At 40.6% G+C, this 52,441-nt stretch carries 48 protein-coding genes and 1 tRNA gene (1 of these 49 running past the window's edge); 19 read left to right on the forward strand and 30 right to left on the reverse strand.

All coding sequences use genetic code 11. The features are described from left to right. The 8 genes from JYB65_RS12090 to JYB65_RS12125 all read left to right on the forward strand — a co-directional run. Window positions 1–620 carry the 3' portion of a thiolase family protein gene (locus JYB65_RS12090; protein ID WP_206582948.1) on the forward strand. It extends 586 nt beyond the left edge of the window, so the window shows 620 of its 1,206 coding nt (coding positions 587–1,206); its start codon lies off the left edge, out of view; its stop codon occupies window positions 618–620. Between the two features lie 50 nt (window positions 621–670). Further along, complete coding sequence (locus tag JYB65_RS12095) at window positions 671–1,564, forward strand: 3-hydroxyacyl-CoA dehydrogenase NAD-binding domain-containing protein (RefSeq protein WP_206582995.1); 894 nt, start codon at window positions 671–673, stop codon at window positions 1,562–1,564. 33 nt (window positions 1,565–1,597) lie between these two features. After that, on the forward strand, window positions 1,598–2,821 hold the full coding sequence (locus JYB65_RS12100) for a 2-hydroxyacyl-CoA dehydratase subunit D (RefSeq protein ID WP_206582949.1): 1,224 nt from the start codon (window positions 1,598–1,600) through the stop codon (window positions 2,819–2,821). A gap of 1 nt (window position 2,822) precedes the next feature. Next, on the forward strand, window positions 2,823–3,953 hold the full coding sequence (locus JYB65_RS12105; RefSeq protein WP_206582950.1) for a 2-hydroxyacyl-CoA dehydratase subunit D: 1,131 nt from the start codon (window positions 2,823–2,825) through the stop codon (window positions 3,951–3,953). 17 nt (window positions 3,954–3,970) lie between these two features. Then, the gene (locus JYB65_RS12110) at window positions 3,971–4,756 is read left to right on the forward strand and encodes an acyl-CoA dehydratase activase (RefSeq protein WP_206582951.1); all 786 of its coding nucleotides are present in this window, start codon (window positions 3,971–3,973) and stop codon (window positions 4,754–4,756) included. Between the two features lie 11 nt (window positions 4,757–4,767). After that, window positions 4,768–6,090, forward strand: a complete 1,323-nt coding sequence (locus tag JYB65_RS12115; RefSeq protein WP_206582952.1) for an acetyl-CoA hydrolase/transferase family protein — start codon at window positions 4,768–4,770, stop codon at window positions 6,088–6,090. Between the two features lie 8 nt (window positions 6,091–6,098). Further along, window positions 6,099–6,869, forward strand: coding sequence for an enoyl-CoA hydratase-related protein (locus tag JYB65_RS12120; protein WP_206582996.1), 771 nt, complete (start codon window positions 6,099–6,101; stop codon window positions 6,867–6,869). 295 nt (window positions 6,870–7,164) lie between these two features. Next, window positions 7,165–8,169 carry a C-terminal binding protein gene (locus tag JYB65_RS12125; RefSeq protein WP_206582953.1) on the forward strand — a complete coding sequence of 335 codons (1,005 nt, stop codon included), beginning with the start codon at window positions 7,165–7,167 and terminating at the stop codon, window positions 8,167–8,169. Window positions 8,170–8,759: 590 nt separating this feature from the next. On the opposite strand, the gene JYB65_RS12130 is transcribed toward JYB65_RS12125, so the two are convergent. The 5 genes from JYB65_RS12130 to JYB65_RS12150 form a co-directional block, all read right to left on the reverse strand. Next, complete coding sequence (locus JYB65_RS12130; RefSeq protein ID WP_206582954.1) at window positions 8,760–10,217, reverse strand: S41 family peptidase; 1,458 nt, start codon at window positions 10,215–10,217, stop codon at window positions 8,760–8,762. 34 nt (window positions 10,218–10,251) lie between these two features. Further along, entirely contained in the window at window positions 10,252–10,665 is a 414-nt protein-coding gene (locus JYB65_RS12135; protein WP_206582955.1) for a YwiB family protein, read from the reverse strand. After that, window positions 10,646–11,677 carry a D-alanine--D-alanine ligase family protein gene (locus JYB65_RS12140; protein WP_206582956.1) on the reverse strand — a complete coding sequence of 344 codons (1,032 nt, stop codon included), beginning with the start codon at window positions 11,675–11,677 and terminating at the stop codon, window positions 10,646–10,648. Before JYB65_RS12140 ends, JYB65_RS12135 begins: the two co-directional genes overlap by 20 nt. Before the next feature lie 177 nt (window positions 11,678–11,854). Beyond that, the gene (hslO, locus tag JYB65_RS12145) at window positions 11,855–12,769 is read right to left on the reverse strand and encodes an Hsp33 family molecular chaperone HslO (protein ID WP_206582957.1); all 915 of its coding nucleotides are present in this window, start codon (window positions 12,767–12,769) and stop codon (window positions 11,855–11,857) included. A gap of 75 nt (window positions 12,770–12,844) precedes the next feature. Then, entirely contained in the window at window positions 12,845–14,704 is a 1,860-nt protein-coding gene (locus JYB65_RS12150) for a phospho-sugar mutase (RefSeq protein WP_206582958.1), read from the reverse strand. Window positions 14,705–15,047: 343 nt separating this feature from the next. On the opposite strand from JYB65_RS12150, the gene JYB65_RS12155 reads away from it, so the two are divergent. Further along, window positions 15,048–16,313, forward strand: a complete 1,266-nt coding sequence (locus JYB65_RS12155; RefSeq protein ID WP_206582959.1) for a S1C family serine protease — start codon at window positions 15,048–15,050, stop codon at window positions 16,311–16,313. A 67-nt stretch (window positions 16,314–16,380) separates the two neighbouring features. On the opposite strand, the gene spoIIR is transcribed toward JYB65_RS12155, so the two are convergent. Both spoIIR and JYB65_RS15225 read right to left on the reverse strand, forming a co-directional pair. Continuing rightward, the gene (gene spoIIR, locus JYB65_RS12160; RefSeq protein ID WP_206582960.1) at window positions 16,381–17,064 is read right to left on the reverse strand and encodes a stage II sporulation protein R; all 684 of its coding nucleotides are present in this window, start codon (window positions 17,062–17,064) and stop codon (window positions 16,381–16,383) included. A 61-nt stretch (window positions 17,065–17,125) separates the two neighbouring features. Further along, complete coding sequence (locus JYB65_RS15225) at window positions 17,126–19,261, reverse strand: SPOCS domain-containing protein (RefSeq protein WP_206582961.1); 2,136 nt, start codon at window positions 19,259–19,261, stop codon at window positions 17,126–17,128. A 250-nt stretch (window positions 19,262–19,511) separates the two neighbouring features. Here JYB65_RS15225 and JYB65_RS12170 point away from each other — a divergent pair, with 250 nt between their 5' ends. Beyond that, window positions 19,512–21,254, forward strand: coding sequence for a GGDEF domain-containing protein (locus JYB65_RS12170; protein WP_206582962.1), 1,743 nt, complete (start codon window positions 19,512–19,514; stop codon window positions 21,252–21,254). Between the two features lie 67 nt (window positions 21,255–21,321). Here the strand turns inward: JYB65_RS12170 and JYB65_RS12175 are convergent, their stop codons facing one another. The 5 genes from JYB65_RS12175 to JYB65_RS12195 all read right to left on the reverse strand — a co-directional run bounded on the left by JYB65_RS12175 (window position 21,322) and on the right by JYB65_RS12195 (window position 27,106). Then, window positions 21,322–21,978, reverse strand: coding sequence for a GntR family transcriptional regulator (locus JYB65_RS12175; RefSeq protein ID WP_206582963.1), 657 nt, complete (start codon window positions 21,976–21,978; stop codon window positions 21,322–21,324). Window positions 21,979–22,016: 38 nt separating this feature from the next. Further along, window positions 22,017–22,952, reverse strand: a complete 936-nt coding sequence (ispE, locus tag JYB65_RS12180) for a 4-(cytidine 5'-diphospho)-2-C-methyl-D-erythritol kinase (protein WP_206582964.1) — start codon at window positions 22,950–22,952, stop codon at window positions 22,017–22,019. Window positions 22,953–23,007: 55 nt separating this feature from the next. Continuing rightward, complete coding sequence (locus tag JYB65_RS12185) at window positions 23,008–23,844, reverse strand: Ig-like domain-containing domain (RefSeq protein WP_206582965.1); 837 nt, start codon at window positions 23,842–23,844, stop codon at window positions 23,008–23,010. A gap of 68 nt (window positions 23,845–23,912) precedes the next feature. Continuing rightward, window positions 23,913–24,377, reverse strand: a complete 465-nt coding sequence (tadA, locus tag JYB65_RS12190; RefSeq protein WP_245156668.1) for a tRNA adenosine(34) deaminase TadA — start codon at window positions 24,375–24,377, stop codon at window positions 23,913–23,915. 167 nt (window positions 24,378–24,544) lie between these two features. Then, entirely contained in the window at window positions 24,545–27,106 is a 2,562-nt protein-coding gene (locus JYB65_RS12195) for a DsrE/DsrF/DrsH-like family protein (RefSeq protein WP_206582967.1), read from the reverse strand. 113 nt (window positions 27,107–27,219) lie between these two features. Between JYB65_RS12195 and JYB65_RS12200 the strand changes: the two genes are divergently transcribed. Further along, window positions 27,220–27,891: a Crp/Fnr family transcriptional regulator gene (locus JYB65_RS12200; protein WP_206582968.1), complete on the forward strand. Its 672-nt coding sequence runs from the start codon at window positions 27,220–27,222 to the stop codon at window positions 27,889–27,891. On the opposite strand, the gene JYB65_RS12205 is transcribed toward JYB65_RS12200, so the two are convergent. Next, complete coding sequence (locus tag JYB65_RS12205; protein WP_206582969.1) at window positions 27,888–28,895, reverse strand: hypothetical protein; 1,008 nt, start codon at window positions 28,893–28,895, stop codon at window positions 27,888–27,890. The two genes, JYB65_RS12200 and JYB65_RS12205, sit on opposite strands and share 4 nt — an antisense overlap. 83 nt (window positions 28,896–28,978) lie before the next feature. Between JYB65_RS12205 and JYB65_RS12210 the strand changes: the two genes are divergently transcribed. Both JYB65_RS12210 and JYB65_RS12215 read left to right on the forward strand, forming a co-directional pair. Next, window positions 28,979–29,620 (forward strand): CvpA family protein, encoded by a 642-nt coding sequence (locus tag JYB65_RS12210; RefSeq protein WP_206582970.1) that lies wholly within the window; start codon window positions 28,979–28,981, stop codon window positions 29,618–29,620. 113 nt (window positions 29,621–29,733) lie between these two features. Then, window positions 29,734–30,165 carry a hypothetical protein gene (locus JYB65_RS12215; protein WP_206582971.1) on the forward strand — a complete coding sequence of 144 codons (432 nt, stop codon included), beginning with the start codon at window positions 29,734–29,736 and terminating at the stop codon, window positions 30,163–30,165. An 85-nt stretch (window positions 30,166–30,250) separates the two neighbouring features. On the opposite strand, the gene JYB65_RS12220 is transcribed toward JYB65_RS12215, so the two are convergent. The 13 genes from JYB65_RS12220 to JYB65_RS12280 form a co-directional block, all read right to left on the reverse strand. Beyond that, a complete protein-coding gene (locus JYB65_RS12220) occupies window positions 30,251–31,243 on the reverse strand; it encodes a choloylglycine hydrolase family protein (protein WP_206582972.1) in 993 nt (330 codons plus the stop codon). A 172-nt stretch (window positions 31,244–31,415) separates the two neighbouring features. Then, on the reverse strand, window positions 31,416–32,216 hold the full coding sequence (locus tag JYB65_RS12225; protein WP_206582973.1) for a flagellar motor protein MotB: 801 nt from the start codon (window positions 32,214–32,216) through the stop codon (window positions 31,416–31,418). 6 nt (window positions 32,217–32,222) lie between these two features. Further along, window positions 32,223–33,023, reverse strand: coding sequence for a flagellar motor protein (locus JYB65_RS12230; protein ID WP_206582974.1), 801 nt, complete (start codon window positions 33,021–33,023; stop codon window positions 32,223–32,225). Window positions 33,024–33,220: 197 nt separating this feature from the next. Continuing rightward, window positions 33,221–33,844 (reverse strand): chromate transporter, encoded by a 624-nt coding sequence (locus JYB65_RS12235; RefSeq protein ID WP_206582975.1) that lies wholly within the window; start codon window positions 33,842–33,844, stop codon window positions 33,221–33,223. Next, window positions 33,841–34,398: a chromate transporter gene (locus JYB65_RS12240; RefSeq protein WP_206582976.1), complete on the reverse strand. Its 558-nt coding sequence runs from the start codon at window positions 34,396–34,398 to the stop codon at window positions 33,841–33,843. Before JYB65_RS12240 ends, JYB65_RS12235 begins: the two co-directional genes overlap by 4 nt. 268 nt (window positions 34,399–34,666) lie before the next feature. Beyond that, window positions 34,667–35,266 (reverse strand): acetate uptake transporter, encoded by a 600-nt coding sequence (locus tag JYB65_RS12245; protein WP_206582977.1) that lies wholly within the window; start codon window positions 35,264–35,266, stop codon window positions 34,667–34,669. 230 nt (window positions 35,267–35,496) lie between these two features. Next, window positions 35,497–36,165: a bifunctional phosphoribosyl-AMP cyclohydrolase/phosphoribosyl-ATP diphosphatase HisIE gene (hisIE, locus tag JYB65_RS12250; RefSeq protein ID WP_206582978.1), complete on the reverse strand. Its 669-nt coding sequence runs from the start codon at window positions 36,163–36,165 to the stop codon at window positions 35,497–35,499. Window positions 36,166–36,168: 3 nt separating this feature from the next. Then, on the reverse strand, window positions 36,169–36,924 hold the full coding sequence (gene hisF, locus JYB65_RS12255) for an imidazole glycerol phosphate synthase subunit HisF (protein WP_206582979.1): 756 nt from the start codon (window positions 36,922–36,924) through the stop codon (window positions 36,169–36,171). Window positions 36,925–36,936: 12 nt separating this feature from the next. Next, window positions 36,937–37,569 carry an imidazole glycerol phosphate synthase subunit HisH gene (gene hisH / locus JYB65_RS12260; RefSeq protein WP_206582980.1) on the reverse strand — a complete coding sequence of 211 codons (633 nt, stop codon included), beginning with the start codon at window positions 37,567–37,569 and terminating at the stop codon, window positions 36,937–36,939. 14 nt (window positions 37,570–37,583) lie between these two features. Continuing rightward, on the reverse strand, window positions 37,584–38,171 hold the full coding sequence (hisB, locus tag JYB65_RS12265; protein WP_206582981.1) for an imidazoleglycerol-phosphate dehydratase HisB: 588 nt from the start codon (window positions 38,169–38,171) through the stop codon (window positions 37,584–37,586). Between the two features lie 51 nt (window positions 38,172–38,222). Beyond that, entirely contained in the window at window positions 38,223–39,299 is a 1,077-nt protein-coding gene (gene hisC, locus JYB65_RS12270) for a histidinol-phosphate transaminase (RefSeq protein WP_206582982.1), read from the reverse strand. Between the two features lie 74 nt (window positions 39,300–39,373). Continuing rightward, a complete protein-coding gene (gene hisG, locus JYB65_RS12275; RefSeq protein ID WP_245156670.1) occupies window positions 39,374–40,000 on the reverse strand; it encodes an ATP phosphoribosyltransferase in 627 nt (208 codons plus the stop codon). Beyond that, the gene (locus tag JYB65_RS12280) at window positions 39,997–41,166 is read right to left on the reverse strand and encodes an ATP phosphoribosyltransferase regulatory subunit (RefSeq protein WP_206582983.1); all 1,170 of its coding nucleotides are present in this window, start codon (window positions 41,164–41,166) and stop codon (window positions 39,997–39,999) included. Before JYB65_RS12280 ends, hisG begins: the two co-directional genes overlap by 4 nt. Window positions 41,167–41,464: 298 nt before the next feature. Here JYB65_RS12280 and JYB65_RS12285 point away from each other — a divergent pair, with 298 nt between their 5' ends. From JYB65_RS12285 to JYB65_RS12295, 3 genes are all read left to right on the forward strand, one after another. After that, complete coding sequence (locus JYB65_RS12285) at window positions 41,465–42,577, forward strand: DUF3810 domain-containing protein (RefSeq protein ID WP_206582984.1); 1,113 nt, start codon at window positions 41,465–41,467, stop codon at window positions 42,575–42,577. Between the two features lie 510 nt (window positions 42,578–43,087). After that, the gene (locus JYB65_RS12290) at window positions 43,088–44,071 is read left to right on the forward strand and encodes a DUF4365 domain-containing protein (protein WP_206582985.1); all 984 of its coding nucleotides are present in this window, start codon (window positions 43,088–43,090) and stop codon (window positions 44,069–44,071) included. Between the two features lie 122 nt (window positions 44,072–44,193). Continuing rightward, on the forward strand, window positions 44,194–45,105 hold the full coding sequence (locus tag JYB65_RS12295; RefSeq protein ID WP_206582986.1) for a hypothetical protein: 912 nt from the start codon (window positions 44,194–44,196) through the stop codon (window positions 45,103–45,105). A gap of 359 nt (window positions 45,106–45,464) precedes the next feature. On the opposite strand, the gene JYB65_RS12300 is transcribed toward JYB65_RS12295, so the two are convergent. Together JYB65_RS12300 and JYB65_RS12305 are read right to left on the reverse strand one after the other, a co-directional pair. Continuing rightward, window positions 45,465–46,619 (reverse strand): helix-turn-helix domain-containing protein, encoded by a 1,155-nt coding sequence (locus JYB65_RS12300; RefSeq protein WP_206582987.1) that lies wholly within the window; start codon window positions 46,617–46,619, stop codon window positions 45,465–45,467. A 20-nt stretch (window positions 46,620–46,639) separates the two neighbouring features. Beyond that, window positions 46,640–47,335, reverse strand: a complete 696-nt coding sequence (locus JYB65_RS12305) for a DUF5986 family protein (RefSeq protein WP_206582988.1) — start codon at window positions 47,333–47,335, stop codon at window positions 46,640–46,642. A 577-nt stretch (window positions 47,336–47,912) separates the two neighbouring features. Between JYB65_RS12305 and JYB65_RS12310 the strand changes: the two genes are divergently transcribed. From JYB65_RS12310 to JYB65_RS12320, 3 genes are all read left to right on the forward strand, one after another. Then, window positions 47,913–48,179, forward strand: coding sequence for an S-layer homology domain-containing protein (locus JYB65_RS12310; RefSeq protein WP_206582989.1), 267 nt, complete (start codon window positions 47,913–47,915; stop codon window positions 48,177–48,179). A 109-nt stretch (window positions 48,180–48,288) separates the two neighbouring features. After that, window positions 48,289–49,860, forward strand: a complete 1,572-nt coding sequence (locus JYB65_RS12315) for a tyrosine-type recombinase/integrase (RefSeq protein ID WP_206582990.1) — start codon at window positions 48,289–48,291, stop codon at window positions 49,858–49,860. A 174-nt stretch (window positions 49,861–50,034) separates the two neighbouring features. Beyond that, window positions 50,035–50,110, forward strand: a tRNA-Arg gene (locus JYB65_RS12320). A gap of 56 nt (window positions 50,111–50,166) precedes the next feature. On the opposite strand, the gene JYB65_RS12325 is transcribed toward JYB65_RS12320, so the two are convergent. Both JYB65_RS12325 and JYB65_RS12330 read right to left on the reverse strand, forming a co-directional pair. Continuing rightward, the gene (locus JYB65_RS12325; protein ID WP_206582991.1) at window positions 50,167–50,703 is read right to left on the reverse strand and encodes a HEPN domain-containing protein; all 537 of its coding nucleotides are present in this window, start codon (window positions 50,701–50,703) and stop codon (window positions 50,167–50,169) included. A 13-nt stretch (window positions 50,704–50,716) separates the two neighbouring features. Then, complete coding sequence (locus tag JYB65_RS12330) at window positions 50,717–51,877, reverse strand: DUF262 domain-containing protein (protein WP_206582992.1); 1,161 nt, start codon at window positions 51,875–51,877, stop codon at window positions 50,717–50,719. Between the last annotated feature and the right edge of the window lie 564 nt (window positions 51,878–52,441).

Below are 52,441 nucleotides of genomic sequence, written 5' to 3' on the forward strand. Positions count from 1 at the left end.
AAGGTAAATTTAAAGAGGAGATCCTTCCTGTTGAAGTTAAATTAAGAAAAAGTTCCTTTATATTTGATACCGACGAGCATCCTAAACCGGATACTACGATAGAAGCACTTGCAAAACTTAGACCAGTATTTAAAAAAGACGGAACAGTCACTGCCGGAAATGCTTCCGGAATGAACGACGGAGCCTCCGCTGTAGTAATCATGAAAGAATCCACTGCGGCTGAACGAGGAATCCAACCGCTTGTACGAATTCTGGCAACCTCTACCGCAGGTGTTGACCCATCCATCATGGGAATGGGTGTAGTTCCGGCGATTCAAAAGGTTCTCGATAAAGCAGGCCTCAAACTTGAGGACATAGATTTATTTGAAATAAACGAAGCGTTCTCCGCACAAGCCTTAGGATGTTTAATTGAGCTGGGCATGGAGCCTGGTACACCATTATACGAAAGAGTAAACGTGAATGGTGGAGCCGTAGCTCACGGGCATGCTCTCGGTAACAGCGGAACAAGAATCTTAACCACTCTTATTTACGAACTTAAAAGAAGAAATGTCAAATATGGCATAGCGACACTTTGTATCGGCGGCGGCCAGGGTATTGCAGTGCTTGTAGAAAATATTTAACTTGCATTGAAAGCGCAATCAAAAGGAGAAACCATATGAATATAAACGACATAAAAACAGTATTTGTTATCGGTTCCGGTGCAATGGGCAGCGGTATCGCTCAGAATTGCCTTACGGCCGGATACAAGGTCATCTTAAGAGATATCAGTGAAGTTCAGTTATCAAAAGCCGCTCAAGGGATTGAAAAGTCTCTGGCCAGACAGGTTTCTAAGGAAAGAATGACGAGCGCCGATAAGGATGCCGCTTTAGCCAGACTAACCACCACTACTTCTTTATTGCAGGTTAGCGAAGCGGATATGATTATTGAAGCTGCTTCAGAAAAGAAAGATATAAAGAAAGCCATCTTCGCTGAAATTTGTAAGCTCTGCCGGCAAGATGCCATCCTTACAACCAACACTTCCTCCATATCCATTACAGAAATCGCGGGCGTAGTAAGTAATCCATCCAGATTTATCGGGACTCACTTCTTTAATCCGGTTCCTGTTATGAAACTGCTCGAAGTGGTAAGAGGACTGACTACGTCCGACGAAACCGTTTCAATAGCCGTTGCTTTCGGGAAAACCCTCGGCAAGGAAATCATTGTTTCAAAAGATAATCCGGCATTTATCGTTAACAGGATGTTGGATCCGATGATTAATGAAGCGATTTCCCTTTTGGAAGCAGGTATAGGCAGCGTTGATGATATCGACAGAGGGATGAGGTTCGGACTGAATCACCCGATGGGCCCTCTTGAATTAATAGATATGGCAGGTATTGATATAGAACTCGCTGTAATGGAAGTGCTTTTAGCTGAAACCGGTGATCCGAAATACAGACCTTCGAACTTACTAAAAAACATGGTTCGGGCAAACTTACTCGGCAAAAAGACCGGTAAAGGATTTTATATCTACCATGAAGATGGCAGCAAAGAGCCAAATCCTGAATTGTTAGGCTACTTGAAATAGCTGCACGCGGACCATACGCAGAGAGGAGAAAAAATGTCAGAAACAAAACTTACATCGAAGGAGTTCCTAGGTCAGTTGCTTCAGGTGCACTATGCCGATGCAATCGCTGCGAAAAAAGAAGGCCGGCCGGTAGTATGGTCGACCTCCATCGCCCCGCAAGAATTGCTTGAAGCCATGGATTTGACTGTTGTATATCCAGAAAACCACGCAGCTGCCATAGGCGCCAGAAAAGATGCCCCGCAATTCATTGCGAATGCCGAAGGAGAAGGATATTCGGTGGACATTTGCTCGTATGCACGAGTAAATATGGGCTATGCGAACCTTCAATTTTCCGAAGCAGAGAATATCCCTATGCCGGATTTAATCTATTGCTGCAGTAATATTTGCTGCACGGTTATTAAATGGTATGAAAATATTGCGAAGAAATTTAATATTCCGCTCATCATGATTGATGCTCCTTTTAATTCCAGTTATGACGTGTCTGAGGATAATGTCAGCTTCGTGGAAGGACAGTTGAAAGATGCCATTCGAAAATTAGAAGAATTTACGGGCAGAAAAATGGACTACGACAGACTCAAAGAAGTCATGGAAATATCAAATGAAACAGCAACTTGGTGGAAGAAAGCTACCGATCTGGCTGTTCATGTTCCATCTCCGCTGAACGGCTTTGATATGTTTAACTATATGGCTACCATCGTATGTCTCAGAGGCAGAAAAGAAGGTACCAAGCTCTTTAAGCTATGGTATGAAGAGTTGAAAGAAAAAGCAGAGCAAGGAATCGGTCCATGGAAAGACGGTTCAGAAGAAGAATACCGAATTATATGGGATGGTATTGCCTGTTGGCCATATCTGGGACCTACTTACAAGGTTCTCAAAAAGAACGGCGTTAATATGGTAACGTCCACTTATCCTGAATCTTGGACCATTCTTTATGAACCCGGAAATCTTAGAGACATGGCAAAAGCTTACGATTCTATTTATACACAAAGAAATGTGGACTATGCGACAGACCGGTTGTTGAAGCTTGCAGAAGAATTCCAAATCGACGGTGTTCTTTTCCATTCAAACAGAAGTTGCAAGGGAATGGACTTTAAACAGTATGAAATACAGCGAAGATTAATGAAAAAGCTGAACATTCCTTCGGTCATGTTTGACGGCGATCAAACGGACCCTAGCATATTTTCAGAAGCGCAATATGAAAACAGAGTACAGGCATTAGTTGAAATGATGGCTGAAAGAAAGAAAGGAGGGAAATAAGATGAATCAACAGGAAGTTCTTATTAATCAATTTATCGAAGACGCACGAAATCCTAAAAAAGCAGTTGAAAAGGCTTTGTCCGTTACAGGAAAAAAAGCGTTTGGCTGTTTCCCTATTTATACGCCGGAAGAAATCATCTATGCAGCAAACTTACTGCCTGTAGGGATGTGGGGCGGACAAACACAAATGTCAAAGGTCGACTCTTATATCCAAAGCTTCTGCTGTTCTATTATGCGTGCCAATGTGGAACAAGGTATGAACGGCGTGTACGACTTCCTTGAAGGAATTATTATTCCTACCTTCTGTGACACGATGAAGGCAGTCCTTGCGAACTGGCCGGTTGCAGTACCGACTGTCAAAGCGATTCCATTTGTGTATCCTCAGAACAGAACAAGTGAGTCCAGTGCACAGTTCCTCATTTCACAATATAGAAGATTCCAATCTGATTTAGAAGAACTGATCGGAACGAAAATTTCTGAAGAAGCGCTTGAAAAGAGTTTTGTTATTTATGAAGAGTACAGAGCGACCATGCGGGATTTTGTCGAATTGGTCAATGATTATCCGAAAACATTAAATCCAACGGTCAGACACCTAATCATAAAATCTTCCTATTTCAATGATAAGGCAGATTATACAACACGCTTACAAGAGCTCATGAATGAAATCAAAAAAACGCCGAAGGAAGAAGTTCACGGTCCGAAGGTTGTCCTTACAGGACTGATGACGGAACCGGAGCAGCTGCTCGATTTGTTCACCGAAAACGGTTATACGATTGCGGCAGATGATCTGGCTCACGAATCCAGACAGTATAGAGTGCCTGCAAGAGCAGACGGAACGGCAATTGAAAAAATGGCGTATCGTGTTATGGATCTGAAAGGCTGTACCTTCTTCTATGAAGAAAATAAAACAAGAGGCACCATGCTCAAGAATCTAGTAGAAAAACATCATGCAGATGCGGTCGTTGTCTGTTTGTTCAAGTTCTGTGATCCGGAAGAGTTTGACTATCCGGTTTACAAAAAGGAGTTGGACGACAGCAACATTAAGATGCTATATCTTGAAGTTGACCAACAGATGGATTCAGTAGAACAGCTTAGAACCCGAATACAAAGCTTCGCTGAAATCCTCCTATAAGCAGAAAGGAAATAAGCATGTTTTTAGGAATTGATATTGGTTCATCCTCATCAAAGGCTGCCATTTTAAACGAACACGGAGAGCTTCTTTCTCAAAAGGTAGTGAATCTGGGCACAGGAACCAAAGGCATAGAAATGGTGCTTACACAAGTATTTGAAGAAACTCACTTGCAAATGCAGGATATCCACTATTCTGTTGTGACCGGATACGGCCGAATGACCTACGCAAAGGCAGATCTCCAAATCACGGAGATTACCTGCCACGCGAAAGGAGTATTTTATTTATATCCGAATGCAAGAAGTATTATCGATATCGGCGGGCAGGATGCAAAGGCAATTAAGCTATCTCCCGACGGAAAGGTAGAAAACTTTCAAATGAATGAAAAATGTGCCGCCGGAACCGGACGATTCTTCGAAGTAATGGCCAGAGTCCTGAATTGCAAAATTGACGAGCTGGCAGAACTTGCAGCACAATCGGAAGAATCCGTTCCTATCAGCAGTGTTTGTACCGTATTTGCAGAGTCAGAAGTCATTTCACAGCTCGCGAGCGGTGCCACTCCCCAAGCAGTGGCAAAAGGTGCCCATCAATCTGTCGCGAAAAGAGTAGCGGGTCTATGCAACCGCGTAGGGCTTGCTCCTGACGTAATCATGACGGGAGGAGTGGCTTTAAATTATAGCTTGGTAAAATCCCTCGAAGAAGAAATAGGCCTGCCTATCATCATACCGGAATCTCCGCAGACCATGGGAGCACTGGGGGCGGCTGTATTTGCCAGAGAAAAATATATTAGCAATTCTAAATTATAAGGAGAACCAAAATGAACTGGAAAGAAATTTATTCAAGTAGACTTGTTACAGCAGAAGAAGCAGTGAACCAAATCCAAAGCGGAGATCATATCTTCCCTATGCATGCTGCCGGAGAGCCGAAGTATATTATTAATAAGCTCCTTGAAAGAACAGATTTGAAAGAAATTACCATTCATCAAGGGTTAAATGTAGGCGATGCACCTTATGCTCAGCCGGAGTATGCATCCTGGATCACCGTCGACTCTGTCTTTATCGGAAAGAATAATAGAAAAGCGATTCAGGATGGTCGCGGAGAATTTACTCCACTTCATTTCTATGCTTTGCCTAGAGCCATCCGAGAAGAGAGAATTCTTTGTCATGCAGCAATGATTCAGTGTACTCCTCCCGATGAAAACGGTTATGTAAACACCGGTATTTCATGTGACCAGACAAGACTTGTGTGTGAGAAATCCAGAGTTGCCATCGCACAAGTGAATAAGGAGGTCCCTCATGTTTGCGGCGATACCTTAATTCACGTATCAGAGATTGATTATTTCGTTGAATATGATGAAGATCTGTATACGATTCCTTTAATCAACAGTGATGATCCTATTGCTGAAAAAATCGGATACAACATTTCTACCTTAATTAAGGATGGTGATACCCTCCAGATGGGACAAGGAAATGTTCCGAACGCTATTCTTAAATTCTTAGCGGATAAAAAGGATCTAGGGATACATACAGAGGTATTCTCCGACAATCTAATTCCGCTTATTGAAGCCGGCGTTGTAAACGGTGCGAAAAAGACACTGAATTCCAGAAAAATTGTTTCAACGTTTATCCAAGGAACAAAAGATCTTTATAAATATATTGATAACAATAACATGATTTGTCTAAAGCCGGTAGATTATACAAACGATGTTGCTGTCATCGCTCAAAATGACAACATGGTAGCCATTAATTCCGCCATCGAGGTAGACCTTATGGGACAGGTTGTAGCGGATTCCATCGGAAACAAGAATTTTAGCGGTGTAGGCGGACAACTGGATTTCCTTCGTGGTGCGGAACAATCGAAAAACGGAAGACCGGTCATTGCCCTTCCAGCCACTGCAAAAGGCGGTACAGTTTCCAGAATTGTCGCTATGTTAAAACCCGGAACGCCTGTGACAACCACTCGTCAGGATGTACATTATGTTGTCACAGAGTATGGCGTTGCAAATCTGCTGGGTAAGAATATCCGAGAAAGAGCGGAATTATTGATTGGAATTGCGCATCCGGATTTTAGAGAGCAGTTAAGGATCGATTTCGATAAGTATCTTAAAGACTCAGGTGTCCTTAACGGAATGAGATTGTAGATAGGAGTATCAAATTGAAAACCATTGTAGAAAAACAAGGTCGAATATGCAAGATTACATTTAACGAGCCGAAGAACCTGAACGCATTATCTGCTGCTGCACTAAATGAATTCCATGAAATATTGTCTGATTTGGAGCAAGATGATCAAATCGGTGTCGTTATATGGACGGGTCAAGGCAAAGCGTTTATTGCTGGGGCCGATATCAGCTATATGAGAACCATGACACCTCAAGAAGCGGCTGCTTACGCGAAATACACCACCGATTTATATCGCCGCATGGAAGAAATGGGTAAAGTGTTTATTGCGGCAGTAAACGGATTTGCTTTAGGCGGTGGCTGTGAATTTGCCCTCGCTTGCGATATCCGTATTTCTTCATCGAAAGCTAAATTCGGATTGCCGGAAGTAAGCCTTGGAATTCTCCCAGGCGGCGGCGGAACTCAGCGCCTTGCCCGACTTGTCGGTCAGGGTAAAGCACGGGAATTGATTTTTACAGGCGAACTCATCGGAGCGGAAGAAGCGAAACGCATAGGCTTAGTGAACCAGGTTGTAGAATTAGAAAATCTAGAAGAAGCAACGATGGAATTAGCGAACAAAATACTAAAAAACAGCCTGAGTGCAGTTCGATATAGCAAAGAGTCTATTGTTACAGGACAAGAGCTTGATCTGCCCACGGCTATTACCCTTGAAAAAGAATTATTTGCACTTTGCTTTGCGACAGAAGATCAAAAAGAAGGTATGAGTGCTTTTGTCGAGAAGCGAAAGCCAAATTATAAATAAGCTGAAGGTAGCATATGGGTTACACAATAAACAGCTTGTCTCTCAATCAGAAAGAGTCCTTGAACGGTAAAATGAAATTGAACTAAATAAAAATCCATAGCCATTTCTTTATGTGTTAAGATTGAATTACCACAAATCAGTCTTATAAGAAAGATAATCATTATGGACTACCTTAACCATACCATGAAATCTCGTAAGCAAAAAATACTTGAATTTTGAAGAATACATCATCCTTCACCTTCGTTCGAAGGATGATGCAATATTCCTGAGAATAGAAAGGAAGGAAATTATAATCATGGCCAAATGGAAAGTTGTATTAACAGACAGACAATTTAATAGTATAGACGATGAAAGAGCAATATTAGAAGCAATCGGTGCAGAACTGTTGGATTATCAGATTCAAGATGAAGATTCACTCATTAAACTGTTTAAGGAAGTAAATCCCGATGCAGTCATTATGCAGTATGCTAATCTCAGTAGGAGAGTCATCGAAAGTATGCCGAATTGCCAGATCATAGCGAAATATGCAATTGGACTTGACCGAATTGATATTCCTGCCGCTACAGAAAATAATGTTTGTGTTTCCAATGTGAGAGATTACTGTATTGATGAAGTTTCCACTCACACAGTTGCATTGATCCTTGCGATCACAAGAAAGATCACTGTACTGAACAGAGAAACGAAGCTCGGCAATTGGAGTTATAAGAACATGGGCAGCGTTCGAAACTTAAGAGGTTTGACCTTAGGGTTAAACAGCTTCGGTAAAATTGCACAGCTTGTGGCAGAAAAGATGGCGCCATACGGTATCAATATCATTGCCTATGATCCGTTTGTACCTGCCGATGTGGCTGCCGCTAAAGGGATTAAGCTTGTCAGCTTCGACGAACTCGTTGAGCAATCGGATATTTTATCCACACACGTTCCTGACATGGACGGCACCCGAGGAATGTTTAATAAGAGCGTCTTTAAAAGAATGAAGAATACGTCTTATTTGATTAATACCGGCAGAGGTCCTGTTGTAAACGAACTGGATTTAATTGAAGCGTTAAAATCAGGAGAAATCGCCGGAGCCGCTTTGGATGTAACCGATCCGGAACCTATTCAGCCTGACAACCCACTTTGCTCTATGAATAATGTCATTATTACTCCTCATGCAGCATATTACTCAGACGATTCAGAAAAAACGTTAAAGATATTAACAGCAGAAAATGTAGCACAAAGATTACAAGGCTACGCACCAAGATTCTTGGCAAATCCTGAGCTTAAAGAGAAGCTTTCCCTAAAAACTCTTACGGAATAGTAGGAACTGTTTTGGCACTTCGTCCATAGCGCAAGCGAAATTTCCTACATGATAAAAAAATAAATACATGACTATGCTCACATACTGCAAACAAACAATTATACGAATAAGTCTTCTTAAAATAATTTTAAATAAAATTCTCCTCGTTAGCAATCAGTCCAACGCCTTAACTATGACCTGATTGTTGACAACGAGACCGTCCTTCTGCTCTCACCAGGCAGGAGGACAGTCTCATAACCAAGTTGTCTCCATAAGATTAATAATTCTGACAAACTTTTAAAAACAGCATACATTATAATCCATCAACAGAAATAGAAGCTTTCTTTAAAAGCTCTTATGGAATAGTAGAAAAAGCCTCTAGGAGGCGCTCTTAGTTTACATTTGCTTGCGCTATGGACGAAGTGCCAAAATGACAGTCCCATGACCAAGTTGCCTCTAGTTGTTTTTAATAATAGGATTAATAATTCCGACAATTTTTAAAAACAGCACACATTATAATCAATCAATAAAACGAGAAGACCTTCCTTATGAATCTTTAAGGAAGGTCTTCTCGTTTTTGTTTATTTAAACCGCTCACGGCTCTATAGCATTTAACGAAGAAGCTCTATGGCTTTCTCCAATTGATAATCGGCATCGCCGTTCACTGTCCCGTATGCCAGATTATAAGCTTCCGTTTCCAGCTTATTTCTGGTTGTATAATCGAGCACTCCATAGGGATATAAGTTTTCGTCCTTCTGGAATTTCTTTATTGCCGCTACCGTTGCATCGTCCATAACAGCTGTCGTTTCGCCTGTATAGTAACCCAGTAATGCGAGTCTCTGCTGCGCTGCATATACATTTAATCCGGTCTCTCCGGCTTTCGGTTTTGTCTGTTCATTCATAGGCGCAAAAGAGGTATACGAAGCTTTTGCTTTTTCATCTCCTAAAGACCCGTTTCGTACCACATAATCCGGTGTGATTCCCACATGGTCGATCACCTTTTTATTCGGCGTTAAAAAATATAAGATGGACACTTTCGCCGTGTCACCGGAAGATAAAGTCATAAACTGCTGCGCAATGCCTTTTCCGTACGTCGTGGCTCCTACCAGCTTCGCCGCTTTATTATCCTGAAGGGCACCCGCTAAAATTTCAGTTGCACTGGCACTGTTTTCATTGACAAGTGCCACCGTCGGCATAGAAGCAGATGCGGTGCCGGTTGCTTTTTCTGAACCGATTATTTTGCCCTGTCTTTCGTAATGGGTGATGTCCCCTGTATTAATCATATCCCGCGCAATCGCAACAGCTCCGTTTATTAAGCCGCCTCCGTTATCACGAAGATCCAAGATCAAGGATTTCGCGCCGCTCTTAATCAGTGCTGCTCTTGCCGCCGCGTATTCTTCTGCCACATTGGAATCAAAACTGGTTATTTTCATATATCCAATATTATTTTCCAACATTTTATGTGATACGCATTTTGCCTCAATGATGGCTCTTGTTATGGTAAACGTTTTTTCTGCTCCGCTTCTGGTGATGGTCACATTGACCTTTGTATTCTCTTCACCGCGCATCAGAAGAACCATATCATTCAGACTCATAGCGGTCACATCTTTGCTATCAATCTTAACAACAATGTCTCCTATCTGGATACCCGCTTTTTCAGCCGGACTCCCTTCATATACCGTCGTTATTTGGTGCTGCCCCGTTTCGCTTTCCTGCAAGCCGACGCCAATACCGCCGAACTCGCCGGTCACTGCTTCTGCAAAGCTTTCACCGTCTTCTGCTTTTGAATAATAGACGCTGAACGGATCGCCCAGTACTCCGGTAGCTCCCTCAAAGGCTCCGTCCATCAGCATATTATAATCGATATCATCTTTATAATATTTTTTGATAAATTCTAAATAATTTTCAAGTACAGCCAACTGTTCTTCTAAATATTCTTGTGAATTGGTATCTCTTCCTTCTTTCGTGTCTGCAAAAGCGGACGGCAAAAATAAAACGAAAGAAAATGAAGTGAGGATCATGGTCAAAATAATGATAAAGGCGATTATTTTTACCGCTTTCTTGTTCATATCTTCTCCTTCTCGATTCAAGCTAATTGCTGTTTTATATAATCTGTATGTTTAACTTGCTGCGGCCTTCCGATAAGCCTTTTAAGCTGATGTGATAATCGATATCAATCGAGCCTTTTCCTTCTGGCGTTAAGTTATGCACCAAGTCATTGGTTAATACTTCCATCTCAATGGCACCAAAAGGAGTGTCATAAAATCCCTCGTAACGGCGTCCCTTTTGAAACTCGATCGCCGTATCCAAGATGACACTTTCGCCAAATCGCCTCATACGAATGGTATCTCCTTTTAATTTCAAGCTCGTTTTGCAGCCCGGCATACCGGAAACTTCGCTCTCATCATATACCACGTATACCGCTTGATTTCTTTCGTAAATCTTTCCTTCTGTTACAAACTCTATCTGATCCTCTTCGGAATCCGCAGAAATTTGTTTACCTCTTATTTTTAGCATTATATCTTTCATATCCAAAATTCACAATCCTTTCAATTAATTCTGGGTACGACACAGAAGCTGCCGCCCATAGAAGAGGGAACATACTGAATTTCGTAAATCCCGGTATTGTATTTATTTCATTTATGTAAATTTTATCGGTCTCTTTTTCTAGAAAAAGATCAACCCGTGCAAACCCGGCGCAATCCAAAGACGAATAAGCTTTTACAGCGATTTCTTGAATACGTTCTTTGGTCTCCTTTGATATATCGGCAGGAATGCAGATTTTCGATTGCCCTCCGTCAAAATATTTCGCCTTATAGTCATAAAATTCGGCAGAAGGAAGAATCTCCCCTACCTCAGCCACTTGCGGAAGGTAATTGCCGATCACACCGGTTTCCAATTCTCTGCAATCGATGCCTTCTTCAATAACAATTCGTCGGTCATATCTTGCCGCTTCCTCTATGGCTGCATATAAGCCCTCTCTGTCCTTCGCTTTTGTAATGCCCACGCTTGAACCCATATTCGCCGGTTTTACAAATACCGGGTAAGGCACTTCCCTTTCCACTTTATGAACCACCGCTTCCGAATCAGCAGCGAATTCTTCCGTGAAAATCAACGTATGCTTACAAATCGGCAATCCTGCCCGAGCAAAAATATCTTTTGCAATAGCCTTATCCATAGCCGCTGAAGAAGCTAAAACACCACAGCCGGCATAAGGGATATCCAGCATTTCAAATAGTCCTTGTATGGTACCGTCTTCTCCGTAAGGGCCATGCAAAATAGGCAAAGCAAAATCCACCACTTCTTTTAAGTTCCCGGGATTAAAGTCTATAGCTGTTTTCTCCCAGTCGCCGTTTTCAATGGCCTCTGTCTTTCCCTCAAATCTTTTCCATTTTCCTGTTTTGGTAATGCCGAAATAAAACGGCTCAAACTTTGTTTTATCCAGTGCGTTTATAACGGATGCCGCAGACATCAGAGAAATTTCATGTTCCCCTGATTTTCCGCCAAATAATACTCCTATCTTAATCATATCTTCCCCTCATATATATTAAATTAGCATATCACATAATTGTAAACATTACATGAAAGTATATGAATTTTTTTCATTTTATAACGCATTCTTAGAAAAATTTCGTCTGTAGAAATTTTCATTACCTCTGCGCGTTTCAACGAGGTGCGCGATATCTTTGCCTCGTTATTTCCAATATTAAATTCGTTCGAAGATTTTCTGAAGATGTTCTCTATTAAAAAAATACTTTGTTTCACAAAATTGACAAACCAACTCTGCTTTTCCGTCTTCTTCAATAATTTGGCCTAACTCTTTTTTTCCGATTGTCATCAGAACCTGTTCAAGCCGTTCTTCGCTGCAATCGCACTGCCACTTTACCTCTCTAAACTCTAAAGTTTGTGGCGTATATTCTTCCGGCATCTCTTTAAAAATACGTTGAAGTAAATCTTCTAAAATGCCTTCTTCCGTTTTGCCTGCCGATTGTAGAATAGTCTCTTCTATAAGCATTGTCAATGGCTTCATTTTTCCAATCATCTCTTCAAGGGCATCCACACAAGCTTCTCCATAGTCCGGAAGCATTTGAATGATCAGTCCTCCTGCGCAAAGCACCGAGCAATTCCTGGCAATTTTTACTCCCAATGCAACGGAAGAATTTTGCTGTTCCGAGATGAAAAAGTAAGCGGTCAAGTCGTCCGCTATTTCTCCGGAGACAAGTGAGATGGTTCCAACGTAAGGCTCTTTCAGCCCTAAATCCTTGATGACTGTGATGTCCCCGATACCTAAAGAAGCTCCAACATCCAATTTCCCTTCCTCGGTAAGGGGTAGGTCCACATCCGGATTGGAGATATACCCTTTCACCATCCCTTTGCCGTTCGCAGTTGCTAAAATTTGCTTGGCCGGACCGTCTCCCGTAAAATTCAACGTTAATTTATCGGAATCATTTTTCAGCATAATGCCCATCAGTCCCGCACCGGTGAGTACTCTGCCAAGTCCCGCCGTCGCAAGAGGAGAGGTTTGATGAATTTGTCTTGCGGCTTCCACCATGTCTGTGGAAATCGTTAGATAAACTCTGTATGACTTGCTTTTATCTAATGCAATTAATGCTTTTCCCATGTACTGTTATTCTCCTTTTTTCTTATGTAGCTGTGGGACTGATTCATGAAGTCCCTCATTTGACTTATTAATCGTCTATTTGCTATTTACTATTTGCGTCAATTCCTCTTTTATTTTTTCAATCAAGGCTTTGGATTCAGCCTCCGTTTTGCCCTTCGCCGACAAATAAATTTTAAGCTTCGGCTCTGTTCCGGAAGGTCTTACCGTAAAGGAACAATCTTCTTCTAAACAAGCTTCTATTACATTCGATGGCGGAAGTCCTGTAGCTTCAGTACTCCCAGTACAGGCCGCTCCATCCAAACAAACTCTTTTTTGCGTTTGATAATCCGTTATTTCCACCACTTTTTTACCGGCAACTTTCTCCGGCATCTGTGATCTAAAAAAAGACAGGATCCCTTCCATCGCTCCTATTCCTCTGGCACCCTCAAAATAAAAATCGATCAAGTCATTTTTATAATAGCCGTATTCTTCATACAGCTCCGATAATCGATCCGTCAAGGTCAATCCTTTTGATTTGTAATAGGCGGTCATTTCACAGATCAGCATAGAGGCATTTACCGCGTCTTTATCTCTTACATAAGTGCCGGACAAATAACCATAACTTTCTTCAAATCCGAACAAGTAGTCCTCTTCCTGATGCGCCTTTTCAAGCTGGGCGATGTATTCTCCGATAAATTTAAATCCCGTTAAAGTAACTGCCATACGAACACCATGTTTAGCTGCAATGGCATCCGCCATTTTTGTAGAAACAATCGTCTTAACAGCGATGGGATTTTTTTTTCTGCCGGTTTTCACCTTCATGGTAATCATGAAATCCAATAGTAAAACACCCAGTTCATTTCCGGTAATCAATTGATATTCCGGCATCGTTTCTTTATTGCAGCAAACCGCAATGCCTACTCGGTCACAATCCGGATCGGTGGCGAGCAGCAAGTCCGGTATTTCCTCTACATGACCGCCCGCTTTTGCTTCCGCTGCTAAATGTCCGCAAAGCTCCAATCCCAGTGCCAACGCCTCTTTTTTCTCCGGGTTCGGATAAGGGCACGTTGGGAAGCTCCCATCGGGTCTCTCCTGTTCTTTCACGATATGTACATGGGATATACCCATTCTGTCTAAAATGCTTCGAACGGGCTTATTTCCCGCCCCATTCAGCGGCGTATATACAACGCTTAATTTCTTTAAGATCTCTCTGCCGGTTTCATCCTGCAGTACGCTTTCTCTCTGAACCGCATCTAAATATTCTTCTATGATGCTTTCTTCAATAGGCGTAAGGGAGCCTTCCGGTTTTTCACTGCGGCTAAAGCCGCGAAAAAAAGGAACTTGCTCGATCCGTGAAAGAATTTTTTCCGCTGCTTCCAACGTGATTTGGCACCCTGTATTGTCATACACTTTATAGCCGTTATAGGCAGCCGGATTATGGCTGGCCGTAATCATAATGCCCATTGCACATCCAAAGCGCCTGACCGCAAAAGAAAGCGCCGGTGTGGGCATCAATTCCTGATATTGATAGACATCGATCCCGTTTCTCATCAAGGTCCTGGCCGCCGTATCGGCAAATAGCTTCGAATTGATCCGGCTGTCGTAGGCGATCGCCACAGAAGGTCTTCCTTTAACTGCTTTATCCGGCAGTAAAGAGTAGTCCCTATATTCTCCTGCACTGATATAATCCGCAATTCCCTGTGTTGCTTTCTCTACCGTATATATATTGATTCGGTTGCTGCCGGTGCCAAGAAGTCCTCTTAGCCCGCCGGTACCGAACTCCAGTTGTTTATAAAATCGGTCTTCCACTTCATCTTCTGCATTTTCCAAACTCGCTATGTATAAGAGTTCGTCAAGAAGCTGCTGGTTGGTTTGCACCTCTTCTTGTGTTTTGCTTTCCTGAATTGCTTCTCTCAACGATGAAGTCCATATGTTATAGTCTTTATTTCGTATCATAGTAACCCCTTATTCTCGTCCAGAATAGACTTGTCCCTTCCCCATTATATATTTGAATATATATTTTACCACATATACACGATTTTTTCACAAAAAATTCACATTTAAGGTTTAGTATGTGAGTAAATTCAAAAACAACTGAATAAGACGGGTAAACTTTAACAAACAATAAAATGCAAGTACAAGTTTCATGGATCACCTTTACGGGATTCTCTTCCTTCCTGTTTTCCTGTCTATTCGGATATTTTACTGCCATCCATTATTACATGGATAGGCAGGTTTGGCTCACAACAGTAGAGATTACTGAGGTAAATAAACATCAATAACGAAAGGGGAACTTTTTATGGATGATTTTAGAAATGATTATGGAAAGGATCTCGATGAAAGCTTTAGCGGCAGGTATTCGAACCAAAACGTGAATTTCGTATTGGTTGATCCGCAGGCTCAGACAGCTGAGCAATCAACGGTCAAGAAAAAGCGTGTATTGCATTTCAGTCTTTCCAGAAAAGGCATCGCTTTACTCGTTGCCATTTGTATAGTAGCGTCGACAGCTTTCGGTTTCGGGGGATCCTTGCTGGCGAACAATCTGTCTTCCGGAAGCAGTAACTTTGGACAAGGCTCCAGTACCAATCAACTTCAAATAACAAACACCGGAACAACTCTTGAAGTGGCCACTGGCAGCAAATTAACCATTAAAGAAATTGCCGCGTTGAATGCAAACTCCGTTGTAGAAATTAAAACGGAATCCGTCGTAACGGACTCCTGGATGCAGCAATATGTAACAGAGGGTGCAGGGAGCGGCGTGATTATTTCATCGGATGGCTATATCGTGACCAATAACCATGTGATTGATGGCGCAAAAAAAATCACCGTTACGTTGAAGAGCGGCAAGTCTTATACCGCTACTATGGAGGGTACTGACTCACAGACCGATATTGCTGTATTAAAAATTGAAGCTACCGGTTTAACGCCTGTCGTGTACGGGGACAGCGGTGCCCTTGAAGTGGGTGACCTATCGGTCGTTATCGGGAATCCGCTCGGAAGCCTGGGCGGAACGGTTACAACCGGAATCGTCAGTGCACTGGACCGTTCGATTACCATTGACGGTAAAACCATGAAACTGCTTCAAACCGATGCGTCCATTAATCCGGGGAATTCCGGCGGAGGCATGTTCAATCAAAATGGTGAATTAGTCGGTATCATTGTTGCAAAATCATCCGGTTCAGGCATTGAAGGACTTGGGTTTGCGATTCCTGTCAATGAAGTGAAAAAGATTGCACAGGAACTTGCCGATTACGGGTATGTTCGAGGCCGAATCGATACGGGCTTAACCTTAGTGGATCTAACCTCCATGAAAAATGCCATCTACTACGGCGTTCGCAGTCTTGGTATCTATGTAAAAAGCGTGGACAGTGAAAATGCAAAAACGGCGGGCTTTAAGAGTGGAGATTTAATCTATTACGTAGGCGATGATAAAATTGATTCTGCATCGGATTTAACCAGTGCCTTTGAAAATTACGCTGTCGGAGATACTGTAAAAGTGACCGTCGTGCGCGATAATGAAATGAAAACATTGAAGCTTGTATTAGGAGAGAAAACGAGCAATTAAAAACGAAAAGTCCAGGCCGCTGTTAGCTGCCTGGACTTTCATCTATTGTGAGGAACTGAAAATGCACTTATTTTTTCCCTTGTATCACTTCAAGGGTCTTGAACTTTAGTTTGATAGCAACCCCTGTTGGGATTTCGTTTTTATTACTGTCTCTCAGTTTAACAAGCTCAGCCGTTATACCGGGTTCTGAAGTATTGACCTGAGTTCCCTGCTCTTTGGAATCGATCAAGCAAAGCGGCGGATATAATACACACCACCAATTTTGACCTTCTCCCTCTCCGATCGTGATATTCAATGCTTCATAATTGCCGGCGGGAAAGGTCGTATCGCCGTAGGTTTTCGTCGGAATCCACCGTACGCCAAGTTCGGCGGATGCCGTATAGGAATACCCATTTTGTTTAATGATATCTTCTGCAATATCTTCAATTAAATCCAAGTGATTTTGTAAATATTCACGCGATTCATCTATATTCAACGACACTTGCTCTACACTGCATTCCACCGCATCTGCATCATATTGTGCCATCGTTTCCTTTACAAGTTCTTCATTCACGGCTTCTAAAACACCGTCCCGTACCTTTAGCTTCAGCTCCTGATCTTCTGTTGAGTCACTGTTCGCAATAACATGGAAACGAATAATTCCTGTATAATAATCATCATTGTCTCTTGTGCTGGTATACCAGCCAGTATATACGATCATGCAGATTAATATGAAAAGCATTGCTTGCATTTTTCTATTATTTAATCTCATGTAAAAAATCCTCCCCTCGGTACTCTATGTTAGAAGTATTGCCAAGGTTCGGATTTTTATACTACCTTACAATCAAAAGCTTTGTACTGTCTCCAAGCTTCTGTTCTTTATCCAGATCATTGATCTCGGTTATCATGTCTACTGTCGTTCTGTATTTTTTTGCGATATCCCATAAAGTATCGCCAGTTTTTGTGATGTATACAACCATGCCCGGTTTTACTACGTTTACATCTTGAGCTTCCACAAAGCAAACTTTTTCAATGATTTGATATGCTTCCTGACCGTATATGGAAGAAGCAATAAATAAGTTCGCGTTGACCTCAATCTGTTTTGAGTTGATGCGATCAAACCACAATTCCTTAATAGAGATTTCACTGTTGGCCTTTGTGTTCCCCTTTGCTTCCGGAATTTCCATGGCTCCTCTAAAGTTTAAATCTTTGGTTAAACTGAAAGCCGGCTTCTTTTCATCTTCCGGAATGCATAAAAGATTGATTTCAACAACACCTTCTACAATATTTTTATTCTGCTCCAACGTGCTTTTGCTATTTTTAATATTTCCCGATATATAAATGACACGTTTCACATCACCATATTTTTCCGGAATATTGATGATCTCACGCACTGCAGCTTCCGTTACTCCGCTTCCGCCCAGAGACATCGTTTCTAATTCCACTTTATCACTGATTAAGTCTTTGGTTCTGTGGTAGATGTCGGTTACAATTTCCCTTTCAAGGTTCTTGTAGATTTCTATGGACGTCTCCACTTCGCCTTCCAGCGTAAAGGCATTTTCGGCTGCTCCTTCTGCTTCATCTTCCTTTATGCGAACGACAATGCCTTTATCAGAGAAAGCGACGCGGCTTCCCTCCGCAGCATTGGAAATCGGAATAAATTGGGTGAATTCTGTTTTCCCCTGGAACAATTGAGGAGTGAGCTTGGCTTCTGCTTCTTCCTCCGAATCAGCCACTTTGCCTAGATATAAAACATTGCAATAGATCGTTGCATTGATTACTGCCTTTTCATCGGTAATCTGCTTATGATTTTCTACAATATCTACATCATATTTAAGAATCCGTTCCGGTTTAGGCTGTGTGTCTTTAAGTGACAAGGTTTCGTTGATTTCCATGACGTCATTCTTTCTTTCAGAAACATGAGTCAGCTGAATTTTCTCCTTTAGAAGTTGAAGACTCTCGCCTTTTATTCCTTGAAATACTTGAAGTTCTACGTTAGCATATTCTCTCATAGCTAGCCGTACGGTCAATTTTGCTCTGAATTTTCTCTCATTGATAACGGTATAGTCTACACTTTCCAAGTACGGTTTAATGACCAAATGAGATAATGGTGCTACATTTAAAGTCCAATCTGTTTTAAACGGAAGTCTTGACTGAATGGCAATGATATTTTCCTCTCCCGAATATTTTTCAGGGATGTATAAGGTATGTAGTTGAATTTCTCCTGCCACCTTGACGGAATCTTGACTCATTTGTCCCACATGGATTTCCGAATCAAACAGTTTCAATTTTCCGGTCATTGATAAAATAGAAGCCAAGTCCTCTTTTGTATCCGGTACAAGGATATCCTCCTCAATGAATACTCTGGCCTCCGGTTTCTCACGGATATCCGTCATTTTAAGTTCGTTGGTAACCACTGTTCCTGTCATCGGTAAAACCGTCACCGGCTTTGCATTCACCGCCTCTGCCAACGGCTCCGCAGGTGCCACAGAAACGAGTTGAATCTCTTCCTCTTCTGTAATAGGCTCATAGATTTCTTCCGCCTGCGCATAGGAATTCTCCACTCCAGCAATTTCATGGAATGTCTCTTCCAGAGGGAGTTCTGCTTGTGCTTCCGCCTGTACATGAATCACCTCTTCCGCTTCAATGCTTTCGACCGGATTCATTTGAGGTTGCTCATTAAATACGATCTGTGTTTCAAAGAGCTCTTCTTCAGAAGGAATTGCGAACACCTCTTCTGCATTTTGTTCCTCTAAAATGATCGGGTTCTCTTGTTTTTCAAATGCTTGATTCATTTCTCGCTCAAAGTCTTGATTGTCTTCAAGGTGAAAGCTCTGGGAAGCTTTTTTCTGCCTTGACCAACTCAATAACCGATCATATGGCGACGGATCAAATTCATCTATTTCCATTTCGTCTAGCTCTTTTGCCGGTTGAAGAGCATATTCAGGTATATTTTTATCATCTGTCACGATATTGTCCCCCTCATATTCATAATATTTTTAGACTTTCATCGTTCATTATGCTTGCTAATGCTTAGTCATAATACAGTTTATTCTGTCTCTATTGTTTGTATTACTACTTGTTTGTATAAGAAAAAAATAGTATACTAAAAAAATAAATGTGCCTGTCAGAGAACTTGTATATTTATGTACTATTCCGCTTTGAACTTCTGAGACCACAGTTTTCAGGAGCTTTTTGTCTTATTATTTGAGGAGTTCCATGAAGAAATTAAATGTCATATCTATTATATTTATCCTATCCATAATCATGATGACAGCCTTTGTCTTCATCGCTCTAAAAAGCGTACCCGCTGACACTGGCTATTTTAATAACGAACCTGCAACAGACTTTTCCGATAATTGGCGAATCAGTGTCGACGGAGAAATGATCTCTCCTGTCAAGCTGCCTGCCAATCTGAAACTGACCGCCCATGCAACGGTAAGACTGGAAAAACTAATTCCTACTATTATGAACACCAATACGGCGATCTGCTTTAGAAGTTCCCAGCAACAAGTAAAAGTCTTTGTGGCGGATCAGCTGATTTATTCTTACGGCTATGAAAAAACGCCGCCTTTTAGCTCTTCCCCGGGAAGTCTTTGGAATATCATCCGCCTAAACCCTTCCGATGCAGGGAAAACCATTGCTATCGAGTTATCCTCACCCTTTAATGCATTTTCAGGCAGTATCAGTCCGATCACTATCGGTGCAAAATCCGCATTGCTATTTCATGTGTGGTCACAATACAGCACGACACTTATCTCAGGAGTTTTGCTGATTTTTGTAGGCTTATTAATGTTGGTCGTTATTGCATTCTGCCGAATATTTCTGCATATTCCCGCAATCATTCAACCCTCTTCGTTCTTAGCAATATTTTCCATCATTACAGGAGTTTGGATTGCTATCGAAAGCCGGTTGTTACAATTTCTCTTTGACGATGTCTACATCGCTCACTATTTGGACTTTATAACCCTCGCCGCCGCACCGGCTGCCCTTCAATTATATTTATTGCATGTCAAGGGCTACAAGGAGTCTACCTTTCTTAAGATTTTATTTATCGCCGGATTTACGAATGTATGGCTTGTTTTCGCACTGCATTTTTTAAATATTGTGGATTTTATGAGTACCATGGTTTTATCGCATGCCATCCTCGTCGCTTCCGCCGTTTACATTATTACTGCAGAATTAAAATCGTTGATTATAGAAGGTCATCCCCATGCTTCCAAAGCTACTACCTTAGCCCTCGGGGTTTTAATCCTTGGGTTTTTGCTTGATTTTTTCCGCTTTTATACAAATCCCACTTATGCGGTTGCAAAATTTGTAGGAATGGGCTTTGTCGGTTTTATGATTATCCTTATGCTAGAGTCTTTTTTGGAATTTATCTTATTAAAAAATGAGGCGGATCGAACACAGTTATTCAAAGAGCTGGCCTACTTAGACTCTCTCACGCAATTGGGCAACAGAACGGCGTATGAAGAAATATTGGAAACTTATCAAAGGAATTTGGACGGAATTCAAAAAATTGCTATTTTTATTGCAGATATAAATGGCTTGAAAAGTATTAATGATACCTTTGGACATAGTGTAGGAGACATTGCGATCTCGCAGTCCGGTGCCGCGATTCGAGATGTTTTTGGCAGATGGGGCAAGGCTTATCGAATAGGCGGGGATGAATTCTGCATGATCTGCGAGAATCTTACCAATGAGAAATGTGAATCATTATGTCTTGCTCTGAAAAAAGAAATGGAGACTGCTAAAATCGGTTCGTACGGTTCCCGTCAGATAGCCGTTCAGCTTTCCTTGGGTTACGCTTTTTATGATCATAGCGAAACCCGTATCTTTTCCATTCAAGAATTAGTAAAACGTGCTGATAATGCCATGTACTCCCATAAATCAGACAAAAGCAACCGTTCTATTCCAAAGCTGCAACGAGACACCATAGAAATGAAACGCATTGAACTTTGAGAATAAGTTAAAAAGCCTGCCTTTCTTCCTACCCTAACCAGTAGAATGAAAAGCAGGCTTTTATTTTTTATACGCCTTCCGTTATCACTAAATCCTTTAAGTGCTTTATATGAAGGTCAGCCGCATCCCTTGCAGCTTCTGCATTATTATTTGCGATTGCATCCACAATCATTTGATGTTCTTCCGGCATCTTCTCAGCTCGTTTAAAATCATCATAATACAAATATCGAAACCGTAGAACCATTTCTTGGAGCTGTTCAACCATTTGAATTAATACCTTGTTATTGCTTGAATGAACAATCAGTTTATGAAATTTGGAATCATACCGAATCACATCCGGTGTGTTCCCCTCTTCTATGGCCTTATTATAGGACTCTTCCACTTCCATGAGGACCTGAAGCTGCGCCGGCGTCATACGAATTGCTGCAAAATAAGCGGCAAGACCTTCCATATTTTGTCGGACTTCCAGTATCTCAACCATATCTTCTGTTGAAATCTGAGATGCATAAGCGCCTTTCCTTGGTTCAATTGTCACAAGTCCTTCTTTTTCAAGCTTTCGAATCGCTTCTCGGATAGGGGTACGACTCACTCCCATATCTTCTGCAAGTTCAACTTCCATCATTCTTGTCCCAGGAACAATTTTACCCGTCAAAATTTGCATTTTTAGTTCTTCATAAACGATTTCTCTCAAAGGTCTATGATTCTGAATATCAAAATTTAGCATATTTCACCTCAAATCTCTAAAGCTTTGTATGCGCAAAACTATAGTAACGTCTTTGTTATAAAGGTTTCTTGGTTATGTTGACATAGTGTCTTAAAAGCATCCTCTGCTTTTGATTTTTCTAGATATATTGCGAATACGGTAGGCCCGCTTCCGCTCATCAACGTCTTCATCGGACCTTGCTGATCCATCAAATTTTTTGTATAAACGATTATAGGATACCTCTTTAACGTAAACAATTCAAGTATATTCACCATATTTTGAACTATTTTATGATGATTTTTTTCAAATAGACCCTGAATTAACGTATTTGAATCAGGATGCAGAACATTATTCCCATCCAATTCCTGATCTATTCCTTGATAAACCTCAGCCGTAGAAATGCTTATCGGAGGCTTGCTCAGCACGATCCAACAATCTAAAGAAGGCAGCGGCTGCAGCTTTTCTCCGATCCCTTCCGCAAGGGCACACGCGGCAGAAAAACGGTCATCGGACAGAATGCCTAGGCAGGTATTCCCCCGAGCCTGTCCCATGATACAAAACGGAAGGTCCGCTCCGATTTGCACGCCGATTTCACAGAGTTCCGCTATCGTAAGGTTTAAATCCCATAAGAAATTCAATCCATGGAGCACTGCGGCACCATCGGCACTCCCTCCTGCCAGACCTGCTGCTACAGGAATATGTTTTTCAATGAAAAGTTGAACCTGCCCGGTCTTCCCGAATCGTTTCATCATAAGCTCTGCAGCTTTAAACGCAATATTCTCTCCATCTGCAGGCAAGTCTGTTCGATCCGTCATCAAAACAATTCTTTCCGGCAGATCTGTGCTCTTGATTTCCTGCCATCGAACCGTTACTAAATCATGAAGTTCCACTTGCTGCATCACCATCCGAACTTCATGATATCCGTTCGGCAATACCCCCAACACATCCAGCGATAAGTTTATTTTTGCAAATGCTTTTAATACAATTTCTTTCATTGCCAGTCCTCAAATCAAAAGGGAGACAGACTCTAGCCTATCCCCCGTTCCTGTTCTATTTTCTTTTCTTTGACTTACTCTTCGGATGAGTAGTTCCGGCTGCGGCTCTTTTTTTCGCCTCTTCTTCTGCCTTCGCTTTTCTTCCCGTAAGATAAGTGCTTCCGCCCTCAGAGATTCTTTTAGGCGCTTTTACCCGCTTATTATTGTTATCGGTGCTTGCTTGATCTTCCTGCTTATCCACCTGCTGTACTATCATTTTCTCACGCTTTTTCTTGTGTTTTTCTTTTGCCTTTTGATCCTTTGCCACGATTTCTTCGATTGATTTACCGGTTTCTTTTGCTACCTTATAAGGATTTACGACTTCTTCCTTACCCTCTGCAATCAATTCTTTCTTTACGTGGCTCTTCGCAGACCTGCTGGTAAACCATACCATACCCACCATCATGACGGCCATCATTCCCATATTCACTTTTGTATCTACGCTGGTATCTCTCGTCGTAAAGCTGATCGTTTCTTCTTCTCCCAACGTATCTCCGGATTTTGACATAAGATCTTTGGAAATCGTTAATTTATAGGTGGTTTCCTGCTCCAATGATTTATTAATAATAACCAAGACCTGCTTTGGATCTTTATCACTGTAAACAACCCTTATAGGCTGTACATTTCCATCTTCGTCTGTAAATTTAAAACAATCTTGATCTGCCTGAATGGCTTTTGAACTTTTCATTGGTTGATTAAAATACAGTTTCACTCCGGTATTTACCAGCTGCATTCCTTTGCCGCCGTCTCTCGGATACGAGTCGGTTACTTCCAGGCTCGCCGCAAAGCTGAATGATGTTGTCATTAATACAATAAGTAATGAAAGGCAAAGTATTGCGCCTATTCTCTTCATAGTTTCGATTCCTCCGATATGTTATTTTCCGATATGCCTCTCTCAAGATAGGTCCGTTTTGGGCTTGTTTATACGCCCTTTACGTCATGCCTTTTAGGCTCTTTTATACGTAATTCTTTGAAAAAAGCTTTCATGATTTCTGAGCATTCTTTTTCCATCATTCCGGTTTCTATTTCAACGAAATGGTTTAGTTTTTGTTCTTGAACAATGTTAAACACCGATCCGCAGGCTCCCGCCTTCGGATCCATCGTCCCGATATAGAGTTTGCTGATTCTCGACCAAACAATGGCACCTGCACACATCGCACAAGGTTCACAGGTCACGTATAAATTACAATTCAGCAGCCTCCAACCTCCTAAGGTTTCAGCAGCCTGCCGGATTGCGATCATTTCTGCATGTGCCGTGGGATCTTTTAATGTTTCTGTTAAATTGTACCCCTTGCCTATAATAACGCCATCCTTTTCGACAACCGCTCCGATAGGCACTTCTCCGTTTGCATACGCCTTCTCTGCTTCCGCTAAGGCTTCCATCATATAATTTCTCATATACCTTACAATGTTATCATAAAGCTGATTATTATTCAATAGTCAAATGTACAAGCAGACAAGCAAAAAGAAAAGACAGCCTCAACGTCCGGAGAGTTGCGGGAACTCCTTCTGTTAAAGCTGTCCTTCTGAGGTGTATCCGATGGCTAAGAGCTTTATATGAATAAGTTTACATTGGATTGTTCTGCATCGCCCAAATAAGCGGCCACTCCTGCATATTCGATGCCGTCAATCAATTCTTCTTTTGTTAATCCCATGACATCCATAGACATCGTGCATGCCACGATTTTTACGCCATTTGTCATAGCGGCTTTCATTAAGTCTTCTAACGAATTGACATTTTTATCTTTCATTACTTTTTTCATCATCGCCGTACCCATGCCGCCCATATTCATATTGGATAACGTTAATTTTGAACTTCCTCTGGGCATCATAACCCCAAACATGGAATCCATAAACGGCTTCTTCACTTTTTGCTTTTCCGGTCTTCTTAAGACGTTTAATCCCCAAAACGTAAAGAACATGGTAACCGGTCTCCCCATAGACGCCGCTCCGTTTGCGATAATAAAAGAAGCCAATACCTTATCTAAATCGCCGCTGAATACGATCATCGTTTTCCCTTGGGGAAGTTCTGAAGGGGCTGTATTGACAGGTATATCGGGGGTGCCGCAAATCACATTGCAACAGCCCTTTCTTATAAATACAACGGTTTGTTTATTTCTCTGTTCTGTTTTTACGAGGGTATTTCCTGTTCGTTTGCACCATGCATCGATATCTCTGGCAAAGCCCATGTCCGTCGCCGCCACTTCGATGAGTTGACCTTCTTCGATTTCATTGATCGCTTGAAACACTTTCATAATCGGTCCGGGACATTGAAGACCGCTGCAATCCAGCGCTTTTCTTATCGCTACATTTTCCACCGCTGTACCTCTTTCTTCCTGGGTAGGGATTTCTTTTATTTCACCGGATTCCGCCTCGGTATGTTGTGAACCATCCGTTGCTTCTCCGTACAGTTTTTCATGAAATACAGATTTGTAGAAACTGGTTCCGCCCGGATAGACGGCAACCTTTTCAAAGCCTTCCATCATCAGTATTCTTGCCGCATTGTAGGAGCGGACTCCGATTGCACAATAGGTTATAATCTTTTTATTTTTATCTAATTCGTTCAAACGGTCTCTGAGCTCTCCAAGGGGAATATGATAAGAACCGGGAAGGATGAACGCCATTCTCTCAAAAACTTCCGTTACATCAAGTACGGTCGTCTCTTTTTCGTCGACTGCTTCGAGTCCGTCCCAAGGGACAAATTTCACCATCCCTTTTAGGATATTATCTGCGACAAATCCGAGCATATTGACAGGATCCTTTGCAGAAGAATAAGGAGGGGCATAAGCCAATTCAAGCTGTTTTAGATCCTGTACCGTTGCGCCAAGTCTTAGCACTGTAGCAATCACATCAATCCTTTTGTCTACCCCATCCTGCCCGACGATCTGAGCTCCTAGAATTTTGCCGGAAGGCGTAAAAAGCATTTTGAGTGTGATCGGAGCAGCCCCGGGATAATAACCCGCATGCGATTTTTGATTAATAAGTGCAACATGATAGTCCTTATCCGGTTCTTTTCCCATTCGTTTCATGGCTTTTTCGTTGAGACCTGTAGCTGCAACAGTTACGTCAAACACTTTCGCAACCGAAGTTCCTTGTGTTCCTTCGTATTTTTCCTTATCATATGTAGCACTGCCCAACTCAACTGCGATATTTCCGGCACAAATACGTGCCTGTTTATTGGCAGGTCCTGCAAGGGGAATCATTGTTTTATCCTTTTCAACGAACGCCGTTACTTCAATAACGTCTCCAACTGCATAAATACTGGAATCCGACGTCTTTAAATAGTCGTCCACTACGATGCCTCCACGGGCATTCAATTTCAATCCTGCTTCTTTGGCTAAGACACTGTTTGGCTTAATACCGATTGATAAGATTACAAGCTCTGCTTCAAGAATTCTTCCGCTTTGTAAGCTGATTTTTGTTTTCGAATTTCCGTCTGCGTTTTCAATGCGCTCAAAGGACTTGACGCCATCCGATAAGATCAGTTCAACGCCATTCATTTTAATATTTTCATGAACCAGCTGTGCCATTTCAAAATCCACCGGTGCCATTACCTGATCCTGCATCTCAACGATCGATACATGACACCCGGCTTCTTTTAAGTTCTCAGCCATTTCTAAACCGATAAACCCTCCGCCGATTACCGCCGCGCTCTTGGGTTTTCTTTCTGCAATAAATGCCTTGATTTGATCCGTATCCGGAATATTCCAGAGGGTAAATATCCCGGCACCGTCGATTCCTGAAATAGGCGGAACTAAAGGGGCTGATCCCGTAGAAATAACTAATCGGTCATAACTTTCTTTATATTCTTCACCGGTACTGTTTCGTCGAACCGTCACACTCTTTTCTTCTTTATTGATTGAAGTAACTTCGTTTCCAATGCGTACATCAATATGAAAACGCTTTTTCATGACTTGCGGAGTTTGCAGCAAAAGGGCTTCTCGTTCTTTTATGACATCTCCAATATAGTAAGGCAGACCACAGTTCGCATAGGAAATGTAATCGCCTTTTTCCATAATAATAATCTCTATGTTTTCGTCAATTCTTCTAAGTCTGGCAGCCGTAGTCGCCCCACCTGCCACTCCGCCGATAATCACCACTTTTTTCTGTTCCATATTTCCCTCCAAATTGCACGAATATTTTACAAGAGCCCTTATTGTTTTATATATCATAACAATGTTAGAATAAGATATCAGTAACAAAGTCACAGAAACAAAGGGAGGTTTATATGTCTGTAAAAAATGAAGCGGTTTTCGCCGAATTATATCCCTTTTGGAATGCACTGACTCCCTCTCAACAGCTAGAAATGATGGAGGGCACCACACTCCGCTCCTTTGAGCCGGGTGATCATGTTCATAATGCAGGTCAATGCACCGGAGTCCTTGGGATTCTCTTCGGCCGTTTAAGAGTCTACCTTCTTTCAGATACCGGCAAGGAGGTTACACTGTTTCGATTAATGGACGGGGATACCTGTATGCTGTCTGCCTCCTGCATTATTAAAAATATTTCTTTTGATATTTATGTTTCGGCGGAAACAAAAACCGAGCTGTTATTAATCAGCTCGGCTGTTTACGATAAAATTGCCAACGAAAATCCGAAAGCGGAAAGCTTTATGAAGGATATCATCTCTATGCGCTTTTCGGAGGCGATGTGGATTGTAGAACAATTATTGTTTATGAAACTCGACCGCCGTGTCTCCATCTTCCTCTTGGAGCAATCAGCGCTGGATGAAAGCGACATTATCACGCTCACTCACGAACAAATTGCCAACCATCTGGGAACTGCCCGTGAAGTCATATCGAGAATGTTAAAATACATGTCAAAGGAAGGTCTTCTCTCGGTATCCAGAAAAGGGATCACCATTTTAGACCGAAAAGCCTTAATGGCACTTGCCAATTAAATATCCAGAATATCTCCGGTATTCTTATCAATGGCTGCTATCCAATATCCGTAAGCAGTCATTCTATTTTCAAGGGAGCAATCCTCTTTTGTGGCCTCTAGACTTTCTGCGCCCATAATGGGCTGCCAAAGTACAAAACCAGAGCGTCCTCCTTCCGGCTGCTCTTCGTTTAAAAATCGGCCGGGTATCCCGAAGTAATACTTATCGGGGCCTTCCCCAAATATGTAATGCCGATACTTAGATGCTCCCCAAAGAGCACCGGGCGATACAATCGGCAAATTTTGAACATTGGCTACACGCCTCCATCTTGCTCTTGTTCGATCTTCACTGAAAGGCGTAATGATTTCATAAAATTCCGATGCTTTTGCAGTCCTCTGGCATATTTCCATTAAATACTCATTATAGTAGTGGTTATACTTCTTGACCGGCTTTTTTTCATGAATCGGTGCTCTCTTTTCTACCTCATATGGAGTTTTTCGAGAGTCTTCAGAGCCTTCTGCCCCTTCTGCCTCTGGTTCTTCTTCCTCCGGTTCGGTCTCTGATTTCGTAAGTCCCGCAGCGCTTATTACCTGCTTCTTGCTAGGCTCATCTCGTGCCAATTCAAGTTTGCCTTTCAATACCGGATGTAAAGGCTCTTTCTCATTTTTCATCGATACGGCCGCTACAATGGCGACGGAATAATCGTCAATACTTGCTCCCTTGCCCTCCACATTATTGGGGTCAAATCGGAAATAGTTCTCACCAATACCAAATTTATTTAGGATTAGTGTTCCTATTACCACATGGATTGTACGCTCTTTTTTCTCGCCAAATAAAATAAGCTTATACACGTATCTGCCTCGATCAAAAAACCGAAGGTTTTGTACACTGATGCGAATTGCTCCTTTATTATTGCCTGTTTCAATACGCATATTTCCATAAATGGATTGCTCTAATCTTGCAGCAAAATCGCGGTTTTCTTCCTGCAGTAGTACTAATTCCTTATTATACTTTATATATTCCATGTTGTCCTCCCATGTTATTTTTAGTATTATATAGATATGTATATGTTGGATGAGTCATCTATATTCTAAGGGGGATAGATGTTATGGTATTAGATATTATTGTTGCAGTAATTATGCTCACTACTATGGTTCAGGGATATCGGCGGGGTTTCTTACAAACTTTTCTTCCTACGGTCGGTTGGTTTGTCGGATTGGCGGCGGCTTTTTTCTGCGCTCCAAAACTTAAAAGTCTTATGGTGGAGAATACCACCCTATACCAATCGGTACATAATGCTGTTTTGGAGAAAGTAAGCAGCACCCTCTCTCCGCAGGAAATGCAGGGCACATTGCCGACAATCATTCAAGATTTCGTCAGCAAATTGACGGAGACCTTATCCGGATCTATTGCCGCAGGCGTATCCGATTTTTTATTTACGATACTTTCCTTTTTACTCTTAGCGATTGGCATCAAGTGGATCATTTTTATTATCTTCTCACTGCCTTCCAAAAGAAAAGGCGGAAAGGGACTACCGGGACTTTTCAATGGTCTGATGGGTTTATTGTTTGGCCTTGTTAAGGGACTTTTGATTGTTTTTATTTTCCTAGCTTTGGTTTTGCCTGTTGCCTCTTTAGCTGAACCAAAATATATGTCATTTTTGCTTAATAATCTCGACCAATCGAAAGTCGCCATCGAACTATATAATAACAATTTGATCTTATTGATTATTCGAGATTTTATGTATTAGCATCGCAAACTTCACACAGTCTTCACTAAATCAACACGGTCGAAGCGTAAGATAAAATTGTAAATTGTAAATTTTTTCTAAGTGTTGTTTTTTCATAAAAAGGAGATGAAGGTATGATTTCGGCAGTTAATACAAATTTAAATCAACTCACCAGTGAGTTGGCAGCTGCAAAACAAAGCACAAAAGTCACTATCAGCACAGAGGGTAAAGAGGAAATAGATAATACCTTATTGGATTCTGCGCCTGCACCTGAAACAGATACGTTAGAAATCAGCCCCGAAGGGTATGCTGCATTAGCTGCGGAAACGTCTTCTGATGCAAGTATTTCGGATTCATCCACCTCCAGCGATGCGGCTGCGATTGCTGCTCTGGCTCCAGAGGATTCAACCGACTCTTCTACCTCAAAAAATCTGTCTTCTTACAGTGAAGAAGAATTGGATCAACTCGCAGAAGAAGGTTCTATTACAGAAATAGAAAAGAATACCGAACTGGCTAGACGTGCAATAGAAGAGCAAATGAAAAATCAACATGATGAAGACGAATAGATAGTAGGAGAATTTTTATGTAAATATTGATTCCATTTCATTAAAAACCTGCCGGTCATTAAAAGATCGGCAGGTTTTAGCATGTTTAGATTTTTTCGAAAGATATCGGTCGGTTTAGTTTGCCCAGATTCGTCACTTGGGTAAACCGTGCACACTCTTTCAAAAGTCTTGCTGTTCCTATTTGAACATTGTCATAAGTTTTAAAGAAATATTCACAGGTATTTGTATTCATAAAGGCTGTGTATTTTGTATAATCGTATGTATTACGATCCGTGATGACGGCTCCTTCCGGAATAGACACACTATCCATGATATGAAAACAGGAGACAACGGCATCGGTACCATCATAAGGAACAGGAACATGGGTTTTCAGATAGGCTGTGCGAACAAAACGTTCCGGTGCGGTATAGCCTCCCGGTAAGGGTACGGTTCCTCCCCCTTGACCAAATGGTTTTAATGGGACACTTCCCCAAGCGGTTTCACTCACTTGTTTCGGTGATACCTCCACGTAATTCCTCAGATTTGTCATATGCCATTGGAAATCCGGACTGTTCGCCATAACGCCGATCGGATTATCCAGTATTTCCAAACCCCGTTCCGTTTGCTCAATAACAACGCATTTTGACTCACGATCTACGGCTATCCAGTGTAACGGCGCCACTGTTTGGGTTACCGGATCCGGTAGTCCGGTGATGGAAAGATTCTTAACTACTCTATTCAGGTCTTTGGTTGATGCACATTTTCCTAAAATATAATGGAGAAAATCAAAGGAAGCAATCTGCTCTATAGTAGGATCAGCGTGAAGCGCATCGTATTTAGCATACCCGGCAAAATATAAGGCTGCCGCCGCAAATCCCTTTTCGTTTACCCCATCGAAAAAGCTAAGAAGTCCATCAAGCTGCTGTCCAATACCTATAAAACTATAATTATTACGAATTTGTTTCATATTTAAAATATTGTCCCAGACATAATCCTTCGGCACTATATAGAGATGTGGATCAATATCATAAGAAAAATCCATCGTTCTACCAAAAAAAGTTTCTTGCTGTTGAGATTGTAAAGTTATTGCTGTACACATGCTAATATACCTCCTTTGATAATATATGGAAGCCTATTATTCTTTATTCTTTGTGCCGGCATTGAACAATTAAAAAAGTTGAGCCTCTCTTTATTGTGATGCTCAACTTTTCATTATACCTATTAAAAACTTCCGTTTCTCTTTACCGTCCGATGAATCAGAAGCTTGTTTTTCAGTGTTCGGTACTGCTCTTCGTATCGGAACCGGATACCGACACGGATTCCGATTCACTGCTATTGAAGTTGTTACTTAGTATTACAATATCTACTCGGCGATTCTTCGCACGATTTTCTTGTGATATATTCGGCAATGTCGGACGATATTCCCCATAACCTATGGCACTGATTTTATCCGGTGAAATCTCGCTTCGATCAATTAATAACTTTACAACCTCTGTCGCTCGGACTACAGAAAGCTCCCAATTGCTTGGAAATTTAGGACTATTCATCGGAACATCATCCGTATTTCCTTCTACTCGGATATAATGATCTACCGTTTTGGCAATATTCCCAATCTCAATTAACGTGCTCAGCCCTTCTTGTTTTACGTCGGCACTTCCGGAATCAAATAATACCGTATTTAATAGGCTGATGACGACACCTCTTTCTCGAATCGAAACGCCAACCTGGCCTTCAAGACCTTTTTCTTTCAGCATTTCTTGAATTTGCTTCGCAACTTGCAGCAGTTCCGGATCAACTACATCGGAGAGGTCTTTCGCTTGAACATCCAATGCACTGCTGGTAGGCAAAATGCTTCCTCCTGAAGTCGTTTGGACATCCCCGCCGCCCTTCAGACTGCTTCCGGAATCAAAAGTGGCACTTAATGACTGGGCCAACTGCTCATATTTTTTCTGATCCACAGCACTCATGGCGTACATGACAACGAAAAAAACCATTAAAAGAGTAATCAAGTCGGAATAAGTTAAAAGCCAACGATCGCTATTATCCTTTTCTATATATTTCTTTCTAGCCATATCAGATTATCCCCTCTTTTTCCTGCCGCCACCGGAATAACCGCTGCCTTTTTGGGATATTTGAGCTTCTGAAAGAAAACTGGTTAGCTTCTCATCCATATAGTTCGTATTGGCCCCTTGCTGTATCAGGAGTAAACCTTCAATGATCATTGACTTATATAATACTTCTTGTGCATGTTTTGCTTTCAAATTACCTGCTAGCGGCAACCAAATCAGATTGGCTATACCGATACCATATAAAGTGGCGATAAACGCCGTTGCTATCTTCGGGCCCAATGAATCCGGCTCTTCGAGATTACCCAATACATGAACCAGCCCTAATACGGTTCCCGTGATACCCATGGTCGGTGAAAACCCTCCGGCTGCTTCAAACATCTGTGCGGCTGAATGATGCCGGTCAGCCATGGCCTCCATATAAACTTCAAGCGCCTCTTTTGTATGTTCTGCGGAAGTCCCGTCTACAATTAAACGCATTCCTTTTCTCATCAAGCTGTCTGGTTCCGCATCAATTTGATTTTCAAGACTCAATAATCCGTTCTGACGAACTTGGATGCACATGGCCTTCATTTTTTGGATCAACGCTGCTGTATCATATTTTTCATCTCGCAAGATCACTTTAAAGATTTTAGGCAATCGAATCAATTGTTCTTTTGGAAAGGATGCCCCAGTTGCACCTATTGTACCGCCTAAGATAATAACGATACTCGTCAACGAGACGAGGGCAATGAGATGTCCACCTTCAAGTAAAAAGCCGCCGATAACGGCACCAAATCCAACAACTAAAAAAATCAGAACAAATATATCCATGACGAATTCTCCACTATTTTTTAAGTTTCAACAAAATTAGCTATAATCTCCTAAAATATTGTAACACCAAATCTCAATATCGGCAATAGTTGGATTGTTGTACTTATGTCATATTTTTTTAAAAAATAGGTAAAATTTCATTTAAATGGTATTATTCCTATAATCTTATAATTTGTGCCCTTAAAAGCGTGATTGCATCAGCTGCAGAAAAAAACACCGGCTATGGCCATCATGAAAATTATTTTAACCGGTCCCATTTTAAATTTTGCAGTCAAGATTAATGTAACGATAAAGATAAGGCAGGGAATAAGTTGAATACTGTTTGCTATATCACCTGCAATCGAACCGATATAATGGCTTAAACCTGATGCGGAAAATTCCGGAACATTGCTTTTCAAGAAATCCAGATTGTTCTTATTAATTAATGCAGATTCACCGACAAACAGCGCCGCTGCCCCGATCAAGCCTACGGTTGCAGGGCGTATCCCTTTAAACGCGGCATCAATGCTCTTGCTGTTATTCCATTTATCGAGAAATTTAAGGACAGTAATAACTAGAATAAACGACGGTAAACTGACCCCCAATGTCGCAAAAAATGCGCCCCAAAAGCCTGCAAAATCATAACCGACATAGGTGGCGGCGTTAACCGCGACCGGCCCAGGGGTTACTTGAGAGAGTGCGACTAAATTCGCAAACTCTTCGGAACTCATAAACCCAAAATCCTGAACGGTTTGGAAAATAAGCGGCAGCATAGCCAGACCACCGCCAAAGCTAAAAATTCCGATTCGGAAGAAAGTTAGAAAAAGCGTTACATAAATCATTCGTTTTTCCCTCCTTTTAACCTATATTTTTGGTGCCAAAAAAGGATCAAGCCAGCCAGCGCCCCAAAAATAATCGCCCACAGCGCGGTAATCCCGACCACCGTCATCAAAAAACAAATAACTGTAACTACCCAGGAGAACTTATCCTTGAGTATTTGTTTTCCAAGTTTATACGCCGCAAACAGAATCAACGCACAAGAAGCGGCAGTAATTGAAGTGAAAGCTCCCGATACATAGCGGTTATCTCCGACTTGTCCCAAGAACAGAACCGCCAGAATAATAATGATGAAGGAAGGTAAAATCACACCGCAAGAGGCGGCAATGGCTCCAAGCATGCCCTTTTTTTTATAGCCGATATAGGTTGCGGAGTTAATCGCCACCACGCCTGGTATGGATTGACAGATCGCAAGGCAGTCAATCATTTCGTCCTCATCCATCCATTGATATTCTTCTACTACAGCCTTTTGAATGAGCGGCAGCATGGCCAGCCCTCCTCCGATTGTAAAAAGTCCTATTTTAAAAAAAGCTGCGAACAGCTGCATTAACAATTTCATTTGTTCTCCTTATACACTTCATCCCATTTCCTTTATAGTATATACTACTACCCGATAAATATCATCCCTTCTCTATCATCTGTTCGTTTTCTCCGAAAAACAAAAAGAGGCTGTCTCAACAGTTCAAACTTTAGGCAGCCGGTAGCTCAGACTCCTTCTAAAAACGAATCTGAACCACTGGCTATCTGTAAAAATCCAAACTATTTGAAGACAGCCCCTTTTAACTTAGCAATGAATAGGTTTGATTCTTTGAAAGAACCGTATTCATTTAATGAGCAGAATTTCCCTTTGAACCTAAAGGTAATACTACTTTACCGTGAGTAGAGTTAATCACCCCTGCTGCAGATGCATACCATGCACCAGCTGCACAAGCAAGACCCATGAAGCCTGCCGGAACACCGTCTGCAAGCATACCGAACTTTTCTAAGTCCAAAAGAATAAACGTTAATAATAATGTAGTAAATACATATAAAAGTGCCTTGTTAACAGCCATGCTTCCGATCCACATATAGAATGTAAAGATTGTCCATGCTAACAAGAAGATTCCGCTGCCGATAGCTCCGTCTTCTCCATAATTGATCAAGCCTAACTTTTCACAGTATACCATACCTGCTAGTGCAAGCCAAAATGCTCCGTAAGATGTAAATGCAGTGGCACCGAATGTATTGTTCTTCTTAAATTCCCACATTCCTGCCAGTAACTGAGCTAAACCGCCATAGAAAAGACCCAGCGTTAAAAATGCATCTGCAACTGTTGCAGGCACCAGCTGTGCATTAATCAAGCTCAATACAAATGTCGTTGTAGCAAACGCCGCAAGGCCAAGAGGACCCGGATCTGCTATTTCATTTAATTTCTTATTTTCTGACATGTTCTTTCTCCTTTAACTACCTTTTTCCCAAACTACTCTCTATTTTCAATGTGCTCCATCAAAAACACATATCCATTAATATATAGTAAAGAAGGACAAAAAACAACAATTTTTTTGTATTTTTGACGTAGAAAAAAGCCTTGAAACGAGTAGATAGAATTTTCTTTCTACTTGCCTCGAGGCAATGAATTTTCAACGGAAATTGAGTGTCTTATTGTTGCACAATTTCATCATTTCATCCGTTCCTGTTTGACCTTGTGATCCACCACGTGGCGTTTTGCCAACTCCGCAGTCACCTCTTTCATCTGAATGCCTTGTTCCACCATCATCACCATTACATGATAAGTGAGATCGGCGATTTCATAAACGGCTTCTTCTCTGTCGTTTTTAGCTCCGGCTATAATAACCTCTGTACATTCTTCGCCGATTTTTTTCAAGATCTTGTCCATGCCTTTTTGAAATAAATAAGTGGTATAGCTTCCTTCCTGCGGGGAGCTCCTTCTTCCTTCAATCATCTCATACAACCCGTCATAGGAAAATGGTTTCAATTCGGGGCTGATATAAATAGGCGCAAAGAAACAGCTGTCTGCTCCTGTATGACAAGCCGGGCCGTTCTTAATCACTTCAACAACCAATGCATCTCCGTCACAATCAGCAGTAATGCTGACAATTTGCTGGTAGTTATTGCTGGTTTCACCTTTTCTCCACAGCTCTTGCCTGCTTCGGCTCCAGAAACAGGTTCTGCCTTCTTTTATACTGATTTCAAGACTTTCTTTATTCATATAGGCAAGCGTCAGTACTTTTTTTGAGTAAAAATCCTGTACGATTGCAGGAATTAATCCTTTTTCGTCAAATTTCAGTTCGTTCATTTTTTCCTCCCAATCGCTTTGAGTCTTCATCGGTTACAGACGTACTTCCACACCCTGAGATCTCAAATATTGCTTTAAATTGTTGATCTCAATTTCCTTAAAGTGGAATATGCTGGCTGCCAGTCCGGCATCAATACCGGGAACTTGAAACAGCTCCAAAAAATGCGCCGTGTTCCCTGCTCCGCCCGAAGCTATAATCGGTACGGAAACACGCTCTGCAATCGCCTGCAGCATCTCTATATCAAAGCCGCCTTTTACACCGTCTGTGTCAATACTGTTTACAACAAGTTCACCTGCTCCCAAGGAAACTCCTCGTTCTGCCCATTCAAGCGCATCTATTCCGGTATCTTCCCTGCCGCCTTTCGCAAAGATATGGAGCCTTTCGCCTACGCGCTTTATATCCATGCTCAGAACCACACATTGATCCCCATACTTTTGAGCCGCCTGACGAATCAGCTCCGGATTTTTGATTGCTCCGCTGTTTACGCTGACCTTATCCGCACCGCATTTAAGCACACGGTCAAAGTCTTCAATCGTGTTAATTCCGCCCCCTACCGTCAGCGGTATAAAGATTTGGCTTGCCACCTCTTTTAAAATATCGGTAAATAGTGCTCTTTCTTCCACACTGGCAGTAATATCGTAAAAAACAAGCTCGTCTGCTCCGCTCTCATTATAAAACTTTGCCATTTCAATCGGACTGGCAACGTCCTGAATTCCTTCGAAGTTCACACCCTTGACTACTCTTCCGTTCCGAACGTCAAGGCAAGGGATGATTCTTTTTGTTATCATATCGATCCCTCCTTATAACTCGGCAAAGGCCTTCAATATATTCAGCCCAACCGTTCCGCTTTTCTCCGGATGAAATTGTGTTCCGTATACATTTCCGCTTCTTACGGCACCTGTTATTTCTATATCGTAACTGGACGATGCGATGATATTACTGTGACAATCCTTCGCATAAAAACTATGCACATAATACACATAGTCTCCGTTTTTTATGTATTTGAACAATGGCTCCTTTTCTTTCAGTGCCAAGCTGTTCCAGCCGATATGCGGAACCTTCAGCTTCACATATTTCCCGTTCCGCACTCTCTCCGGCAGATCTTCTTCCAGCGGAGCGACAATTCCTTTAATCAATCCTAAGCCATCGTGTTCACCGTATTCATAACTCTTGTCAAATAAAAGCTGCATCCCCAGACAAATGCCGAGAAGTGGCTTTCCTTTCTCTGCTTCACTGCATATGGTATCGATCAATCCGGTGTTTCTCAATTTTTGGATCGCATCGGCAAATGCGCCAACTCCCGGTAAAAGAATTTTATCTGCAGCAATCAAGTCTTCTGCCGCATTTGTAATCTTCGTATCGATACCCAAATATTGAAAAGAGGAACTTAATGAATATAAATTTCCTACTCCATAATCAATAATTGCTATCATTGCATTGTTCCTTTCTACAGTATGCCTTTGCTGGACGGAATTTCATCCGCATACTGCACATCGATTGCGACCGCATCTTTCAGCGCTCTCCCAAGTCCCTTAAACATCGCTTCAATGATATGGTGGCTGTTTTCTCCTTCTATCCTCTTAAAGTGAAGGGTTAGACCAAACTGTCTAGAAAAAGCAAGCATAAATTCCTTGACCAGTTCCGTGTCAAAGTTCCCAACCTTTTGTGTCGGAATTGTCACATCATAATTCAAATAAGGTCTTCCGCTTACATCCAACGCACAGAGCATCAACGTTTCGTCCATTGCAAGCATCATGTTGCCATATCGTACAATCCCTCTCTTATCTCCTATTGCTTCCTTGAAAGCCGTACCCAAGGCAATTCCGATGTCCTCAACCGTATGGTGGTCATCTACATGTGTATCCCCCATACACTTTAAATCCAAATCAAAACGACCGTGCTTGGTCAGAAGTACCAACATATGATTTAAAAAGCCGCAGCCGCTGTCGATATGGTCTTTCCCTGTACCATCCAAATCCAGGCTTAGGCTGATCTTTGTTTCTTTTGTTGTTCTTGTTACTACACTCGTTCTCATTTACTTCTCCTTTATTGCTTTACTCTGTAATTTTTTTATTTTATGAGCTTATTACTCAATATTTTCTTCTATTCCCAGGATATCCTTGGATGCCTTTATCAAGGCTGCCATTTCGTCAGGAGCTCCAATGGTAATTCGCACATATTCCTGAATCGGATCTTTTTCGAAATACCGTACTAAAATACTTTTCTCTCTTAATGCCGTAAAATACTCCTTGCCGGAAAGGTTCTTATGCTTTGCAAAAACAAAATTCGCTTTGGACGGAAGGATCTCAAAATCGAGTTGCTCCATTTCCTCTACAAAATCGGTTCGAGTTCTTATGATCTCCGATGTGCACTTTCTGAAATAGTCCTTATCCTGCATAGCAGCAGTCCCTGCAAGGATTGACAATCTATTTAAATTATATGGATTAAAAGAAAACTTGATTCGATTTAAATCCGCTATGATGTCAGGGTTTGCCACCGCAAATCCAATTCTTGCACCAGCCAGATTCCTTGATTTCGAGAAAGTTTGTATCACCAACAGATTATCATATTTATGAATCAGCGGGAGACAGCTTTCTGCACCGAAATCCACATACGCTTCATCAATTAACACCAAGTTATTGGGGTTACTGAGAACAATTGCCTCAATTTCCTGCAAGGTCAGCGCGATTCCTGTTGGTGCATTCGGATTCGCGATCACAATGGTTCCGTCTAAGTTATAGTAATCCTTGGGATTTACTTTTAAGTTTTCGTCCAGCGGAATCTCACATTTCTGCATGCCGTACACGTTTGCATACACCGGATAAAATCCATAACTGATGGTTGGATAGTACACCTTTTTTTGAAGGTTCTGAAAAGCCATAAAGCTAAACGCTAAAAGTTCATCCGACCCATTTCCCACCAGAATATTGCTTGGCTCTACCTGATAAGTTTCCGCAATTGCTTTTACGAGCTGCTTCGCCTCCGGATCGGAATAAAGTCTCAGATTCTCCGCTTCAAACTGGTCAATAGACCGATAAACGAAAGGACTCGGCGGATAGGGGCTTTCATTGGTATTTAATTTGATTAACTTTTTTTGTTGAGGCTGTTCACCCGGTGTATAGGGCTCCAATGCCTGATATTCTTTGCTTAAAAAACGACTCATCCAGTCTTCTCCTTATCTGTCTTACATAGGTTGAGCTTGCAGATAAGAGTTTGTTATAGGTCCTATAACGATTCTTATTCGGCAATAACCTTTTCTAATTTTTCTACCATGTCCCTTATTATATCATTTTGGAACTTAAAACTGGTTTTATTTGCAATAAATCTTGCACTAATATTTTTAAATTCTTCAACTATTTTTAAATTATTTTCACGGATGGTGTTGCCGGACTCCACAAGATCTACAATAACATCGGATAATCCCAATATCGGCGCTAATTCAATACTGCCGTTCAGCCTGATAATCTCAATATCCCGATTTAGTTCCTGATAATGTTTTTTAGCCACGTTTACAAATTTTGTGGCAACCCGCAACGTTTTATCCGGTTCTTCCAGATAGTCTGTTTTTGCAGCAACGCACATTCTGCACTTTCCCAGTTTCAAATCCAAAAGCTCATATACGTCCGGTTTGGATTCCAATAAAATATCTTTTCCCACGATCCCGATATCAGCCGCATGATGTTCCACATAAATGGCCACATCGCTAGGCTTCACAAGCAGATACCGTACCCCTTTTTCCGGATTTTCAAAAACAAGCTTTCTATTTTCGTCATAGATACTCTTGCAATCGTAGCCGATGCTTGCAAGCAGCTCATATACCTGGTCACCGAGTCTTCCTTTAGGCAATGCGATATTTAACATCATTCCTCTCCTCCTGTCTGCTTTGTCTCTTCCTCTTCTTCGCAATGGTTTTCTTCTAGGATCACAAGAGAGTCTTTTTCAAATTTATATAAAATTCGATACCTTAAATTTTCCGGCACATATTTCTCCACTCGAACGCTTTCCCCTTCTTTAATCAGGTCTTGTACAGCTTGCAGCAGGGCGCTCAAGTCCGTCTTTTCATCGTACAGGACAACGGCGTCAATGTCAAAGGCAGATTTCACTTCCGGCATCCTGCCCAGCTCGGTCAAATAGAGCGCAAAACCCAAGGCGCCGGCTTTTTTGCTGAACATGTTCATCGCACTGTCATACTGCCCTCCGGCCAGAACGCTTCTCGGAAGTTCTTCCAGATACCCCTTGAAAATAATGCCGTTATAATAATCAATATCATTGACAAGAGAGAAATCCACCTGAACATTTTTGATGCTGTTTAAGACCTTTAACGCATTAAACAGCTCGGTCAATTCATCCACTGCTTGAATCATGCCGTCGGTTACCGCCAGCTTTCTCGCATACTTCAAGGTTTTCTGAGGTTCTCCGTAAAGTGTCGGTATCTTACATAATACACACCGCTGCCGTTCCGAAAGATTCAGCTGCTTAGCAAGCTCCGCAATTCCGTTGATGTTCTTATTTCGGATCAGTTGAAGCATTTTATTTCGAACCTGCTCCGAAATTTCCATACTTTTTAGCAATTCGACGACAAAACTCATATGAGAAATTTCTAAAATATATTTCGGCGAGATGGTTTTAAGGGTTTTTACCGCAAGAGAGACCACTTCTGTGATACCGTACAAATCAATATCCCCTATATACTCCAGCCCCATCTGTGTAATTTCTTTAAAATTGTGACTTTCTTTGCTTTCCCGATATATGTTTTCTATGTAATACAGCTTTTCCCGGCTGCCCCTCGTTGCATTTGTATTTTTAATAATGCTGAGTGTAACGTCCGGTTTTAAAGCCATCAATCTGCCGTCTAAATCTGTAAAGGTGATGACCTTATCTCCGGCCAGAAAATCCTTATTTTCAGCATATAGGCTATATTCTTCAAACCGTCCCATCTTATACTTTTTATATCCGAATTGTTCGTAAAGCCCTCTCAATGCAAGGGTCGCCTTCTCTTCCGTTTTTAAGCTCGCTTTTCTTACTTTCATTTTACTTCCCTTTACCTTCTCCATCCTACTATATTTATAGTATAAACTTATTTTAATATTTCGCCTAGTCGTTGTTCACCGCTTTAATTCATTACTTCAAAGCGATAAAGCGTTAACGCATTATAACACAGTTCCTTCTATAAAGTCCAGCAATTTCCTCAGATATTTTTGTTTAAATTTCAATACATTTAAGGCCCCCAATGCTATAATGGAAACTATCAAAAGCAGACATTTTTACCGAGATTTCGACAAAGCACTTTTTCTGCATATTATTTCTTCATGAAAGGATTATTGTATAATGATCAAACTGGCTTCCTTTAGAATTCCATTATTATATGCTGTCTGTGCCCCACTCCTCGGTCTTTCCTTGGTACATATTGCAAGAGCAAATCCCGAGTTTAGCCAATGGTATGCATCCTCTGCATTCCAAATCTTTCCGAATATAGTGGGACGGCTTTTTTCGTTGTTGCCATTTTCCGCCTTAGAGATCGGCTTATATCTACTGCCTCTTTTTGTGATCTTTGGTATTTTAAATCTGATCGCCAACCTTTTTACTGCAGAAGAAAGAAAACGTGTACCACAGCAGCTGCTTAAAACATCGGTGACGATAGCCTGCTTTGCCAGCACCATACTGCTGATGGTTTTACTCACTTGCAGCATGAATTATAACCGAAATGGCATTGCAAAGGACATCGATATCGTTGTAACAGCATCCTCACATGAAGATTTAGTAAAGCTCACTGCATTGTTAATAGACGATTTGGCTGGACTTTCAACACAAATACAACCTTCAACCGATGGAACTTTTCAGATGGACCCGGTTGCAATAAAAAATGAAAGCAAACAAGCGATGTTTAGCTTAGGGGAAAAATATTCGAGTTTATCCGGTTATTATCCAAATCCAAAACCGATCCTGATGTCTTCTTGGATGTCGAATATCAATCTCACCGGCATATTCTCTCCTTATACCATTGAAGCCAATTATAATCAGGACGTGCCGGACTATCTCATCCCTTATACGATTTGTCATGAACTAGCTCACTTAAGGGGTTACATCCGAGAGGACGAAGCCGGGTTTATCGCTTATCTTGCCTGCTCTTCCTCCGATTCTGCGTCCTTGCAATACAGCGGAAAGCTCAATGCACTTAGTTATGTGCTCAGTGCCTTGTACCGTGACAGCTCCAAGGAAGAATATGAGCGTATTATTGCAACACTGCCGGAACAGGCTCGAACCGATTTAATTGCCGAACAAGAATATTGGCGGCAGCATGAAAGCACTGCTTCGGAAATTGCCACCAACGCAAATGATAAATATTTGAAGGCCAATGCGCAATCCGATGGCGTAAAAAGTTATGGTCGCATAGTTGACCTGCTTCTTGCATACCACAAAACAAACGCGCTGGCTGTTTAACAGATTAATTCGAAATTCTTTCGCATTGCTCTTGAAAATCCGCCTATAATTTGCTATGCTATATAAGCTAAATGATAACTTCTCTGCGTAGCTCAGCGGATAGAGCGTCGGTTTCCTAATGGGAGACTCTTAACCCAAAAAACCGTGACTCGCAACAATTCCTTGAAATGACAACTACGAACTGAAACGAGAGCCACGTATTCTGAAAAAAAGGCTCGGAACCATTCCAATATCTACTGTATCGCAATTGAATAGATCGAGAGGCCTTATTCTCCTTTGATAATTATATAACCCTCTAATTTAGACTTAGAGGTTTTTTTGTTGCCCAAAAGCTGTTGACCATTTGGGCAACAGAATACCTGTATCATATGATCTCACTTTTCCCACATCTTTTGGTCATAGGTCAAGAGCATATATTTTCAACCTGATATCTATGATATACTGATATAGAAATAAATTTTAGAGCAAGAGAATGAAAATTAAAAGATAAGTGAAGGTGAATTTCTTATCATGTCGGAAGGAAAAAAGAGAAGTAAGTCACAAATTATCGGGGAAAAAGCAGTTTCCATATTAAGAGCACTCTTACCGATTGAATGGATAATCAGAGAATATGCCCCTGATTATGGCATTGATTTAGCTGTAGAGTTATTTGAACCACATAAAGAGAATTTTATTACGACTGGGGAGCATGTATACTTTCAGGTTAAGGGTACGGAAGAATTAAAAATAGGAAAACTTAGAGTTAATAAGCGTTCTAATGTAGAGAAGGCTTATAGTGAACAAGAGTTTTACAAAAATATAGAGGTGGTTAAATTTAATATTGAAACTGCTTTATTAGGAACAGTAGAAAAAATGGGAAGTGCTGTTCCTGTATTGCTAGTTGTTGTTGATGTGGTTAACAATCGAGCTTATTTTATGTGTCTAAATGATTATATCGAGAAGGTTATCCTACCCATTAATCCGAATTATGCAAAGAAAAAATCCTTAACGATTAATATTCCAATATCAAATGTCATTGAAAATACTAATAATGTTTTGCCAATTAGATGGTATGCAAAAAGAGCCAAATTATTTGCGCTTTTTAGTAAAGCTAATTATCAAAGGAGAGAGTTAGAATATATGAGTGATAAAACCTTAACAACGGATATATTGCATTTTTCTAATATTATTCGTAGGTTTGATGCTTGGGGTGCTTCAAAATACTTTTATGCTTTAGCAGAGGTCCAAGCCGAGTTAGATTACTTTTTGAACAATAAAACCACTAAAATGGCAGAGACAATTATTGAAAATTATAGAAGAAAAGGAGAAGATGTTGAAGACAAGTGTTGGATGACAAGGGGGTCATTTGAGGAGCTTTCCTTGATAGAAAGCCAGAATGCAATTCAGCTGAGGATATTATGGGATAGAATTTGCAATTGTGGATTTATTTTTGAAGACTTATCAAAAGAATGGTTTCTTCCCACCTATGCGGGTTTGCTTACTTCAGAGCAATGAATAACGGTATATAAGCTTCAGATTTAAACTTATTGGTAGATTATTATTTTTAACAAGGCTCTTAGTATTTCAATAAAAATGGAGAAGCACTTATTTCTAAGAATACAAATGAGGTAAAAAAAATGGGAGTTAATCAAAATATGTCGCAGGTGTCCTCTGCAAAGGATGAGGATATATACCCTTATATCAAAAAAAAAATAATTAAAGAAATGATTAAAAGTAAATTTGAATATTTGAGTAAGCATGCTGGTTTGGCTGCCCTATGTGTAACAATTTGTGTCGCAGTTATTTCATCGCTTGCTAAGATTTTTATATATGCATATGAATGCGGAAGGTTCGATTATTGGGGCATAAGCCGATTTTACATAAATGTATCAAATGAGAATATATTATATGATATTTTCTTTAATATATCTCTTTTTATATTTTTCTGTGCTATCAATATTCCCTCGTACAGTATAATAACCGCTAAAAAAAAGTGGATACAGAGAACAAGGAATATAGTCTTGCTTCTTGTATGCACATGGATCTTTTTCTTTTTATTGTTTTCGATAATTGAGCTAGTAGAAAGTCATAAAATGATTGAATGGGATGTTAAAAGTGTACTCTACGTTTTATGGATTTCAATATTTTTACATTTAAATGGTATAGCTGTGGGAATTGCAACCATAATTCCTCCAAAAGCTTCCGAACAAAAACAAAATGAGATTAAAAAAAATTCAGTCAGTGGGGTATTTTCTTGTAAGAATAAATTGAAAGATATAATTTTTTTCGTTGTCGTTTTTTCTATTTTTATCTGCTCTTGCTATGGTATGGGAGCACTCTCGGCGCAACAAGAAAATTCGTATAAAATAATAGACAATGAATTAATAGTTGTTTATGAAGGGAATGATTTCTTCCTCGTATCTGAATATAAAATTAGAGATACTGAAGAGGGGCAGAGAGTAGAGGTAAATAAATCAGTTAAAACCGAGATTAAGAAAATGGAAGTTACTTCCAGATCAGTGAGATTTCAAGAGGTAGATTTTAAATAGTTGCTAGCCTCGTTTGGAGTTCAAATTAAAACAAGGAGAAAGAGAAAATTTTAGTACTATTCCTTTACTGATCAATGCCTATATCTTAGATGTCCGCATTTGTGTAAAGTTTTTTCCATTTTGCTATTTAGAATGGTTTACTTAAAATTATCATTTCAGGTCTTGGCATCCCCTCTCTGAGGAGTTATCATGACCAATATTGAAAGATTGGTGGTGATAACGTGGGATTTTTAGAGGACTTCTACATAACTTATACCATCTAATCTTCGGTTTATATAATACATATTAATGTGATTGGGGCGCAGTGACAAATAAAGCACTGCGCCCCTTACTTTTCATTATAAATAACTGCATGCATTTCATTTTTGAATATTCGCAAATGAAATTACGTTATTGGCTCTAATTTGGGAAAATAAACCTTGCTCCAAGTCCAACAATTCTTCAACTACATTTGTAGAGACTGAAAACTTATTTGTCACAAATAGGTTCATAATATCCCCTCCTGACATATTTCCGTTTTTCAAAAGTAGATTGATCGCTTGTTTAAGTGCTTGCGGATGCTTATATTCGACAATATCATCCAGCGGTTCTTTGTGGCGATACCCATTCATGCTCATCTGGCGCATCAAATAAGCATATTGATTCGCTGATAAATATTCCAGTGCATGTGCTCTTAGTATCATAGCCATAATTGAAACATTCCATTTTTTCTTCAGTTCAACATAGTGGCTAAGCCTATTTGGATATGCTGCCACATCGTTACCAAAAGCCTCTGCCGGCAACAAGAAAGCCGCAGCAAAAGCGTTGGCTTCATTTTCTCGTTCTCTAAACTCATCTCTATCAATCTCATCCAAATCTGAGTATCTTTCATGTAAAAGGATATGTCCCAATTCGTGAGCACAATTAAACTGTCTTCGAAAAAAACTCTTTTTATCTGTTCCAAGGATCACACAATAGGTCGGACTGTTATCTTGTTCATAATACTGATAAAAGGCATCTATTTCCCGGCTGTCAGTAGCAAACTCGCCGACAACGATTCCATTTCGTTCTAGCAATCCAACCATATTAGGTATCGGAGCATCACCTAAGTCCCAGTGCTGCCTAGTACGCATTGCCAGCTCTTCAATTGTCATCGATCTATCCATTGCAACGTCTGGTAGGTTAAGCGGTAGAAACCTAACTTTAGTAGCTAAGGCCGCATGTGCTCTGGCAAGATACTTCGCTTTAATCTGTTGGGCAGCCAAATCCTTTTTTTTACTTGAGTACAGCGCACGAAAATATGTGTTACCAATAATTGAAGGAGGATCATATTCAACAAAAAATGAATAAGGAAAGTTCAGTGCCTCTGAAATTCGGCGAAGTGTCAGTGGATCAGGAGAAATTTTGTTGTTTTCAAACTGAGATATCGCCTGTTTGTTGATGCCAACACTCTGCGCCAAGTCAGCCATCGTCATCTTTCTAAATAGACGAGCCTCTTTTAGCCTCTCGCAGTTTATTCTATTACCACTATGCATTATCAATCAATCCTCCTAAATTAAAGTAGCTCAACGAGTTCTTCCTCTTCATCCTCACTACTCTGCTGAGGCTCGATCGTTTGATCTGCTGCATACGGCATTCGAATATATCGGGACCAGTCCTCTTCCTCAGTGGAGATTTCAAGTTTTGGTGTAAGCCGGACAGCTCGCACGGTCAAAAGCTTATCGGCTCGAACCTCAAATAGTACCAGAATATGTCCCTCAATCTCACCAACATCAACGCGAACAGCAGCAGCAAGCTCTTCCCGTGATTTAGCTACCCAGATTTCAGCATCTGGCGAAATGCCGGGCAAGTCTAGTTCGAGTTGTTCATATTGCGCTTCAACACCAAGGTTAAAACTGGCACCTCCGCATAGGTAGTGCGTGCCCTTATTCGATTGTTTTCGCACACTACGAAATGTGTCCTCTGTCATAAGTGTGAGGATATTGCGAGATGCAGGATAGAATAAGACAGGCGTTTTCCACCCTCTTCTAGGAAGGATGTTAAGATCAAGCCAGCCTAAATGTTGGCACTTATCACGTAGCTGTGCTATAATAGGATTCCAGCGGAATTGTCCATACCCATTCCGCTCAATTAAGTTATTGTCACTCATAATTTCAGGCATAACATCTTCCAAAGACACCCGTAGAGCTTCGACAATCGCGCGATCAATGACAGGAAGATGAAAGCTAAAAATTTCGTTGGAATTTTCCATGGGTTGCATCCCTCCTTTGTTGTGTCTATCATTTTACATATATTCGTTTAAAAAGTCAAGTGGAATTGCATGATTTCTCTGATTTTTATTTCGTCTGCCGCCTGCTTTTTTAATAGATTGCTATCGGCAACGTTTTGAATTCCACATGGTGGATAGTCTAACTAAAAATTCCCATGTATTGTATTCTACTTTGAATATACCACCAAGATAAAAAACGCATATAAGGAATTGAATTTCTTGAGTAACATTTCTCTAAGTCATAGTTCTCTAGGTGATTTTGATCCCGCCCACCACGACTTGAAGTTAATTGCATCATTGCGGAATGGTACAATACTAGGTTGAAGCCGTTGATTGGAATATATGACGCTGATTATATAGATGGCAATGGAACAAATCCACATGGTAGAAGTAATATGGAAACTGTAAGGAATAGTTATGTGAAGAAATAACTATATAAATACCAATTAGCTATCAAATAAATGCGTTTTAAAAATCTCTTAATATCCCCTTTCTGAAGAGTAATAAGCCAACAAGTCTGGTTGCAGAAACATTAAATTCCACTGTATCACGTGAAAGTATGGCAGGCTTACTAACCAATATGGCCCAGGTCAACGGAGAAACCTTACGAGTAAAGGAAGGCATTGAATACAACATACCTGATTATTACAGCATTCGGAGCAGATATGGAGTACGAGAGGCATATTCTAATGGAATATTGTGTGGTGTTGATAAATCAGGCACGTTTAATCCACAAGGCACTCTAACAAGGGCAGAACCTGATTATAGTACGGCTTTCAAAGCGATAGTTCAATTGAGCTATCGCCTTATTGTTTTTTGCATCTAAAAAACGAAGACGAAGACAGTTACAGTCAAAATGCACATAAATCACCTCTGTTTGGCTAATTAGATTGAAAGTTCGCTTTCAAATAAATTAGTCGAGGAGATTTACATAGATGAGTATTTCAAAAGAATTAAAAGAAAAGTATCAAGCAAGGCTGTTATCAGAACAGATCGTAGCAAAAGAGCTAGGGATTCCTAAAAAGGCAGTTCAGGAATTAATTTCTACAGGAGCATTGCAAGCCGTAGAAGTATCGGGAAAATCCTTAATTTCCATTTCATCATTAGCCGCTATGTTAGGTGAAGAAAAACCTTCTGATTTTGGGCAACATTTACCTGTACTTCATACCTCTGAAGAGTTATCATGCTCGTTGACCAACAATGAGTTAGTTCAAATACCCATCCAAGAGGAGGTTAAGGATATGATCTACAAAGGTTCTGTATCTGTTTTGAAGGACGGCAGATTTATGGTTCAAATTGAAAAAGGAAAAAAGTCGGACGGCAAGAGGGATAGAGAAAGTAAGAGCCTCAGGGATGAGATACAAGCCCAAAAGTATTTGGATAGCAGACTGAATGAACTGAATGGAACAAATAGTGTCTCATCTCCAATGGTTTATCCGATGAGTGCTCCAATGATCTTCCCTATATCTCAGCCTTATGCAATGCCAGCAGGAAATATCCCTACATACACAAATAAAACCTTTGAGCAGTATGCACTGGATATCCTCAATGGTTGCATAGGAAAAGCGACAAGCAGAACTATAAACAGTTATAGGGAATCCTTATTTCAGGTGGTAAGGCATATCGGAAATGTGAAAATGGTGGAGATTGACGATATCCAACTTAGGAAACTGTTCGACACTCTCTCCTATTATTATGTTAAGAACTATTTAAAAAAATCATCATTCAGGACAACCAAAATGATATTCGAACTTGCAGTTTCAAACAAAGATATTCCAAGCGCCCCATTTACCAAGTTGAAATGCCCTACCAGCAAACAGATTATAGATAGCGAAACGGAAGCCTATTCTGACGAAGAGATTACGGTGATCCTATCAGAATTCATAGCCTATCAAAATCCTATCCTTTACCCTATGTTCGCAATATGCGAATGTACTGGTATGAGACCCGGGGAATTGAGGGCTTTGGAGTGGTCTAAGTTTAATCCGGCAGACAAGACGATTGCGATAAGACAGGCAGTCAGCAAAGACTATGAGGAAATAGAGAGTATAACCAAAGCAACAGATTATAGGGAGTTTATCAGCATTACCAAATCTGCTTTTGGTGTTAGAACATTACGGTTATCCGATCTAGCGGTGCAGGCACTATTAGAGTGGAGAAAGATACTGGATCACTCCCCTGCCCCAATGAAAAACAGTAAGTTTATATTCTCTAGCAGAAGTGGAGATTTTAAGAGTGAAACCTCCGTAAAATCCCTTATCCAGAGATTTGTTAAAAAAGCAGGCATTAAAGATATGAGACTTACACTTTACCGATTTAGGCATACTATGTGTACCCGCTTGATATTAGCAGGTCAGCCGATTCCTGTTATTCAACGAATAATGGAAGATAACACCGTAGATGTGATAATGAAAATTTATACTCACGTTACAGAGCAACAAGCTATGGCCGCTTGTGGTGAATATTACGATCAACTGAATCAAAGGCATTTGGCAATAGTGGTATAAGAAACAATATAGAGAGAAAAACCAAGTAGCGGGCTGTAAAATACTGCTACTTTTTTCCTTTCCAAGACCTCTAAAAAAATTCTGTTTACAATCTGTTGTCATTTTTAAAAAAGGATTGATAAAGGGATAGGTTTTTGATAGAATATTATGATCGATGTTAAGCAATAATTTTATGCTCCCGTAGCTCAGGGGATAGAGCGTTGGTTTCCTAAACCATGCGTCGGATGTTCGAATCATCTCGGGAGTGCCAAAAAACCTGTAATCTCAATGATTACAGGTTTTTGATTTTTTCACTGCTATGCTTATCTACTCATTACTTTCAAAATTTTTTTGTAAAAACTGCAAAAATTCTAAAGCATTCTGATTTAGCACAATAATCTCATCAAATGTTTTTTCTAAATTAAATGCCAATAAATTCTCATGAGCCATTTGATTTCTTAAGTTCCCAATCTCAAGAAAAGATTTCATTTTTAACTTTATATCTTCGTTAGATGCAATTTCTTGAGCTACGTTTTCCTTGAAGTTATTTCCGAAAAGGCCTAAAAAGCTATTGATATTATTCGGTATTTTTCCAGCATTATCCCATGTAAAATATGTATGGTATTGGCGTTTTATCCCTTTAGTTTTTGCAAAAGCAGTTATTCTTTGGTCATTAGAAGTTCGTTCTAAAAATGCAGATAGCATGTTTTGTATGAATGTTTCATGGTAACTGGCACAGGAGATCAAAAATGTTTTTCTAAAATGGGCATCTACAGTTGTTTGAAATGATAATTCAGATTGTTTCAGCAATAATGCTTTAATATCGCGATAATCCTGAATAAACGCATCAAATAGAGGGTGCAATATATTACCCCCTCTATTCAACAATGATTAAATCAATAGCGCGGCTCATTCTTGTCGTAACATTTGCTTTTGAACCTACACTTGATTGAGAGGCTTCTCTGAAATCATCATCAGACTTAAGTGCAAGAACGCTCTCTTTAGTAATCTTACCGGTGAGAATATCTTTACTTTTAAAAAACGATGAACACGTTGCTACGAAAACAGACTCAAAGAGCGAAATGTTAAACTTCCCATTCGAGCTAAAAAAATCTCGTGATGAGAGGTTCTCTGTGCTCTCTAAAAAGCTCATAAACAGTCTTCGAAGGTATTTGTTTAGTTCATCATCAAATCCACCACTGATTTTTGAAAATCGATTGAGAAATTTTGTCATAGTTGCTTTATACTCTGTATGGTCAAAAAGCATCGCGTACGCTCTAATCAATATTTCAATATCTTTAAAGTTTAAATCAATGGATTGTTGTCCTATCAACTCACGCCAGCGTTTTTCAAGATTCACTTCGAATAGCATTTTATAGAAATTAGAATAATATAAACTCATTCGAATTTCTTGCGGTTTAAGTTTTTGGCCTCCAGTATTTAAACGATTAAAAATTTCATACATTGAAGAGTCAGCATCTTCTGGCTCATTTTGTTTTATGACAACAGAACGGATTGTCCTTAAAAATTCGAAGGAATGTTTATTATCACTAAGAGTTTCAAATTTAAGGCCGTCTAATTTATTTTTTTCTGTGGCAATTGGAGCGGGTAACTTAAGAGAAAAATTAGAAAAATATCTATCATCAGATAAAAATGCTTTATCGATCACTTCATCTCCGGTTAAATAATTCCGGAGTAATTTTCGTCCCTCAGCATTTGGGAAGCGCTCTTTCATAAAAAAATATATGGAAAGCAGACGCTGCTGACCATCTATAATAAGAAAATTGTTTTTTCCCTTCTCATATAAAAAAACTTGAGGAATAGGCAACCCGAGGATAATCGATTCAATAAGTTTTGACGCCGCCTTTATATCCCACACATAATTACGTTGAAATGCAGGAAGTTTTATCACCCCGTTATCCATAAGACTAAATAGTGTAGAGATATTAAAATCATTTGGGGAGACCGTTATATCATATTCGTTTATTGCAATCGCCTCCTCATCATCAAAATTTTCCAAGTCATACCAAGTATCCATTACGATTGTTCCTCCTTATATTTTACTCAAGCTATGCAAATAATATTCTAACTCTTGCGTTTATTCTTACTTAATCTGTACCCTACCGACCTTCACAATTTGACACTATTATACATGATATCACAAGTTAAACAAAGTCATTGTTTCAAACATTTACTGTATTAGGACTGTTTTTTGTTGTATCACGTAAGCAATGGCCCATTGGATAAGGGGTGAAGCCTGTGCATTCATATATTCAGACAGGAGGTACCAACTTCAGATGGCACAATCCCGGAAAAGTTGATCAAAAGATCAACTTTTAATAAAAGTTTCTGCCATCAATGGGCAACAGGGCATCATTGCAAACAAGGCTAAAACCCTTGCAAATCAAGGTCTTATCCTATCATATTACACTTTCCTAAACCGTGCGTCGGAAGTTCGATTCCTCTCGCGGAGGCCAAATAAGAAAACACCTTTTTAGGTGTTTCAGACTGCTGACAAACGAAGCGAAAGAATTTTCGCTGCGTTTTAAAATGCTCTCATATTTTTAAGAAACTACCAATTTATGAAAAATAGTTAATTGAA

The sequence above is a fragment of the Clostridium aminobutyricum genome (genome assembly GCF_017255415.1).
Classification (GTDB): domain Bacteria; phylum Bacillota; class Clostridia; order Peptostreptococcales; family Anaerovoracaceae; genus Aminipila; species Aminipila aminobutyrica.

Excerpts from the sequence above, each read along its gene's own strand:
- JYB65_RS12150 (WP_206582958.1), bottom strand. The coding sequence starts at position 14,704 with ATGATACGAAATAAAGACTATAACATATGGACTTCATCGTTGAGAGAA.
- JYB65_RS12135 (WP_206582955.1), bottom strand. The coding sequence starts at position 10,665 with ATGCTAAAAATAAGAGGTAAACAAATTTCTGCGGATTCCGAAGAGGAT.
- JYB65_RS12100 (WP_206582949.1), top strand. The coding sequence starts at position 1,598 with ATGTCAGAAACAAAACTTACATCGAAGGAGTTCCTAGGTCAGTTGCTT.
- spoIIR (WP_206582960.1), bottom strand. The coding sequence starts at position 17,064 with ATGAGATTAAATAATAGAAAAATGCAAGCAATGCTTTTCATATTAATC.
- hisIE (WP_206582978.1), bottom strand. The coding sequence starts at position 36,165 with ATGAAGACTCAAAGCGATTGGGAGGAAAAAATGAACGAACTGAAATTT.
- JYB65_RS12170 (WP_206582962.1), top strand. The coding sequence starts at position 19,512 with ATGAAGAAATTAAATGTCATATCTATTATATTTATCCTATCCATAATC.
- JYB65_RS12225 (WP_206582973.1), bottom strand. The coding sequence starts at position 32,216 with ATGGCTAGAAAGAAATATATAGAAAAGGATAATAGCGATCGTTGGCTT.
- JYB65_RS12245 (WP_206582977.1), bottom strand. The coding sequence starts at position 35,266 with ATGTCAGAAAATAAGAAATTAAATGAAATAGCAGATCCGGGTCCTCTT.
- JYB65_RS12140 (WP_206582956.1), bottom strand. The coding sequence starts at position 11,677 with ATGATTAAGATAGGAGTATTATTTGGCGGAAAATCAGGGGAACATGAA.
- hslO (WP_206582957.1), bottom strand. The coding sequence starts at position 12,769 with ATGGGAAAAGCATTAATTGCATTAGATAAAAGCAAGTCATACAGAGTT.
- JYB65_RS12175 (WP_206582963.1), bottom strand. The coding sequence starts at position 21,978 with ATGCTAAATTTTGATATTCAGAATCATAGACCTTTGAGAGAAATCGTT.
- JYB65_RS12300 (WP_206582987.1), bottom strand. The coding sequence starts at position 46,619 with ATGCATAGTGGTAATAGAATAAACTGCGAGAGGCTAAAAGAGGCTCGT.
- JYB65_RS12315 (WP_206582990.1), top strand. The coding sequence starts at position 48,289 with ATGAGTATTTCAAAAGAATTAAAAGAAAAGTATCAAGCAAGGCTGTTA.
- JYB65_RS12295 (WP_206582986.1), top strand. The coding sequence starts at position 44,194 with ATGGGAGTTAATCAAAATATGTCGCAGGTGTCCTCTGCAAAGGATGAG.
- JYB65_RS12290 (WP_206582985.1), top strand. The coding sequence starts at position 43,088 with ATGTCGGAAGGAAAAAAGAGAAGTAAGTCACAAATTATCGGGGAAAAA.
- hisF (WP_206582979.1), bottom strand. The coding sequence starts at position 36,924 with ATGATAACAAAAAGAATCATCCCTTGCCTTGACGTTCGGAACGGAAGA.
- tadA (WP_245156668.1), bottom strand. The coding sequence starts at position 24,377 with ATGATGGAAGCCTTAGCGGAAGCAGAGAAGGCGTATGCAAACGGAGAA.
- JYB65_RS12115 (WP_206582952.1), top strand. The coding sequence starts at position 4,768 with ATGAACTGGAAAGAAATTTATTCAAGTAGACTTGTTACAGCAGAAGAA.
- hisG (WP_245156670.1), bottom strand. The coding sequence starts at position 40,000 with ATGATGTTAAATATCGCATTGCCTAAAGGAAGACTCGGTGACCAGGTA.
- JYB65_RS12105 (WP_206582950.1), top strand. The coding sequence starts at position 2,823 with ATGAATCAACAGGAAGTTCTTATTAATCAATTTATCGAAGACGCACGA.
- JYB65_RS12215 (WP_206582971.1), top strand. The coding sequence starts at position 29,734 with ATGATTTCGGCAGTTAATACAAATTTAAATCAACTCACCAGTGAGTTG.
- JYB65_RS12220 (WP_206582972.1), bottom strand. The coding sequence starts at position 31,243 with ATGTGTACAGCAATAACTTTACAATCTCAACAGCAAGAAACTTTTTTT.
- JYB65_RS12230 (WP_206582974.1), bottom strand. The coding sequence starts at position 33,023 with ATGGATATATTTGTTCTGATTTTTTTAGTTGTTGGATTTGGTGCCGTT.
- JYB65_RS12310 (WP_206582989.1), top strand. The coding sequence starts at position 47,913 with ATGGCAGGCTTACTAACCAATATGGCCCAGGTCAACGGAGAAACCTTA.
- JYB65_RS12330 (WP_206582992.1), bottom strand. The coding sequence starts at position 51,877 with ATGGATACTTGGTATGACTTGGAAAATTTTGATGATGAGGAGGCGATT.
- ispE (WP_206582964.1), bottom strand. The coding sequence starts at position 22,952 with ATGAAAGAAATTGTATTAAAAGCATTTGCAAAAATAAACTTATCGCTG.
- JYB65_RS12305 (WP_206582988.1), bottom strand. The coding sequence starts at position 47,335 with ATGGAAAATTCCAACGAAATTTTTAGCTTTCATCTTCCTGTCATTGAT.
- JYB65_RS12210 (WP_206582970.1), top strand. The coding sequence starts at position 28,979 with ATGGTATTAGATATTATTGTTGCAGTAATTATGCTCACTACTATGGTT.
- hisC (WP_206582982.1), bottom strand. The coding sequence starts at position 39,299 with ATGAGTCGTTTTTTAAGCAAAGAATATCAGGCATTGGAGCCCTATACA.
- hisH (WP_206582980.1), bottom strand. The coding sequence starts at position 37,569 with ATGATAGCAATTATTGATTATGGAGTAGGAAATTTATATTCATTAAGT.
- hisB (WP_206582981.1), bottom strand. The coding sequence starts at position 38,171 with ATGAGAACGAGTGTAGTAACAAGAACAACAAAAGAAACAAAGATCAGC.
- JYB65_RS12130 (WP_206582954.1), bottom strand. The coding sequence starts at position 10,217 with ATGAACAAGAAAGCGGTAAAAATAATCGCCTTTATCATTATTTTGACC.
- JYB65_RS12235 (WP_206582975.1), bottom strand. The coding sequence starts at position 33,844 with ATGATTTATGTAACGCTTTTTCTAACTTTCTTCCGAATCGGAATTTTT.
- JYB65_RS12155 (WP_206582959.1), top strand. The coding sequence starts at position 15,048 with ATGGATGATTTTAGAAATGATTATGGAAAGGATCTCGATGAAAGCTTT.
- JYB65_RS12200 (WP_206582968.1), top strand. The coding sequence starts at position 27,220 with ATGTCTGTAAAAAATGAAGCGGTTTTCGCCGAATTATATCCCTTTTGG.
- JYB65_RS12185 (WP_206582965.1), bottom strand. The coding sequence starts at position 23,844 with ATGAAGAGAATAGGCGCAATACTTTGCCTTTCATTACTTATTGTATTA.
- JYB65_RS12110 (WP_206582951.1), top strand. The coding sequence starts at position 3,971 with ATGTTTTTAGGAATTGATATTGGTTCATCCTCATCAAAGGCTGCCATT.
- JYB65_RS12240 (WP_206582976.1), bottom strand. The coding sequence starts at position 34,398 with ATGAAATTGTTAATGCAGCTGTTCGCAGCTTTTTTTAAAATAGGACTT.
- JYB65_RS12285 (WP_206582984.1), top strand. The coding sequence starts at position 41,465 with ATGATCAAACTGGCTTCCTTTAGAATTCCATTATTATATGCTGTCTGT.
- JYB65_RS12205 (WP_206582969.1), bottom strand. The coding sequence starts at position 28,895 with ATGGAATATATAAAGTATAATAAGGAATTAGTACTACTGCAGGAAGAA.
- JYB65_RS12280 (WP_206582983.1), bottom strand. The coding sequence starts at position 41,166 with ATGAAAGTAAGAAAAGCGAGCTTAAAAACGGAAGAGAAGGCGACCCTT.
- JYB65_RS12195 (WP_206582967.1), bottom strand. The coding sequence starts at position 27,106 with ATGGAACAGAAAAAAGTGGTGATTATCGGCGGAGTGGCAGGTGGGGCG.
- JYB65_RS12125 (WP_206582953.1), top strand. The coding sequence starts at position 7,165 with ATGGCCAAATGGAAAGTTGTATTAACAGACAGACAATTTAATAGTATA.